A 56,723-nucleotide genomic window follows, 5' to 3' on the forward strand; every position below is an offset into this window, starting at 1 on the left:
GGTATGATATGAGTAACACATTGCGTGATTTGGACGGGACCGGTATCATCTGCCCAGATTTAGCGGAACTGATTCCCCGCCTTGTCGCCTATTACAAAACAAAACATCCACAGACGGGAGAACTAATATGAATGTTTTAATAACGGGCATGAACGGAACGGTCGCTCCTGTCCTCGCGGACGTCTTCCGATCCCATCACTACGAGATCACCGCATGGGATCGGTCTGTCGTCTCAACGACTGATCCTGCCGTCATGGAAGCGTTCATCGATCGTGTCCAACCCGATTTGTTGCTCCATATCGGGATGGGTTCATCCGAATTTGCCGAAACGCTTGCGCGTCTGTCGTTTGAACGAAACATTCCGTTTCTTTTTACAAGTACGGCTTCCGTCTATTCCGACAATCAAAAAGGACCTCATGATCCTGCGGTCGTGCCGGCAGCAACGGATGAATACGGTGTATACAAACGAACGTGCGAACGTCTGATCCAAGCGGTCAATCCCGATGCGTACATCGTCCGGATCGGTTGGCAGATCGGGCAAGCAGCCGGCTCCAATAAAATGATTGATTATTTGGAACGCCACGCTATTGCAGGTCCGATTCCCGCCAGCACAGAGTGGTATCCTTCCTGTGCTTTTTTAGAGGATACGGCACAGACGCTTTACACGATTATCACGACGTATACACCCGGTCTTTATCTGGCAAACGGGAATTCAAGTCATTCTTTTTTTGACATCGTGACAGCTTTGAACATCCTGCATGGGTCGAAGTGGCAGATTACCGAAGATAACCGTATGACGCGCGATGATCGGATGACCGATTCACGGGTTGTTATCCGACCGATTTCAAAGCGTCTCTCCTTTTTCCAATAAAAAAAGTGTCGTCCACCCTATCAAACATGGGCCAGACGACACTTTTTCAGGTTGTTCCCGGAACATCAACCAATCAACATATTTTCTTTCGGATAACGAATCAAACGATCGTGTTGAGCGGCAAACGTAAACAGAATCGTTAACGATCCGACCCGGCCGAGCAACATCATAAACATAATCAAGGCTTTCCCGAAGTCGTTTAATTCCGCTGTGACATTCAATGACAGCCCGACTGTCCCGAATGCGGACACCGTCTCGAAGAACAAGCCGACAAAAGAAATGTTCGGTTGTGACAAAGCAAGCAACGTCGTGATCAAAGCAATGAACAGGAGACTAAACACGGCAATCGCATAAGCTTTTTGAATCGCCTGCGGCCGAACCGTCCGTCGCATCAAGACGGTCTCACGTTGTCCGCGCAGATAAGTCCAGACGTTTTTCAAGATGACAGCTGCCGTCGTGACCTTGATTCCGGATCCCGTCGAAGCAGAACCTGCCCCGATATACATCAAGACCATCATCAATCCGATCGATAACGGAACCATCGTCGTTAAATCAATCGTCTGAAAGCCTGCAGTCCGCGTCGTGACGACTTGGAAGAAGACAATGTGTAACGCTTCAAAAAAGGATTTGTCATGAAGCGATCCGAGGTTCGACACCCATTCATAAATCATCATCGCAAGGACCCCAAGTCCATTGATGACAACAAGCGACAACACCATCAGTTTCGAATGTAAGGAAATCTTCTTAAAACTCCGTTTCGCAGAGATATCCGCAATGACGGTAAAACCGAGTCCGCCAATCATCAATAACGCGGCAATCGTCAGGATGAAAGTCGTATCCTGTTGAAACCCGACCAGGTTATCGCCCCATAATGCAAAGCCTGCATTGTTGAAGGCCGATACGGCATGGAACAGTCCATAATACAGTGATTTGCCGAACGTATACTTATATTGGATGAATAAGTCGAGGGCAATCAACAGCATCCCGATCAATTCAACGACGACGGTCGTCAAGATGATGTTCCGGGTAAGACGGATTGTTCCGCCTGGACTGTCGAGATTAAACATCTCTTGAATGATGATCCGTTGTCGGATACCGATCTTTCGTCCTGTCACGCTTAACAAGACAAGCGCAATCGTCATGAACCCGAGTCCCCCGACCTGAATCAGCAACATCATGATGATTTGTCCTAACAGATTGAAGGACTCGGCAATATTGATCGTCGAAAGACCTGTCACTGTTCCGGCCGAAGTCGCAACGAACAAACAGTCGATGAACGATACATCCTGACCTGCCTGTTGGGACATAGGTAACCACAGTAAAAAACCACCCAGTAAGATGGTCAAGGTAAAACCGGTCGCAATGAATCGGGCCGGTTTATCGAATAACTGATGATAAATCAGTTCTCCGAACCGTCCGAACTTCGCAAGACGTGAACGTCTTTTATGTGAAAACATATTCATACTCCTCCTAAGATGAAATGACCCAATTGCATCTATCATACTCCCTCAAAAACATTTGTTCTATATAAATTAGGCGAAAGTACTCCCACTTCTAAACGAAGTGAGAGTGGGAAGTGAATCGCCCCCCTCCCTTTCGTGTATAAACCGGAGGTGAAAATCATGTTGAAGCATAAGGCCTACAAATTTAGAATATCCCCGACAAAAGAGCAGGAAATCCTGATCGCGAAGACCATTGGTTGTTCGCGCTTCATCTTCAATTACTTCTTATCGAAGTGGGATGAGACGTATAAAGTGACGGGCAAAGGACTGTCTTACGGTTCTTGTTCGAAAAAAATCCCGATGCTGAAGCAAGAGTTCGACTGGCTGAAAGAAGTCGATAGTCATTCGCTTCAATCGAGTGTCAAACACCTGACCGATGCGTATGACCGCTTCTTCAAGAAGCAGAACGAACGGCCTCGATTCAAATCGAAGCGCTATCCCGTCCAATCCTACAAGGCCAATATCGAGAAGAAGAACCAGCTTTCCGAGGTCTCGATCGTCGGCAGCAAGCTCAAACTTCCTAAGCTGAAGTGGGTGCGTTTCGCCAACTCAAGGCAGGTCGCAGGACGCATCTTGAACGCCACGATCCGGCGTAACGCTTCAGGCAAGTACTTCGTCTCCCTGCTTGTCGAGCAGGAAATCCACGAACTGCCGAAGACCGGTTCATCCGTCGGCGTAGACGACGGGGTTAGCCTGATCAGGTTTCGACCGCTAGGTCGGATAACTCAGGAATCCTCCATCTCTTAGTGAAGCGTAGGTGGAGGTAGTTCAATTAAATCTGCAATCTACTAAACGTTTTCGTTTTTTTTTGGTAAAATAGATAAAAGTCGACGTTTAATCATAAAAGGAGGTTGAGGGAAACAGTGGACCCTAGGACGGCTGACCATTCGATTGAAGATGTCTCGCGAAGGCTTGAACGCCAATCGCAATGGATGCCCGCACAGCTATATTATCAATTCGAGGAGTTACTATCGCTACATGTGGATCAATCAATTCTAAACGAATTGTATATTGCATTAAAAAAATACGATGTATTAACCGATATAGAACGTGACGAACGAAACGAAAGCATTCAGTTGCTTATCGATGAAAACGGCGCGTGATTCTCGGTTTTTGGATTTCCGAGCAGAAGACGCCTCTTCTGCTCTTTTTGTTTTTCGTTCACGATCAGACAACATGGGGAAAGGTGGCACAAATGAAATGGATATCGTGTCGATTATTGGTATTATACTAGGGCTCATCACCTTAGTCGGAGGAATGATTCTCAAAGGGGCTCCACCCGTTGCATTACTGAACCCGGCAGCACTAGTCATCATTTTTGTCGGTACAGCGGCAGCAATCATGATTTCATTTCCAAAGGAACGTCTTAAAATCATCCCTGCTTTGTTTAAAGTCATCTTCTTTGAACAGCAATTGATGACAAAACAAACGTTGCTCCAACAATTTTTAACCCTTTCGACACAGGCTCGAAAGGAAGGTTTATTGTCACTTGAAACGGCAATCGAAGAAGTCGATAATGCGTTCATGCGCCGCGGCGTCATGATGGTCATTGACGGTCAACCGTCAGAATATGTTGAAGACGTCATGACGCGTGACCTTGAAAACATGACTGAACGTCACCATGCGAATGCCAACATCTTCACACAAGCCGGTACATATGCACCGACCCTTGGTGTTCTCGGGGCCGTCGTCGGTCTCGTTGCGGCCTTGTCTGATCTCTCAGACATCGAAAAATTAGGTCACGCGATTTCCGGTGCCTTTATCGCGACGTTGTTCGGGATCTTTACAGGATACGTCTTGTGGTTCCCGTTTGCGACCAAGTTAAAGCAAAAGTCAGCTACTGAAATCCAACTCTATGAAATGATGATTGAAGGAATCTTATCGATTCAGAACGGAGAATCTCCTAAAAACCTGGAGGATAAGTTACTTGTCTATCTGACACCGAAGGAGCGTGCGACGTATGAAACGGAAAAAGAAGCCGCATGATGAACACATCTCTGAAGGCTGGCTGATTCCTTACGCCGATCTCCTGACATTATTACTCGCTTTATTCATCGTACTGTTCGCTTCGAGTAACGTCGATGCCGTCAAACTGAAAGCCATGTCCCAATCGTTCAGTTCCGTCTTCAATGGTGGATCCGGCATGATTACGAACAGTTCCTTATCGACCTCACAAGAAGAAGAGGATTCGAAAAAAACGGATGCCCGAACAAAAGCACAAAGCTACGAAGTCGCTGAGCTCGAAAAGATCAAAGAAGAAGCCAATGATTACATTAAACAACAGAAGCTTGAGAAAGATATCAAAGTCGAGGTCACGAATGAAGGACTTGTCTTCACGATCCGTGACCGGGCCCTCTTTTCTCCTGCCCAAGCAGATGTAAAAGGTGATGCAATTCAAATCGCTCAAGGTATGAGTACCCTGCTTGTCAAAGCAGGACAACGTCAAATCCAGGTTTCGGGTCATACTGATAACATTCCGATCAATACCGTTCAGTATCCGTCGAACTGGGAACTCAGTGCAGAACGGGCCATCAGTTTCATGCGTGCTCTTCAGCGGAATCCGAAACTTGCACCTAAACGATTTACGGTCAGCGGCTACGGAGAGTATCAACCGATTGCTTCGAATGATACGGAAAACGGTCGCAGTCAAAACCGGCGTGTCGAAGTCCTGATCCGTCCACTGATTGATATCAAAGCACAAAACGTCTTGGATGAAACGAAGGTAAAACCGTAACATCCTTTGCTGTATGACGATTCGGCAATCAAAACAGGTCCACTCCGAGAACAATCGGAATGGACCTGTTTTTTTGATGCACGATTTTGTTTAATAGTACGGACGAATCATCACGTAAACGATAACGCCCGTCAGACTGACATATAACCAAAGTGGCATTGTAAAACGCGTCCACTTCTTGTGTTTCTCGAAATTTTGATTCAACGCATGGGCGAGCGACATCAAGACGAGCGGTACGATGACCGCCGCTAAAATGATGTGCGAAATGAGAATAAAGAAATAGACGGGACGAACGAATCCTTCTCCGCCGAATTTCGTCGATTCACTGACCGCATGATACGTCACGTACGAAATCAAGAATAATGTCGTCGTCGTCATGGCACCACCGATGAAACGGCGGTGATTGATCCGGTTTCCCCGGCGAATCGAGATCCAGGCACCGAGTAACAACATAAAGGTAAAGCTGTTAAAGATGGCATTTAAAAAAGGAAGCAGCGTCCAGTCAAACCCGTCACCGACTTGTAAAGGCGGCGCAAAAAACAACAGAGCGACCAACAGATTGATGACGAGCGTCAAAAGAATGACGACCGGAACGAAATTACGTTTTTTAGCAGATTGTTGCATGTATTATTCTCCTTGTTTCCAATCAAAGTATCGTTTTAACCATTTTGGCAATGGACCGTCAAAGAGACGTTCACGCCAGTATAAATCAGCCGCACGTTGGACCGCCGCCCCACGAATCGGGTACGGATGAACGACACGGGATAACTGACCGACCTTATCTTTGCGCGCCATCGCATAAACGACTTCCTGCATCCATTCGCCGGCCTGCTCGCCGATTGCATGGGCACCAATCAGTTTTCCGCGTTTATCAGCAATCAGTTTGACGCGACCTTCCGTCCGGCCGTTGATGACAAACCGATCGACTTCATCAAGTCCGGTTTCATAGACTTTGATGTCACTGTGTTTTTGACGTGCTTCTTCTTCTGTCAGTCCCAGGTGGAACAGTTCAGGTGTCGTAAACGTCACCCATGGAACGGCACGGTAATCTGGTTTTGTCCGTAAGCCGAACAAGGCGTTCGTGACGACCGTTTTTCCTTCGAGACCGGCCACATGTGTGAACGGCAACGATTGAATCGTATCACCGACAGCAAAGATATGACGTTGGTTCGTCCGAAGGGAAGCATCGACTTGAACATAACCTTTTTCCACATGAACACCTGCGCGATCAAGGCGTAACGCATCAATCCGCGGCTTCCGGCCAACAGCCACGAGTACGGCATCCGTTTCAATGACACGGGATTCTTCGCCTGTTTTGACTGTGACTTCGATTCCGTTCGCAGCTTTCCGGACACTTGTGACGGTCGTATCCAAATGGAGTGTCAATTCCTGTTCGATTTGTCGTTGTAGTACCGTGACCATGCTGCGGTCTTCTTTTGGCATCAAGGATTTAGCGCCCTCAATCACAGTCACTTCCGTTCCGAGATGCGCATAGGCTTGCGATAATTCGAGACCAATCGCTCCGCCGCCGATGACAAGCAATCGTTCAGGGCGTTCCGTTTGTTCAAAAATCGTCTCATTCGTTAAGTACGGAATCGTATCAAGCCCCTCAATCGGCGGAATGATCGGCTGTGATCCCGTCGAAATCGCGAATTTTTCTCCGACAACCAGTTGTCCCGCTACTTCGACTTCATTGGCACTCAAGAAACTGGCTTCGCCGATATAGACATCGACACCCAAATCCTCGAACCGTTTCGTTCCGTCATGCGACTGAATGATATTCCGGGCACGGTCGACGCTTGCTTTTGTTTTGCTGTACACTGCGTCTCCGTTCAGGGTCACATTGTACTTGGCTGCCGTCTGCTTCATGACATGAACGTCATGCGCTGCTTCAATCAACGCTTTTGACGGGACACAACCGTAATGCAAACAATCTCCACCTAAATGTGTATGACGCTCAATCAATGCGACATGGGCACCAAGACTGGCTGCTCCTGCCGCAATTGTCATTCCGGCTGCTCCACCACCAATTACGACCAACTGATAACTTTTCATCGGGAAGCCTCCTTATACCGTGCCGAAATGTCTTCCATTCGTTTTCGGTTGACGCCCCAGTCGGAATAACCGACACGGGAAGCTGAGCGGAAATGAACTTTTTGGGAAGCTTCGTCGAAATAAAATTCAACATCATCTTTAAAACGAAGGACTTTACTCGAGAAGACAGCATGAATGTACGTTGGATCTTCTTTGACTACTGTCACCCGGTCAAGACTTTGAAGAACCCGCATGATTTGAAATTTTGATTCTGCTAGATTTCCGTTGAACGGTAAAGGTGTCATCTTCAACGCTTCTTTATCCGTCTGTGTCGATACCGCGTTCGGTTTCCCTGTAAGCGGACTTAATCTGCCGTTCGATACGCCAAGTGCCATGACTGATTCCTCCATTCGTTTCGTCTTGCTGTGAAGCATGATTCTCATTTTACTTTACCAGTTCAGTTTCGAAAGCGCTTCTCATTTGACTTTGCCGTTATGCTTTTGTGACCGGCAGGAGGATCGTCGCAATGGCTCCGCCTTCCGGTTGATTATCGATGAACAGTTTTCCTTCATGCGCTTCAACCAGTTCCCGGCAAATCGCCAGTCCTAATCCTGTTCCCCCTTTTCCTTTTTGAACTTGATAAAATTTCTCCGTGACGTGACGAAGATGATTTTTCGGAATTCCGGGACCTTCATCGCTGAAGGATAAAAAGAGGACACGTTCGGAACGGACAAGGCGAATCGTAATTTCGCCGTCAACCGGTGAAAAACGGATGGCGTTGTCGAGTAAATTCAAAAAAACTTGTTTCAATCGGTTTTCGTCGTACAACCCGATTACCTGTGCCGGTAACTTACGGATAATCCGAATATTTTTTTCCTCCAGTTTTTGCCGGAGCTGCGCCGTCACCGTTTCGATGACTTCCGTCAAATTCACTTCTTGCCGGTATAAGACTAAACGACTCGTTTCGAGTTTTGAAAAATCAAGCAACTGTTCAACAAGAGAAATCAACCGTTCGGTTTCAGAATGGATGATGCCCATCCCGAGCGATGCTTCTTCCGGCAATCGTTCCGGCTCTGCCAGCAACGTTTCACTCCATCCTTTGATGGAAGTGAGCGGTGTTCGTAACTCGTGCGAAATCCCGGAAATAAACTCGTCTTTTAATGTTTCCTGTTGTTTGATCTGTTGTCCCATATAGTTGATTGTTCGGGCAAGCTCACCCAGTTCGAACGTGTACTCTTCATTGACCTTAACATCATAATGCTGTTTGGCGATTTGATCGGATGCACCGATGACTTCCTGAATCGGTCGAACGATCGACGAGACGAGACGGGAGGAATAAATGTAGGCCAGTCCCCAGATCACGACACCCAACAAGAGAATCGCCAGACAAATTTCAATGACCCGTTGATCGATTTTAGCGAGCGACGTCGTATAACGCAGTGCTCCTGTCGTCTGTCCGAACGATACGATCGGTTCTGTCACCTCAAGCAGATGTTCATTTGTTGCCGGATCATCGTAACGTTTCGTGATCGTTCCCCCGCTCAGCAGACGTGTCACTTCCTGTTTCGTCATATTCCGCTTTGAGACGAAACCCGTGGATGAATAACGGGGGACCCCCTTCGCATCCAGCACTTCGATTTCCGCATCCGTGTAGGCATACGAATCAAGTACATCATGAATCGTCGCTTCTGAATCTTGAAAATCATATGCCAGACCACTGTTCGCAAATAAGACAGCACTTGCGTTCGCATGCCGTTTCAAGACATCTGTCGCCGTCACATAATAATAGTTATACGTCACGAAAGATAGGATTCCGATGACGAGCAGCACTGTCACCGTAATAATCGTCATGAACCGCATCAAAATCTGTCGTTTCATTTTTCGTTACGCCATTTATAGCCGTGTCCCCATAACGTCTCGATGAACTGGGGTTCTGCTGGATTTTCTTCGATTTTCTGACGTAAACGGCGAATGTTGACGTCGACCGTCTTCCGGTCTCCGAAGTAGTTTTCGCCCCACACTGCATCGAGCAACTCGTCCCGCGACATGACCTGATCTTCATTTTTAATGAAATGGCATAATAAATCGTATTCTGTCGGTGTGACTTCGACATCAATCCCTGCTTTTTGCACCCGTTTTGCTCCGAGATCAATGCGAAAAGGACCTGAGACGAGTTCACGCGGTTGTTTCCGGCGACGGAGCGTTTCGACCCGACGGAGCAGGGACTGGATGCGCGCCAACAGTTCAGCCGGGCTGAACGGCTTCGCGATATAATCGTCCGCACCGACACTGAGTCCCATGACTTTATCTTCTTCACGCGTCCGTGCCGTCAGCATGATGATGCCGACGACCTCATCTTTCGAGCGCGCTTGTTCACATACCGCGAATCCGTCGACTTCCGGCATCATGATGTCGAGCAGCAGGATATCGAACGTTTGCTGTTCAAAGTAGTTCAATGCTTCCCGTCCGTTCTCCGCTTCAATCACTTCATATCCTGCACGTTTTAAATTAATGACGATGAAACTGCGGATCGCATGCTCATCCTCGGCCACTAATATTTTAGTCATCTTATTTTCCTCCTGCTTTTACTTTATTCCACGAGCGCTACGTTGGCAGCGTACTCTTCATAGGATTGATTGGTAGAGATGACATACACGTAATCAATGCCTTCTTTAATTTTCTTCTTGCGATGACTGGCGATGTATTGAGTCTTTGGAATGATCTCCAGTTCAAAATCAATCGTTCCGGTCTCTCGGTTGATGAACCGGACTCGATTGTCCTTTTTCTCAATCGTTTCACGTGTCGCCCAGTTTGCGGGAAAACGCATGACGAAATTGTATTCGAGATCAATATACTGCTCTTCCCGAAGCTCAAAGCCGCTTTCAAGAAACGGTTCCACGTCGGAGCCGTTCCATGCGTAATAGGCCGTGATTCTCGGTTTTTCTTCGGCCACACGTCCGATGCTTCCGTCAGGCGTGTATTGATGCGCAAATTCGATGACACCGTCCTGGTCGACATCTTTCGGGAACGTATACATCGGCTCGACGATTTCTGATGTCTCTCCCCAGCGGACCGAGGTCAGCCGGTCTTGTTCAAGTTGAAAGACGCGTAGATGCATTTTTGCCTCACGGGTAAAGGAAACGAATATCCCCTTTTTCTTCGCCGGATTCACGGTATCAATTTCAAACAGATCATGATCCGCAAATAAATCACCTTCTTTGACTGGCAATGTGACATTTTGCCGGTTGGTCGGGTTCAAGGCTTCCTCATAATACACAAGTTCCGTCGTCCGTCCTTTTTTAAGCAATACCATATCCTGACGTCGGTCCTGATTCAAATCGGCAATCGTCAATCGATCATATGTATCGATTTTAGTAGTGTTAATCGACGGCTTCATCAAATCTTTCAGGAGATAGACCGTGTTCTCTTCAAGACTCGTCACACCAATCATCAGTTGATTCACTTTTTTGGATTTATCGAGGATGACATGCAGTTGATCAATCGATCGTCCTGTCGCAATCGGCTGGCTCACACGTAAAACCCACTTGTTCTTCAGGCGTTCATGTACCAACACTTTGATTTGAAATGTCCCTAGTTGTTCGATCCGGTAAAAGGTGATGGCTTCATCACGTCCATCCCGGTTCAAATCAATCAATTCATACAGCCTTGAAATGGATTGATTCCGAGGGGCCACGATTTCCGCTTCTGTCGGCAAATCGGTCTCAATTTTTGTTTTTAATGATTTTTCCCATTCCGGTAACGCCGGGTGTTCAAGTAAGGAAGCCGGATGAGGCAATGTAAGACCGCATCCCGCCAAATATAGGGTCGATAAGAAAATTACAAAATATTTCATCATACTTAAATCCTTTCCATACATGCTCTTCTCAAACTTTATCACACTCTTTCAAGTGAGAGTATATTGTGGAAGAAGTGTCAACTTGTTAAGATGTAACAGATATTCGAAAGGGGTTTATATTCATGGCTTACGAAATGATTGTACTTGATCTTGACGATACATTATTGACGAGCGACCATACGATTTCTCCAAAAACGAAACAATCGTTACTCGACGCACAACGTCGTGGCAAAAAAGTCGTGCTTGCGAGTGGTCGTCCGACTTACGCGATGATTGATTTAGCAAACGAGTTGGAACTTGCCCGCTATGGCAGTTATATCCTGAGTTTCAACGGGGCTTCCATCATCGACTGTAAAACAAATGAGTCCCTCTTCTCCAGTACCCTTCTTCCGGAAACCGTACATCGTCTTTACGATTTAAGTAAACGGGAAAACATCGACATTCACACGTATGTCGGACACGAAATTTTGACAGAACGCGCTAACGGCTTCACGACAATTGAAGGGGAACTGACAGGAATGGATGTCATCATCGTCCCGGATTTCAAAGCAGCCATCACAGAACCGGTCGTCAAATGTTTGATGCTTGCGGAAGAAAACCGTTTGGCGGAAGTCGAACAAAAACTTCAACTTGAGTTAGCCGGTGAGCTTGCTGTCGCCCGCTCGAAGCCATTTTTCCTCGAGTTTACGGAAGCCGGTGTGACGAAGGGAACAAGTCTTGCCCTGCTCGCTGAACGTCTCGGAATCAAGCAGGCAGATGTCATCGCCTGCGGAGACGGCAACAATGATTTGACTATGATCGAATGGGCCGGTCTTGGTGTCGCGATGGCGAATGCTGCCGATACTGTCAAAGAAAAAGCCCAGTACATGACAGCTTCTAATGATGAGGACGGTATTGCCCTCGTCATCGAAAAATTCATGATGGATTAAACCATTCAAAAAAACCAATTTACTCCGTCTTTGTGGAGTAAATTGGTTTTTTCATGTTTTACGAAATACACCAATCGATTGGTGTTCGGTTTTGTTGCTGTAACCAGTCATTGGTCTGCGAATACGGCCGGCTGCCAAAAAAACCGCGGCTCGCCGAAAGTGGGCTTGGATGAACGGACTCGAGGACGAGGTGACGAGAGGTATCAATCAAGCTTTTTTTACTTTTCGCATGATTTCCCCAAAGAATGAATACAATCGGTTGCTCCTGCTGTCCAAGTACTTCGATGACACGATCCGTAAACGATTCCCAGCCCTTTTTCGCATGGGAACCGGCTTTCCCTGCTTCAACCGTCAGTGATGTATTCAACAAAAACACGCCCTGCTTCGACCAGGCTTCCAGATTACCCGTCGTCGGCACCGGACATCCGAGATCGGATCCTAGTTCCTTGTACATATTACGTAAAGACGGCGGAATCGCAATCCCGTCATTGACGGAAAAACTTAACCCGTTTGCCTGGTTTGGTCCATGATACGGATCCTGACCCAGGATGACGCAGCGGACATCCTGCGGCGCCACCGCGTCAAAGGCATGGAAAATCCGATCCTTCGGCGGATAGACCGTCGTTTCCCGGTAAGCGGTCTTGACGAAATCCCATAATTGGATAAAGTAGTCTTTTTCTTTCTCTTCTTTTAAAATCTCCTGCCAGGCTGCATGCATCCCGTTCGCTCCTTTTTTTCAGTCTCAAGCCCCTGTTCGTCCGGCTTGATTCTGCTATGATGGTACATGAGGTGGAATAAAGATGATTCAAACAACACAGTTATTTGGTTTGCCTTTTGTCGACGCAACACCGTCGAATTGGTATACCCATATTAAAACGATTTTACACAACAATGAAAAAGCCTTTATTGTTACAGCTAATCCCGAACTGGTCTTACGTTCTTTGCGTGATCCCGCTTATAGCCATATTTTACAACAAGCAACGTTCATCACGCCTGACGGAATCGGTGTGACGGCAGCCGGAAAACGGATGGGTCAACCGCTCACTGCGACATTGCCTGGCATCGAGACGGCACGGGAGTTGCTTCGAACAGCCGACGCTTTAAAGAAACGGGTCTTCCTGCTTGGTGGACGTCCGGAAGTCATGAAGTCGCTGATTCAACAATTATCAATCCGTTTTCCTGATATCCAGTTCGTTGGGACCTTTCATGGATTCGGCAAAGAAGAACAAGCTGCCAAAGTCATTCAAACAGCCGACGCCGATTTGATTTTGGTGGCCCTCGGGGCACCGAAACAGGAAGAATGGATTGCATCCGTTTATAACAAAGTGGATCACGGCCTTTTCATCGGTGTCGGCGGAGCGTTTGATGTCTGGTCAGGTCACAGCAAACGGGCACCGAAGGTCTTCCGAAAGTTGAAGCTCGAATGGTTGTACCGGATTTCCAGTCACCCGCGCGGACTGGAGAAGTTAAAGGACCTGCTCCTTTTCGCATCCCTTGTTTTACGAAAAAAAACTCATCTGTGAACACAAAATACCCGCTGTCCGGTTTACCGGACAGCGGGTATTTTCGTTTCTTATGCGTTGACCGTTGAGAATGAACGACCAAGTTCTTTTGCTTCTGCGATTGCTGCTTCTTTGATTTCTTCTGCTTTTTCTGGGTTCATTGCCATACCTTCGATGAACAATGAGTTGTAGTCTGTTACACCAGTGAAAGCGAGTGCTTGACGGAGGTAGTCATCTCCGAAGTTGAGGCCAGAACCGGCGTATACGCCGCCTGTTGCCTGAATGTGGAGTGCTTTTTTGCCTTCCATCAATCCTTTAGGACCTTCTGCAGTGTAAGCAAACGTTTTACCTGCAAGAAGAACGCTGTCGATGTACATTTTAAGACGGGCCGGGAATGAGAAGTTCCACATTGGCGTTACGAATACATATTCGTCCGCTTCCATATACTGCTCCAGGTGTTTCGTCATTGTACCGACTTTAGCGATTTCAACTTCTGAAAGCTCTTCGCCTGTCGCGAATTTGCCCCATGCGCTGAGTACGTCTGTATCGATTTCTTGGACATCTTCTTTATATAGATCAAGAACTTGGACTTCAGCGTTCGGGTTAGCTGCTTTGTAGCTTTCGAGGAAAGCTTCACCAGCTTGAAGGCTGAATGAATGTTCTGTTGATTTCGGGTTTACAGTTACATAAAGTAATTTAGTCATTTTTATTTCTCCCTTTTATCTAAAGTAATTTCTGTAAGTAAATATACCAACACCATTTTCTTTTGTCAATTAGTTTGATTTCAAAGAAAGCAACAAAAAAAGCTTAATCAGGATGATTAGGCTTTTTCTGAGTGTGTATAATGGTCTGCACGATGACCAATCCGTTTTAGCTGATCAATCAATTGCTCTTTTTCTGAAATGGACAAGTCGCTGAATAAGTCTGTTAAAAACGCTTCATGTTTCGGGAACGTTTCTTCCATTAATTCTCTTCCCGCCTCTGTCAGTGTTCCGAACGTCACGCGACGATCCGTCGGGCATGATCGTCGGGCAAGAAGACCCCGGTTCTCTAATTTATCCACGACGTACGTGACACTGCCACTCGTTAATAAGATTTTATCGCCGATTTGTTGAAGTGGTGTATCGCCTTTGTGGTACAACAATTCCAGTACACCAAATTCCGATAAATTCAGCTGATGGGTCTTGATGTCTACTTTCACTTGTTCCGCTACTGCATGCATTGTGCGAGATAGAACAACGAGCATTTTTAATGCCAGCTTCGAGTCTGTCGATTCCATTTTACGTTCGCCCCTCTTTATCTTGATTCGAACCAATCATAGACCTCTTTTTTCCATTGGTCAATTCCAGTCCGGATTTTCCACTTTTATGACGGACCTCTCAGTTTTTGCTTGCCGTGAAACGCGTTCCATACATTACGGTCTTGATATACACTACAAGGGAGGTCTTCTCATGTCATTTCAAAAATTCCTGTCTCGTCTCTTTCAGAAAAATGTTGCTTACGAATTAGCGATCGAACAGCTGTACACATCGACCGGTTACTATTTGTGTAAGCATACGTTGGTCGATCAGTTTCCGGACTTGCCGCCAGCTCATCAAGTCGAGCTGCTTCAAAGAATTTCGGAACAACTCGATCGTTCGGCTTGGCTTGAAGGCCCGATCACGAGACAGGACTGGATTCAGATCCATCAACAATTATCCAACAGCTAGGAGGAACTTTTGATGACCAACATTCGTGACTTAGCACGTGAAGCAGAGGTTTCAGTGACGACAGTCTCGCGTGTCCTCAATGATCATCCGTACGTCGCGGAAGATAAACGGCGGGCCGTCCGGGACGCCATCACAAAACTTGGTTACATCCGAAATCAAACTGCCGTCCATTTATCGACCGGTCAAACGAAAACAATCGGCGTCATGTTGCCTTACGTCGATCATCCGTATCATGCCGCAATTCTGCACGGGATTGCCCAGTCTGCTTTTGAAGCGGACTACCGTTTTTTGACGTGGCAGACGAACTACATCGCATCACACGAACAAACCGTTCTTCAAGCTCTTGCCCAACGCGAAGTCGATGGACTGATTGTCGTCTCACACAGTCTGCCGGTCGAAGACATTTTGCAATACGAACAATATGGTCCGATTATTTTTTGTGAACACCATGAAGATGTCTCTTCGGTCTACATCAATCATTATACCGCGTTTCAAAGCGGCTTGAAGGCACTTCAGTCTTTTGGTCATACCCAGATCGGGATCTGTCTCGGTCGTCCCGACAGTACAAACAGCCGTGCCCGAAAACGGGCTTATCAGGATACCGTATCGCTTGCCGACGTTTCCTGGATCTACCAACAGGCGTTGACGATTGAAGACGGGGCCCGGATCGCACAGCAGTGGACGAAGCAAACCAATCGTCCGACCGCTTTATTGACCGCAAGTGATCATGTCGCAGCCGGCGTCATCCTGGAGCTTCGTAAACAAGGCTACCGGATTCCGGAAGATTTAGCCGTGATCGGATTCGACGGAAGTGAGTTAGCAGTCGTTCTCAATTTAACGACGGTTGCCGTCCCTTACGAGACCATCGGACGCCAAGCTTTCTCGATCGCCATTAGTGACAATTGGCGGGATCATCCTCAAGTGGAAATTCTGACCACCCTTCTGAGCGGATTGACCGCTCTTGAATCCAATGACTAAAACCCGCTCTTGTCTCGCAAATGCGTCAAGAGCGGGTTTTTGGTTAATTTTCTTTCTTATAAAGATCCGGCAGCAACGTAACGTGATCCCCAGTAGCCGCTTCGGAATGATTCTTTGACGACTTGTCCGTAATACGAGTTGGCATTGATCATCGTCGATCCATCCACCGCAATCCCAACGTGTTGAATTCCGCTTCCGTGTGTGAAGAAGACCAGATCTCCAGCAACTGGAGCTGTTCGTTTCGTTGCGCCGTATTGGGCAGCCGCTGTTCGTGGTAATGATTTACCCAATGCATTGTAGACATAACGCGTAAAGCCGGAACAGTCGAAGCTGACAGGACCCGTTGCGCCAAATACGTAAGGACGTCCTTTTAAGCCTTCCGCCACGGATACGACGGCTGCTCCATTTTTAGTTAATCCCGTTGTCGCTTTTGCATTAAACGCTTTTGTGTATGTAGCCGCTATGTAAGCATTTTTCCCCGCATACCGGAGTTGATACCAGTTGTTTGCCGTTTTGCCGAGGACCGTTACCGTTTGGCCTAATTTCAGTTGGCCTAATTTTTGACCTGTCGTCGTTGCTTTTGACCGAACATTCAACACGTCGACCGCCACGACAACTTTTTTTGCCGTACCGGCTTTTGTTTGGTGAGGAACAGCGGCAAAGCTACTGATGAGCAACGTTGCAAACACGATGACACGAATTAAAAATGAACTTTTCATCCGTCTATCTCCCTTGTAAGTGAGTTTATGTAAAAAACTAAATTATCAGATAATTACTGTTTTTATCCTATCATGTCGATTTCTTTCATCGTATTACAGTTTATTAACAGGGATAGTTTACCGTAACATTTTTGCAACAAATAAAAAAACAGGTCCTAAAATAGCATGCTAGAGCCATTCCAGGGTACCTGCTTTAATCATTAGAAACTAAAACTGCTTAATCTATTGACTTCTTTTTCCGAAACCGTGCAAAGAATTCGTAGACGATCGGGACAATCAACAAGGTTAATAACGTTGAACTTGTTAATCCGCCAATGACCGTCACCCCGAGACCTTTCGAAATCAAAGCACCGCCTTCAAGACCTAGTGCCAATGGTGATAGGGCGCCAATTGTCGCGAGCGCTGTCATCAAGATCGGACGAAGTCGTGTTCCTGCCGCGTCCAATAAGGCTTCACGTGTCTCGAGGCCCTCTTTTTCTTTGTGAATGACGCGATCAATCAGAACGATGGCGTTCGTCACGACGATTCCGATCAACATCAATGCACCGATTAATGAAGATACTGAAATCGTTTCGCCTGTAATCAACAGCGCGAGTAATCCGCCGATGATGGCAAACGGAAGCGAGAACAGGATGACAAGTGGTGTCAATGCGCCTCCAAAGGTGACGACAAGAACAAGGTAGACGATGGCGACTGCTGCTGCCATCGCAAGTCCGAGTTGCGTGAACGACTCTTGAATTTGCTCCGTCACACCACCTGCTTTATACGAAACACCTGTCGGAAGATTAATTTTTTTGACTGTTTTATCGATGGCTTGTGAAGCTTCTGTTGCTTTGTCTGTTTTTAATTCTGCAGTGACCGTCGCGACCAATTTGCCGTCCCGTTCACTGAGTGAATCCGGTGTCGTTCCTTTTTTAACGGAGACGAAATCCGACAGTTTCCGGACACCAAGCGGCGTCGTGACATCTGTTGTTTGTAAATCATTGATGGAATCATATGTCGTCTGTTCGTTCGGTACGATGACATCAAGTTCCTTGCCGTCTACTTTTATAGTAGAAAGTGGTTTTTCTTCGCCTTGCACATTGGCAATTCCTTGTGCCAATTGTGCTGTCGAGATACCGAATTCAGCGGCTTTTTGTTGATTAACTTCGAACGTGTATTGCGTATACGACTCTTTTAAGTCGGTTGTTACTTTACGCACGTATTTCGATTCGCCTTCAATCGCTTTGACGAATTTTGGTGTCATCGTTTGTAGATCTTCGATTGAATTCGCATAAACCGAGTACGAAACGCCGGAAGAAGCAGCTCCTCCACTGAAGTCCTGTTCTTTCCATTCGCCGGTCGGAATCTCTTTATTCAGTTGTTTGATTGCCTGTTGTTTTACATCGGCAAAATCAGCTGTATCCGGATCATACTGGGCGATGAAGACAGCTTGCTTTGTATTTCCGGGATTCAATGGATTTTCTCCACCGACTGTAAATTGAAGATTATCCACATCACGTTGCTTTTCGAAATATCCTTCTGCCAAGTCGGCAGCCTTCAATGAATCTTCTAACGTTTGACCCGGTTTCGGATTGTAGGTCACGTAAAACGTTTTTTCACTCTCTTGATTCAAGAAGTTGACGCCGATGGTCGGAACAAGCGCGAAACTGCCGATCAGCAACAGGACGGCAAGTCCGAACACGACGAGTTTATGGTTTAACGACCAATTCAGTACACCACGGTACCAATTGGCGAGTTTTCCGCCATCTTCTTTTTCCGGTTTTGGTGCCTTCCCGCGTTTAAAGAGTGAATCCGCAAACATTGGAACAACCGTTACCGCCACGATCAATGAGGCAAAGAGTGCAAACACGACCGTTAACGCGAACGGAAGGAACAGTTCACCGACAAATCCTGTGACAAATCCGAGCGGCAGGAAGACGGCAATCGTGACGATGGTCGATGAAGCGACCGGAATGAATACTTCACGCGTCGCATCAATGATGAGCGTTTTCCCTTTTAACGGTTCAGCGGGATCCGTCAAGCGACGGTAAATGTTTTCAATGACGACAATCGAATCATCCACGACGCGACCAATCGCAACTGTCATCGCCCCAAGCGTCATGATGTTGAGGGAGATGTCCAACTGTTTCAAGACCAAAATCGCCATCAACAGAGATAATGGAATCGAAATAACGGCAATGATCGTTGATTTGACATTACGCAGGAACAAGAGAATGATGACGACAGCGAACAAGGCACCAATCAATGCTTTGCTGATCATCGTTGAGACCGATTCTTCAATCGGCTTCCCTTGGTCGAGCGTGACCGACGCTTTTACGCTGGCATTGTCTTTCTCAAAGTCTTTAATCGTCTCTTTGACCGCATTGACGACTTCGACCGTATTTGCATCTTGTGACTTCGTCACCTGGACGCCAATCGAACGTTCCCCGTTTGACCGGGAAATCGATTCTTCGATTCCTTTGTCTTCAATCGTCGCTAATTGCGATAATTTAACGGTCGGGACTTGCGTTGGTGCCGCCGCAGCCGGACTCGCTGCTTGTGCCGGAGCCGCATCTGTCGGCGCCGATTGTGCAGGTGCTTGCGTCTGTCCTTGTCCGGCACTGGCTTCAGGTGACTCTGTTGCTGCTTGTGGTGTGTACGGCAAACGGAGATTCTTCAGTTCAGTGACTGTCGTTGCCTTTCCATCGAGGACAACGGCCTGTTCTTTATCACCTAGTTCATATAACCCAAGTGCCAAGCGGGAATCATTCGCTTGAATCAGTTGTTTGACGTTCTCTTCCGTCAATCCGTACTGTTGTAATTTCTTTTCATCAAATTGAATCTCGATTCGACGGATTTCCTGACCGGCAATTTGAACCGTCTGTGCGCCTTCGATTCCTTCGAGTTTTGGTTGAAGTTCGTTTTCGACCAGTTTCGTCAAGTCGGATAATGAACGTTTTTCGTCCGATACGGCAAATCCGATGACCGGGAAGGCATCAAAGGAGATTCGGGAAACCTGAGGTTCCTGTGCTCCTTCCGGCAATTCAACATTGGCCAGTGCTTCTTTGACTTTTTGTTCCGCTTCGTCCATGTCTGTACTGAAGCTGTAGTCGATTTGTAAATTTGAGGCATTTTGGAAAGAGGACGAGCGGACGGTTTCGACTCCGCCAAGGTTCTCGACCTTACTTTCAAGTTCACGGCTGACCTCATCGAGTACTTGTTCCGGTGTTGCTCCTGGATAAATCGTCGTCACGGACACGGTTGGTGTCGTGATATCCGGCAACGTCTCGAGTTTCATCGTCGTTCCGGCATAAATTCCGGCGACTGTGATGATAATCGTCAGCAACCAAAGGGCAAACTTATTATTGACTGAAAATTGAATGATACGCTTCATGGTAAAAATCCGCCTTCTCTCTCTTCTTTTTCGATTCCATCTTGTTATTTTGATGCTTGATCAATCTTGCGTGCTTGTTTCAATAACCGTTCAATCAAGGCCTGCCGTACGTCAGGTGCAGGTTGACCGAACTGAAAATGTTCCGACATTTTCAAGCCGTCCAATGTAAAACGAATCATCATCGCGTCTACAGGATCTGCCTGTTCCATCAATTGATCAAAAAACTGATGAACCTGTTTTTTTCGTTCTTCCACAAAAGCGGCATTTTCCTTTAATAAGGACAATAAGAACAATACCGTATCGATGTCGAGGCAAAATTCTTCATCCCGTCTTGCTTGCAGCAGGACGAATGCTTCCATTGGACCAAATCCCTCTTCCCGGTACGTCTGATATTGCTGAAACTGACGCCGTTCCTGTTCTTCAATCACACCCATCAATAATTCTTCTTTGGAAGAAAAATGATACAACAATCCGCCTTTGGAGACATTCGCCTGTTTCGCCACTTCTTCAAGTGTCAGTTGTGGAAACCCTTGAGTCAGCATGACTTGAACAGTTGCATCCGTGATTCGACGTCGCGTTTCTAACGCTTTTATACTGACCATCATCTTTCTCCTTTCCATTTTACTGTACCGTCTGGACGGTTTCTTTTTTAAATATACGAAGTTCTGTCCCGCTTTGCAAGATTAAATCAATGTTTCACGTGAAACGCTTCGTATTATATGAGCCGAACATGAAAAAAAACGTCTACCCGTACTCTTCGAATCGAGAACCGGTAGACGTTTCAAGTAATCTTTAGTGATCTTCCCGCGCACTTTCCATCAAAGCAGCATATATCGCTTGTGCTAAGTGATGTTCACGCAGAACACGGACTCCTCGATCCGTCGGACCACCCGGAGCCGCTACATCATCAATCAGTTCCTCTGTCGGACGTTCTTCGTGTAACAGCAGTTCCGCCGATCCTTTCATAGCCTGCGCAATGATCCGCCGGGCAGAAGAAGCATCAAAACCCGCTTTCGTTAAAACAGGTGTCATCGCGCCGACGATTTCATAGAAGAAAGCCGGACTGCATCCTGCTGCAGCCATCAAATAAGGCATCGTTGTCGCATTCGTTTCAACCGTCTGACCCACTCGTTCAAACAATGCCGTCGCTTGTTGTCTTTTCTGATCCGAGATAAGGTCACCAAACCAAAGTCCCGTCATTCCTGTCCGAAATGCGACAGGTGTATTCGGCATCGCACAGACAGCACCACATGAAACGTGTGCCTCGATGTCTGCCGGTGTAATATGCGCGGCGACGGACACTACCAGTTGGTCCGTCCAAGTCTTTTGTTTGATGTAGTCGAGAACTCCGTCCGGCTGCATGGCTAAAACAACGATATCAAATTGTTCGACCTGTTCCTCGGCCGTCGTCCGAACACCGTACTGCTCCGCCAAAGCAAACAGACGTGTCCGGTCTGTTCGATTGGTCATCGTGATCGTTTGAGGGGAGATACCCGAATCAAGCCATCCTTTGACTAAGGACTCGCTCATCGAACCTGCCCCTACCATTAAAATTTTCATTGTTATTCCTCCCAACAAAAAAAGGACCACTTACTGGTCCCTTCAGATTTCCTAGTCATTATACACGAACTGCCAAGTCTTCCACAGCAACGACACGGAGTCCTTTTTCATTTAATTTCTTGACGATTTTCTTTTTCGTTTTCTCATCACAGTCAGTCGGTAATGTGATCAAGACCCGGCGCATGACACTGCTTTTCGCATCAAGTGTCATCAAACTCGCAACTGTTGAGTACTTATTGACGATTTTAGCAATCTTTTCAAGGGCACCTTTTTGTTCACTGAGTGCAACCGTTAAGATATAGCTGCCTGAATCACGATTCCATGCTTCTTCGAGCATACCAAGCATCTTTCCGTGTGGTAAGATGCCGAAGAACTGTCCATCATCATTCAAGACTGCGATGTAAGGCAATTCTTTGATTGAGAAAAAGACTTCAAAGAAGTTACTGCCTGTGTAAATGAACTTCGTCGTGTTTTTGATTAACGTCATGACGTTATCATCTAAACTACCACCGTTCATCCCGTGACGGTAAATATGCATCTTATAAATGTTCCCTTTGAACAATTGACCGGTCTGATCAAGAACCGGGACACAACGATATCCTGTTTCTTCTAGCGTCTGCAACGCTTCTCGAATCGTAGCGGTTTCTAAAATCTTGACACACTGGTGTTTCGGAATACACAAACTTTGAACGAGCATACAAAACGTCCTCCTCTTTCCTTTAACATGATTATACCTGATTTACATGACGTTCTAACTTAATTTCTTATTCGCTTCCGCTCTTCCTTCTCCTGCTTTTCTTCTATTCCCTTACAGGAGCCAAGAGAAAACACAAATTTCCTCAAGATTAAGAAGCAATTCCATCTTATCTTTGCAATTTTTAATTCTTTATTAAATCAACAATCACCTTAGTATTAAGATTTATTAAGATTTCGTAAAGACGGGACATAGTTGTATTCTTTTACAATAGCGTCTGATACAATCGAACTCGTGAAGTCACTTCACTATTCTATTCTTGTTCTTAATATGGAGGCAGAAGAAATGTTCAGTAAAAAACAAGATCCATTCGCGGTTAAATTATCTGAGATTGCAGGACACCTGCAACAAACGTCACAATTTTTCGTCGACTTTAAAATCAATGGTATTGCCGATGTCAAAGAATTCGCCCATAAAGTAAAAGATTTTGAAACAGCTGGTGATGATTTGATGCATCAATTGATCATCGATTTAAACAACGCGTTCATCACACCAATCGACCGTGAAGATTTATTAGCACTTGCTAATTCACTTGACGATGTCCTCGATGGTTTTGAAGAGTGTTCAGCTATCTTCGAAATTTACAATATCATACAAGCAGACGAGCATATGATTCGTTTCGTGGATGAAATCCACATTGCCGTCAACGAGCTCGCTTTATCAATGGATTTGTTAGTAGCACGTAAACTCCAACCGATGCGTGAACACGTCATCAAAGTGAAAGAGCAGGAAACCATCTGCGATAACTTGCGTCGTAAATCAATCAAAGCATTGTTCGCAACAGAAACAGATCCAATCAAAATCATTCAATACAAAGAAATTTATGAATCGCTCGAATCAATCGCCGATTACTGCCAAGATGCAGCAAACGTCATTGAAACGATCATCATGAAAAACGCATAAGTGAGGAGCTAACGAGATGGATAGTCTTTTTATCATCACCGCCATAATCGTCATTCTCGCACTTAGCTTCGACTTCATTAATGGTTTCCACGATACAGCGAACTCAATTGCGACTTCGGTGTCGACTCGTGCTTTGAAACCACGTCACGCCATCATTCTTGCCGCGACGATGAATTTTTTAGGTGCAATCACGTTTACTGGCGTTGCTAAAACAATTTCCAGCGATATCGTCGATCCGTCGACGCTTGAGCACGGAAGTTATGTCGTCATCGCTGCTTTACTCTCTGCTATCGCTTGGAACCTCTTAACGTGGTACTTCGGTATTCCGTCGAGTTCTTCGCACACGCTGATCGGTTCAATCGCCGGTGCTGCTATCGCATCTGTCGGCTTTGGCGGAATTGAAGCTAAAGGGATTCTAAAAATCGTTCAGGCACTGATCATTTCACCGATTCTTGCCTTCACGCTTGGATTTATCGTCTATGGAATCTTTAAAGTAGTTTTCAAAAAAGGAAACTTGGCGAAGACGAATCGTCGTTTCCGTCATATGCAAATTGCAACAGCCGCACTTCAATCGTATACACACGGAACGAACGATGCACAAAAAGCGATGGGTATCATCACGCTTGCCCTCATCTCTTCCGGTTTCCAAACCGATCACGAAGTCGCACTTTGGGTTAAACTATCGTGTGCGGTCGCAATGGGTCTAGGTACATCCGTCGGTGGATGGCGGATCATCAAGACCGTTGGTGGACAGATCATGAAAATCCGTCCGGTCAACGGGGTTGCGGCTGACTTGACGTCTGCTGCCATCATCTTTGGTGCGACAGCCATTCACTTACCGGTTTCAACGACACACGTTATTTCTTCTGCCATTCTCGGTGTAGGTACATCACACCGGAAAAAAGGTGTTAAATGGGGAACAGCACAACGGATGTTGATTACATGGGTCATCACATTGCCGATTTCAATGGCCGTGGCGGCGCTCATCTACTACATCTTAGATTTCCTATTCATTAAATGATCTTATTCCCCATCTAGTCAGCTAGGTGGGGATTTTCTGTCTCAATTGAGCCCCTGCAGTTGTCGCTTGGACTAGAATTCGCTATGATTGATGGCAAGAAGATATGCTTATTTTATTTAGGAGGAATTCCACATGACAAAACGTAAAGCGTTAACGATTGCCGGCTCTGACACGAGTGGCGGTGCTGGTATTCAAGCTGATTTGAAGACGTTCCAGGAACTTGAAGTCTACGGGATGAACGCACTGACGGTCATCGTCGCTCAAGATCCCGATCATTCTTGGCACCATGCGGTTTACCCAATCGATGCCGAACTCGTCCGGACACAAATCCATACGGTCCTTGGAGGAATTGGTGTAGATGCGATGAAGACGGGTATGCTCCCGACTGTCGAAATCATTGAAGTCGTTGCTGAAAAAATCAAGTCATCTGGTGTCAAAAACGTCGTCATCGATCCGGTCATGGTGTGTAAAGGTGAAGATGAAGTTCTGAATCCCGATACCGCGAATGCTTTACGCGATGTCTTGACACCGCTCGCAACGGTCGTGACCCCTAATGTTTTTGAAGCAGGTCAATTGTCCGGTCTTGGAAAAACACCTTCGACCATCGATGAAATGAAGCTCGCAGCTGCACGGATCCATGAAAAAGGCGCGCAATACGTTCTTGTCAAAGGTGGCAGTAAGATTGACCACCCACGAGCAGTTGACGTGCTTTATGACGGAAAAGAGTTTATCCTAATTGAGGACGAGCGTATTGAGACACCGTATACGCACGGAGCAGGATGCACCTACTCTGCTGCAATTACAGCTGAACTCGCAAAAGGAGCTTCTGTGGAGCAAGCGGTCCGTACAGCGAAATCGTTTATCACTTCTGCGATTCGTCATTCATTCCGCCTGAATGAATATGTCGGCCCGACTGACCATGCTGCTCACCGAACAGTAACGTCTTAATCGCTCAAGAAGTCCGCGCACTGATCGCGGACTTCTTTCTGTATAGGAAAGGGGATTCATCATGCAAGCACTTGATTTAACCGCTGTACAAGACTATATCGACAAGCATGCCAATACACCACTTTATGTCCACGTCGAAACGACGAACGGGGCGTACGCGACCCACCAGGATCCGACGTTCCACAGTGCCGGCATGTTTTTCCGCAACGCCGAGATTACGTACGAACGTGGTCTGATTACCGGAAACGGTCCGTACCGGATCGGACTGAAACTCTCCCACGGCTGGTTGTACGGTGAAGGCTTAACGGATTATGAATTTGCAGGCGATCAACTGTTGATTGCCGGACACGACATGGAAGGACGCCTTGCGATTGCCTTCGAACTCAGTCCGACTCCATTCGCGCAAGGCGCAGAGGAGGTAGAATAATGGCTTACAATGAACAAGATCATCTCCTCGTCATCTTCCCTCACCCGGATGATGAAGCGTTCAGCTCGGCTGGAACGATTATCGAACATGCAGAGAACCGCGGACCCGTCACATATGCCTGCCTGACACTCGGTGAAATGGGACGCAACATGGGGCGTCCTGTCTTTACGAACCGCGAACAGCTCGCGACGATCCGCAAACACGAACTGATTGCCGCATCTGAAAAAATGAAGATTTCCGATTTACAAATGTGGGGACTCCGCGACAAAACGGTCGAATTCGAAGACGAAGTGATGCTTGCTGAACGAATCGGACAATTGATTACGAAAACGCAACCGACACGGGTCATTTCGTTTTATCCGGGATATGCTGTCCATCCGGATCACGAAGCGACAGCACGTGCCGTCGTCCGGGCACTTCGTGCGATTGACGAAAGTCAGCGTCCTGAATTTTTAGCGGTTGCCTTCGCTAACAATACACGTGACGAACTCGGTGAAGGAACGTTCATCCATGATGTCAGTGCCTATACCGATCAAAAAATCGCTGCCCTTCAAGCGCATGCATCACAAACAGGCGGCTTGATGAAAGTCATCTCAGAAGACTCGAACATCCGTGATTTGCTCGTCAAAGAACGCTATTACCACTATCCGTTATAATTTCCGCACCCCTGGACGTCCTTTCGTTCAAGGGTGCTTTTTTTGTCTTACAAAATCCTCGATTGTCAGTCGACTTTTGAGTCACCTTCTGCTAGTGTGAATAGTTGAGACTGTGTCTCCGGAGTTCGTAACCTCCTCCGTCACAAAAACTAGGAATGGAAGTGTATCCAATGAAAAATGAACGTGCTCTTGTCGTCTTCAGTGGCGGTCAAGATTCGACGACCTGCCTGTTTCAGGCACTTGCCGACTATTCAGAAGTTGAAGTCGTTACCTTCAACTACGGGCAACGTCATGCCGCAGAACTCGATGTCGCTCGCGAAATCGCATCTGAACTCGGTGTGAAACATCACGAGCTCGATCTCTCACTCCTCAGTCAATTGACAAGCAATTCTCTGACTGACCACTCACAATCGATCACGACAAACGAAGACGGGCTTCCTTCTACCTTTGTAGATGGCCGAAATCACCTGTTTCTGTCCTTCGCAGCCGTCCTCGCTAAAGGACGTGGCATCCGCCATATCATTACCGGTGTATGCGAAACAGACTTTTCCGGTTATCCCGATTGCCGTGATTCCTTCATCAAGTCACTGAATGTGACGCTTAACCTCGCGATGGACTATCCATTCGTGATTCATACTCCGCTCATGTGGCTCGACAAAAAAGAGACATGGGCATTAGCTGATTCGCTCGGCGCGTTTGAATTTGTCCGCGAACGGACATTAACGTGTTACAACGGAATCATTGGAGACGGCTGTGGCGATTGCCCTGCTTGTGAATTACGGAAAAAAGGCTTAGATGCCTACATCGAGGAGGTCCAACACACATGAAATTCAACTATGAAGCACCCGAAACAGTCGAGCGCCCGACCGGCGACTCGCTTATTTATACAAAATCACGTGTCATGATCGTCAAAAAATTGACGTTTGACGCAGCCCATCACCTGTATGACTATGATGGCAAGTGCCGCGCCCTGCACGGCCATACGTATCACGTGGATCTCGGCATCAGCGGATTCCTTGATCACCGCGGTATGACACTAGACTTTGGCGATTTGAAGAAAATTTTCAAAGAGCATCTCGAACCGTTACTCGATCACCGTTACTTGAATGAGTCGCTTCCTTACATGAATACAACGGCTGAAAACATGTCGGCCTGGATTTTTGAAACACTCGGTAAACATCTGCCGGATGAACGCGGTCTGCGTGTCGAGTTCGTTAAACTGTATGAAACACCGACTGCTTTTGCAGAAGTCCGCCGGGAATGGATGCTTGAGTCATGAGTCAACTGAAGAAAATACCGAAGATTCCTGTTCTTGAAATCTTTGGTCCAACCTTTCAAGGTGAAGGACGTTCGATCGGTCAAAAAACGATGTTCGTCCGGACGGGTGGCTGTGATTATTCCTGTGCCTGGTGTGACTCGGCCTTCACTTGGGACGGATCGGAAAAACCGGATTTGCTGACAGCAGAAGAAATCCTGACGCAACTCGATGCCCTCGGTTCGTATGGTCATGTCACGATTTCCGGCGGTAACCCTTTGTTACACGCATCAATCGGGACACTCGTCGACGCACTGAAGAGCCGTGGCATCACGATGTCGGTCGAAACACAAGGTTCTTACTGGCAAAACTGGGTGCTCGATATCGAAGACGTCACGATCAGTCCGAAACCGCCGTCGAGTGGCATGACCGTTGATTATGACCGCCTTGATGTCTTTTTCAAACGATTGCCTAAACAGCAACGCGCCGTTAAAATCGTCATCTTTGATGAGGCGGATCTTGACTTTGCTGCTGCCATTTCAGAACGCTACGCCTTAAAAACCTTATATCTGTCACTCGGTAATCCTGATCCTGCGGAAGAAGGTACGATTGCACCGCGGATGTTATCCGGCTTAAAAACTTTATGGGAACGCGTCGCAACTGACGAACGATTTAATCATGCACGGGTTCTTCCACAACTACATGCCCTCGTTTTCGCAAACGATCGCGGCGTTTAAGGAGATTAATTATGCGTCCAGAAGATTTAAACGATTTGTCCTTACTTGGTCAAAAGTCTGTCCCGTATATTTTTGAATATCAACCGGAAGTGCTTGAAGCCTTCCCGAACCGTCACCCGGAAAATGATTACTTCGTAAAATTCAATGCACCTGAATTTACGAGCCTTTGTCCGATTACGAATCAACCGGATTTTGCGACCATCTACATCTCTTACATCCCGGACGAGAAGCTGGTCGAATCAAAATCACTAAAACTTTATCTGTTCAGCTTCCGTAATCATGGTGACTTCCATGAAAACTGCATCAACGTTATCGGGAAGGATCTTGTCAAACTGATGGAACCCCGTTACCTCGAAGTATGGGGAAAATTCACACCACGCGGCGGGATTTCAATTGATCCATACTACAACTACGGTAAACCGGGTACGAAATATGAACAGATGGCAGAGCACCGTCTGTTTAATCATGATTTATATCCCGAAACCATCGATAATCGATAATACAGTAAAAGAGGCTGACTCAAAAAGGAATCTCTCGTCTTTTCACGCCCTTTCCTCAGGCGAGACACAAGCCAGTTTTCCTGCCTCATTCAGGCAGGAAAACGGGTCTTGTTTGTCTCTGACAGCACAAAAATGCGCTTTTTCCTGTAGGAGTTGCGTGAAACGAGTGATTCCTGTTTAAACGAGAAAAGGGCGGCAGAATTAGAATCTGCCATCCTTTTCTTTGTAAGGACTGACTTTTGAGTCAGCCCTTTTTTTCTATCGTTAACTCGAAGGCAAATCAATGATTTTTTGATCTTCCTCTTGTTGAAAAATCATTTGCGCCGACCAGATATCCCGAAGTAAATGTTCGTACGGAACACCTAACACCTTTGCCAACCGTTCGATCATCGAAAAGGATGGATATGCCAGGCTTTTTTCAATCCGATTCATCATTTCAGGTGTCGTTTCCGTCAGTTCCGCAAGTTGTTCGAGCTCCATGCCCTGTCGGTTCCGTAACATTCGAATTCGTTCTCCATAGTTCGTGAGAGGAATGATCGATTCACTCATGATTTCGTCTCCTTTTTCTAAGCACATGACGCTCCGCTTTCTTTCCTGTTAACTTATTCCCGATTTTCATTTTTCAACACTTCTCCTATTCATAATATTCATTTTCTAAAATATAATTTCAAAAAAATCATAAAAAAGAACTAGCTTTTTAAAAAGTTATCGCTTACAATTCTAGGTGCAAGCGGTTGCATTAATCGCTTACATTTCTTGCACTAATTACACAGATAACAGATACATAGAGGAGTGAAACCACATGAAAAACAAGATTTCATTTGATTTCTGGCAAAAGCTAGGAAAAGCTTTAATGGTAGTCATCGCAGTCATGCCAGCTGCCGGAATCATGATCTCGATCGGGAAGTTGATCGGAATGTACGGTGGCGACATCGTGTTTATGCAAACGGTTGCAAGAATTGTTGAAGATTTAGGTTGGGCCATCATTACTAACCTGCATGTCTTGTTCGCCGTTGCGATCGGTGGATCGTGGGCAAAAGAACGGGCCGGCGGAGCATTTGCCGCCTTACTTGCCTTTATCTTAGTCAACCGTGTTACCGGTGCTATCTTCGGTGTCAACTCGACGATGCTTGCCGATCCAAAAGCAACCGTCACGTCTTTACTTGGTTCTGATTTAATTGTAAAAGATTATTTCACTTCTGTCCTTGGTGCTCCGGCGCTTAACATGGGCGTATTCGTCGGAATCATTTCCGGTTTCCTTGGAGCTGTACTCTTCAATAAATTTTATAACTTCAGCAAGTTGCCTGATGCACTTGCATTCTTTAACGGTAAACGATTCGTTCCATTCGTCGTCATCGGTGGATCCGTCGTTGCAGCGTTTGTTTTATCACTCGTTTGGCCATTCGTCCAAGGATTATTGAATGACTTCGGACGCTGGATCGCGACGTCACGCGATACGGCACCGATCCTTGCTCCATTCGTTTACGGAACACTGGAACGTCTGCTCTTACCGTTTGGTCTTCACCACATGCTGACGGTTCCGATGAACTACACGGAACTCGGTGGAACGTATAAAATTTTAACGGGGGCAGCGCAAGGTTCGACGGTCGCAGGTCAAGATCCGTTATGGCTCGCCTGGATTACCGATCTCGTTAACTTAAAACAAGCAGGTAACACACAAGGATACAACGATTTGATCAACAGTGTCGTCCCGGCACGTTTTAAAGAAGGACAAGTCGTTACTTCCCTGGCTTCTTTAATCGGTGTTGCTGTTGCCATGTACATGTCGGTTGATGAAGACAAAAAGAAAGCTTATAAACCGGTCTTCCTATCTGCCGGTCTTGCCGTTTTCTTAACAGGTGTCACGGAGCCGATCGAATTCATGTTCATGTTCATCGCACCTGTCCTTTACGTTGTCTATGCTGTCTTAACAGGTGTTGCATTTGCTTTGGCTGACGTCATGCATCTCCGGATCCATGCGTTCGGAGCGATTGAATTGTTGACACGGATTCCGCTGATTGCAAAAGCGGGACTGATCGGTGACTTGATCCGCTTCATCGGTGTCTGTGTGTTCTTCTTCTTCTTGAACTTCTTTACATTCCGTTTCGTTATTAAAAAGTTCAACTATGCAACACCTGGCCGTAACGGAAACTACTTGGATGATGTCGTCGTTTCAGATAACACTCAAGCTACGAACGAAGCGGCTGCAACAAACGATCAATCACAAGCCTCACGCATCATCGGATTATTAGGGGGTCAAGCAAACATCGAGGAAGTCGATGCCTGTATGACACGCCTGCGCGTCACGGTCAAAGATCCAAGTCTTGTCGCACCGGAATCTGATTGGAAATCCAATGGTGCACTTGGATTAATCCTAAAAAATAATGGCGTGCAAGCTATTTACGGTCCTAAAGCGGATGTCTTGAAATCAGATATCCAAGATCGAATCGGCGCATAAACCAGATGATTTAGGGTAAATAAGAAAAGGTGAAGCTCTCCTTGAGTTTCACCTTTCTTTATTGAAAAACAGGAGGATCAACAGATGCGATTACTTACGCTCAATTGCCATTCTTGGCAGGAAACCAATCAACTCGATAAACTCGATCAAATCGTTACACAAATCATCCAACAGGATTATGATGTCATTGCTTTACAGGAAGTGAGTCAATTGATGGATACTCCGATCCTTTATGACAACATCCGTGAAGATAATTTTGTTTACTTGATTCAACAAGCCTTGGCGAAACAAGGTTTCGACTATTCGTTCGTCTGGGACTTCTCGCATATCGGATATGATGCGTATGAGGAAGGTCTCGCTCTTTTGACGAAACACCCCATCTTAAAATCAGACAGTTATTACGTCAGCAGAAGTCAGGACACGATGGACTGGAAGTCCCGCAAAATCGTCCGGGCAACCATCGATATCGACGGGACACAAATCACGTTTAATTCCTGTCACCTCGGTTGGTGGGAAGATGCGGATGAGCCGTTCAGTGAACAGTTCGATCATTTGATTGCCCGAATGGACCCTCTTGAATGGACGATGTTCTTAGGCGACTTCAACAATGATGCATTGGAACGTGAGGCCGGCTATGACCATATGATACAACGCGGCCTCCACGACGTCTTTTTGTTGGCTCAAGAGACTGTTGGTATTGAAACGGTCGAAGGCAAAATTGACGGGTGGGAAGAAAATCAACAAGGATTACGTCTCGACCTGGTCTTATCGAACCGAAAAATCGACGTCGATCGCGTCGGAGTCGTCTTTGACGGGGTGTTCGCACCGGTTGTTTCTGACCACTTTGGTGTCGAAGTCGATATCTCGATTCAAAAAGAACCCATTTAACGGTTGACAACGCTTTCTTTTCTCCTTATGATGAGGGCAACAAGCAAATAGTGCGGATTGTGACAGTACGGCTGGCAAGACCGATTCAGCATCTCGTTCGTGGAGATGCTGTTCGGTCTTGCCTTTTTTTGTGGCTTGTTGCAACTGCACGCCTTTCCTAAAGGAGGAACTCAAGATGGATTACAAACAAACTGCAGCACATGTCCTCGAAATCGTCGGAGGCCGGGAAAACATCATTACGGCCGCCCATTGTGCAACACGGCTCCGCCTCGTCCTGCATGACGAATCCAAAGTGAATCAGCCTGCTCTCGAAGACTTGGACGGTGTCAGTGGTGCATTCTCAAGTTCAGGTCAGTATCAAATCATCTTCGGAACAGGTACTGTCAACAAGGTCTTCGCTGAATTCGCCCCACTCGCTGGTGTAAGGCCGGACGGAGAAGAACAGCTTGATGTCAAAAAAGCAGCTTCGCAAAAATTGAATCCGTTTGCCCGTCTTGCCCGCTCATTATCAAACGTCTTCGTACCGCTGATTCCGGCTATCGTCGCTGCCGGTCTGTTAATGGGACTGCTCGGAATGATCAAGGCATTCGGCTGGGTCAGCGGTGATTCGCCAATCGTCCAGTTGCTCGATATGTTCTCGTCTTCCGCTTTCATCATCTTACCGATTCTGATCGGTTTCTCGGCTGCCCGTGAATTCGGTGCGAATCCGTACCTCGGTGCCGTCATCGGTGGAATCATGACCCATCCATCGTTATTAAATCCGTGGACACTCGGAAATAGTGAACCGGAAGTGATGCATTTCCTCGGCATGAACATTGAATTGATCGGCTATCAGGGAACGGTTTTCCCGGTTCTTCTGACAGTTTGGGTCATGGCTAAGATTGAACAAGAAGTCCGTAAACGGACACCAGAAACACTTGATCTCCTCGTCACACCGTTCGTGACGATTCTCGTGACAGGCTTCCTCGCACTCATCGTCATCGGTCCAATCGGCACGTTGCTCGGTAAGGGAATCTCGTTTGTTCTTGTCTTCTTCTATGAGCAGTTCTCGGTCGTCGCCGGTCTCTTATTCGGTGGTCTGTACTCGACAATCGTCATCACAGGAATGCACCACAGTTTCCATGCGATTGAAGCGGGATTACTTGCCGATAAGAGTATCGGTAAAAACTTCTTACTTCCTATCTGGTCTATGGCAAACGTCGCCCAAGGCGGAGCAGGACTTGCCGTTTACTTCATGACGAAAAACGTCAAACTCAAAGCACTCGCTCTCCCGTCTGCTTTTTCCGCATTTCTCGGGATTACGGAACCTGTCATCTACGGGGTCAACCTTCGACTCGGTAAACCGTTTATCGGTGGTGCGATTGGTGGCGCGATCGGCGGCGGATATGTCGTCTTGACACAAGTCGCAGCGAACGCTTACGGATTAACCGGTATTCCGATGATTGCCATCGTCGCTCCGCTCGGCGCCTCCAACTTGATCAACTATTTGGTTGGTTTCGCAATTGCTGTCGCAACGGCCTTCGTCGCTACCGTCATCTTGATGCGTCTCGATGCACGAAAACAAAAACAGACGGATTTGGCTGCTTAATTAAACGATGCGACCCCTTGAGAATCCTCTTCGGGTCGCATTTGTCAGTTTTCCTAGATTGCCGATAACCCGTATAATGGAAGTAGAAAGGAGGTAGTCAGACTGATCATTCATAAAGTACTCAACAATAACGCCATCGTCACAAAAGAACAAGGTCAGGAACGGATCATCATGGGACCCGGCATTGCTTTTGGTAAAAAAAAGAAGGATCCTGTTGATCCGACGAAAATCGAAAAAATGTTCATCCCGTCTTTTGAAAATGCCGAACAGTTCAAGGAAATCCTGACGACGACTCCACTGGATATCATCGATTTGTCGGAACAGATCATTTCTTATGCAGAAGGCGAACTGAAAACACCTTTTCATGACTACATTCATGTCAGTCTGACCGATCACCTCGCCCACGCCGTCCGGCTTGCCCGTGAACAACTGGTCGTCCATAATCGCTTGGCGGAAGAAATCCGGTTACTGTATACAGCGGAATATCAGATTGGAGAATGGGCAGTCGCCCATATTGAACAACAGTTAGCCGTTTCATTACCGAAAGAAGAAGCTGCGAACATCGCCCTTCACTTGTATAATGCACGACAACGACATCCTAATATGGCAACCGCCCTCCAGACGGCTACGTTATTAAATGAGTTGCGTGAACAAATCGAAGCCTTTTTCGGTCAAACGATTGAAACGACCTCGATGACCTATTACCGGTTCTTCACCCATATGAAACTCGTCTTAGCCCGGATCGAACAAGGGCAAACGTTACATGACATGGATGACGTCATCTTATCCGCTGTTCAAACCCGTTATACGGACGCTTTCCGTTGTGCGGAAAACATGGCGTCCTGGTTGGAACAAGAATTACAGACGACTGTGCCGCAATCCGAAGTCGGCTATATGGCTCTTCACGTGGAACGGATCCGGCCAGATTTTGAAAGGGGTATCTCCTATGAAAATTTATAGTCTTGGTGAAGCATTGATCGATTTAATACCGCTCGATGCCGATAATGTAACGTTCCAAAAAAATCCGGGTGGTGCACCGGCCAATGTCGCCGTTGGATTAGCACGGCTCGGCGCCGACAGTTATTTCCTTGGTTCCGTCGGTGACGATTCGATGGGACACTTTTTAAAGGATACACTTCATCATTACGGTGTTAAGACGGATCATCTTGTTTTTGATCCGACACATAAGACCGGCCTTGTCCTCGTTACGAATGCAGCCGACGGTGAACGGTCATTCGAGTTCATCAACAGTTATCGTGCGGACATGAGTTTTCATGAAAAAGACATTCCGGATTCACTCGCCGAGGCGGACCTCTTGCATATCGGATCAATCTCCTTGATTTCCGGAGATGCGGTCGAAGCGACACGGCGGGCGATTGAAGTGGCGAAAGCCAATAATGTCCCGATCTCTTACGACCCGAATTTACGTGAATCGTTATGGTCTGATTTAGATGCTGCCCGTTCCACGATTCGGTCCGTCTTACCGGATGCTCAAATCGTGAAACTGGCGGAGGAAGAACTGACCTTTTTAACCGGCCAGACGAATTTGGATGAAGGGGCTGCCGAACTACTCGCAGAATATCCGATTCGGTTACTGGCTGTAACGCGTGGCGCGGAAGGTTCTCTGATTTATACCGACCGCTCGATGGCAGAGATTCAAGCGATTTCTGTCGATGCGATTGATACGACGGGAGCAGGTGACGCGTTCATGTCCGGTCTCCTCCATCAATGTGCCATCCGCTCGTTTTCGTTTGACTGGGATGAAAACGAATTACAGGATATCGGCCGCTTTGCTGCGATTTCCGGAGGTTTAGCCGCTTCGGTCAAAGGCGCGATGGTTGCTTTGCCAACGCTTGACGAGGTTTCACGACGGTTGACGTAACATATATGAGAAGACATCAAACCCGCTCCCCTGTCCAATCAGACAGAAGAGCGGGTCTTTTTTTACTGTGCAGATACGAATTCCCGGATCACCTTCAACGTTTCATCCTGTTGTTCTTTTGGCGTCAACGGACTGTCATTGTCCCCTTTTTGTTTGCCGTACATCCCGAAGTTGGCATGGTTTCCATCCTGGATCAGATGAAACACTGCATCAGAACGGACATCCTGTTTACTGTCCTCAATATCCTCGACCGGTAAAACCCCGTCCCTTCCACCGTAGACGGTTAGCGACGGAGTATCGATTACATCAATCGGATAAGAAGCTAAAAAAATCATGCCTTTGATTTTCGGACTGTCTTCCAAAATCGTTGAAGCGGCGCTTCCGCCTAACGAATGACCAATCAAATACCACTGCTTGATTTTTGGATGCTCTTCGATGATCGATAATCCCTTTTTAGAGTCCAGCAGCGCAATATTAAACGGCAGTTTCGGCAGGGCGACATAATATCCTTCTTGTGCCAATTGGTGACCGAAATAGCTGTATGCAGCGGGATCCACTTTGGCCCCTTGATAAAAAATGAAGCCCGTTTCACTCGTGTCGTCTCCGAACTGATAACCTTGTCCGACCGGTTCACCGAAATACTGTTTTGCTTCTTTTGTTGGATTGTAATCAAATTGAGCCCAAATCATGAATGCTGCAACTAAGATCCCTACCAGAATCAGTAGACTGATGCTGATTCGTTTTAACCATCTTTTCATATTCATCCCTCCTCTTTTATGATACCCAATATAATGTGCAAAATCACATATGAAAGTAGTGTTTTGAATTTTCAGTTAATGTAAGCGTATCTATCTCTTTTTCAATATTTGGTTTAAGATTAAAAAAGCATCCGTTATTCGAAAGGGGAATCATTTGTTTTGCCACGTACTGTTGTCTCCACGATTCAGTGGTTTTTGTTTATTATTTGTACTAACATTGCCCCGCCACTCGCGATTGCTGCCTCATTTGAACTATCAAGTGCAGATACCCTCGCTTTCCTCTCACGTTGTTTATTCGTTTTTGCGATTTTAAGTCTCATTCAAGTGTTATTCGGCCACCGTCTGCCGATCATGGAAGGCCCTGCCGGTATTTGGTGGGGAGTATTCGCGCTTTATTCTTCCATCGGAATCACCTTGTACGGCAGTTACTCCAACACGTTACAGTCGTTAGGTTTTCTTCTCATCTTAAGCGGGATCATCTGTATCATTCTCACCCTGACCGGGGTGCTTCGTCGACTCGTTCCTCTGTTCACACCACAAGTCATCGGTGTTTATATGTTACTGTTATCGGCTCAATTATCCGGTTCGGTCATGAAAGGATTGCTCAATATCGAAGACGGAAAGATTCAGGTGCTTCCTGCCGTCATTTCTGTCTTAACCGTCATCATCTCACTTTATTTAGAACGTAGCGATCGGTTGCGTCAGTATGCGTTATTGATCACCCTGCTCGTTGGTTGGAGCATGTTTGCTTTGATTGGTCGTGCCGAAATGCCGACGTTCGACGGTCCGTTCTTTACCTTCCCTGATTTGATGCCGTTCGGTGGTATTCAACTCGACTGGAGCTTACTCCCGACAGCACTGATCATCTCATTGTTGCTGATGACAAACGTCTTGGCGAACATCAAAGTCATTGAACGAATCATCAGTGCAAAACGTGGTGAGCAAGTGAAGGGACAAGTCGCGACAGCCGGCGTCACAGCCGGAATCGGGCAAATTTTCGCGGGAATGTTCGGAACGGTCGGTCCCGTTGCGATTTCCGGGACAGCCGGTTTCATCGCTTCAACCGATAATACGGATCGGAAGGCCTTTGCGATTGCCAATGCCATTTGTCTGTTCCTCAGCGTCGTCACTCCGTTCGTCGGACTGATTGCAAAGATTCCGGTCGCTGTCGGATACGCAATGGTTGCTCCAATCGTCGCCGGAATGGCGATTATCGGGGTCACGGAAGCTTCGCGGGAATTGAATCGCCAGACCGCCATGATTACGGTCGGCTTACCGGTTCTAGTCGGAATCGGTGCCCTACTTCTTCCGAAAGGTGCCACTTCGGATTTACCTCCACTCGTCACGACATTGATGTCGAATGGTCTCGTACTCGGAACACTCGTTGCCTTGCTTGCTGAGTCACTGCGTCATATCCGAACGAATGATTAAAAAAAGACAGCTGATCTTGGAAGGTATACTTCCAAGCCAGCTGTCTTTTTTTCGTGGAAATTTCTTAACGAATACCACGCATATATTTTTGAAGTTTTGGTGCGAAAGCGAACAGGATGATCCCGAGAATGATGGCAACAAGTCCTGTAATTCCGAAGTACGCCACTTCTGTATCCGCTCCGTAATATTTTACGATTTGAGCATTGACGGCTTGTCCGGTCGCGTTCGTCAAGAACCACAAACTCATCGTCTGTGCCGAGAAGGCAGCCGGTGCCAATTTCGTCGTTGCAGATAATCCGACCGGTGATAAGAATAACTCACCGATGACAACGAGAAAGAAGCTGAGCGCAAGCCAAAGCGGACTGACCGTCGTATCTGTTCCGAACAACAAGCCCGGTAACATCATGACGATAAAGGATAAGCCGGCAAATACCAAACCAAACGAAAACTTCTGCATTGTCGTCGGTTGGCGATCACCAAGTTTCACCCAAAAGCTTGCAAATACAGGTGCCAAGACGATGATGAACAGTGGGTTCAGAGACTGGAAGAAGGCCGGTTCCAGACCAAAGCCGAGGAACGAAAGATTTGTCCGTTCATCCGCAAAAATCGAAAGAACATATGAACCTTGTTCCTGAATCGCCCAGAATACTGCAGCTGCAATGAAGAGCGGAATGTACGCAAGCAGACGCGAACGTTCATCATCCGTAATCTTCGGACTCCGCAGCATGAAAGTGAAGTAAGCAATCGGAATCAAAATTCCGAGGAACGTGACCATGAGCGTAAAGCGGCTGATCGTCAACAATCCTGTCAGCGATGCAATCGTTCCAAGAACCGCAAGCACGATAACGACAACGGCTGCAATCGTAAAGAATCGTTTCCGTTCATTGCCTTCAAGCGGATTCAAGACGTATGTTCCCGCTTGTCCCAGGTTCTTTTTCTTCGTTAAGACGAAAACGATCAAACCTAAGAACATCCCGATTGCAGCAAGTGCAAAACCAGCGTGATATCCTGCTGAGTCTGAAACTTTACCAACAATCAATGGTGCGAGGAATGCACCGGCATTAATCCCCATGTAGAAGATACTGAATCCGGCGTCACGACGGTTATCCGTTTTGCTGTACAGATCACCGACGATGTTCGAAACGTTTGGTTTCAAGAACCCTGTTCCGATGACGATCAATCCCATTGAGATGAACAATGCCGTGATTCCGGCCGGTAACGCGAGGACGATATGTCCGAGCATGATGAGCACTCCACCATAGAAAACGGTCCGGGAAGTACCGAGCAGCCGGTCAGCGACCCAACCGCCGATGATACCGGACATGTATACGAGTGAACCGTATACTGCCATGATCGATGCAGCAGTCGGCTTGTCGATTCCAAGACCACCGTTGGCAACTGAATCATACATGTAGAAGATGAGGATGGCACGCATCCCGTAGTAGGAGAAGCGCTCCCAAAACTCAGTAAAGAATAACGTGAACAGTCCTTTTGGATTTCCGAAGAATCCTTTTTGCGGAACAGTCTTGTAGACCTGATCGCGATCAAACTCTGCCATGTGAACGGCTCCTTTCGTCTACCTTCGATATGTGCACATTGTCCAATCTTTTCCCGCTTTCCCCAAACGATAAGCATGAACGAACGAATTGAACGCAAATACACTGTTTTGCCTGAATTGTCTCACTTCTTTTTTTGTTTGTGAGACAGCACTATATCATTCAACCGTAAATCATTTGAGGAGTCAAATATTAATTTCGGTACACAAAAAAGAGTGATACGAAAAATCCGCTCACTCAAGTCTGCATCTCTTTTGATTCAACAATCGTTACTCCCGGTGGTTCATGCAGCGTATGATGAATCATCGCCTGCGCGACCTTCGCCGCTTCAATCGGTGCGTACGGGCTGCGCCGCAACAATGGACGTAACACAGTGGATACCCGGGCCGCCGCCTGTTCGCCAAAACGGAATTCATCCCGCTCGCCTAACAATAACGAAGGGCGGAAAATAAGTAAGGCATCGTAACCGAGTACGCGTAATCCATTTTCCGCGTCCCCTTTGACACGGTTATAAAATGTTTTCGCATTCGGATGGGCGCCGAGTGCCGAAATCAGAGCAAATCGAGTAGCCCCTAGATCAAGCAATTCCCGTCCCACTTCAATTGGATATGTATAATCCACGAGACGAAACGCTTCTTGCGACCCAGCCTGTTTGATCGTTGTCCCCAGCGCACAGTAAACGTGGTCGACTTCCGGTAATTCGATTTCCGTCACATGATCAAAATCAATCACCCATTCTTCGAGTTTTTGATGAAATCGATTCATCGGACGACGTACGAGAACATGTACTTCCTGATATTCATCATGCGCCAATAGTTGATCAACCAGTTCTTGCCCCACTAAACCAGTCGCTCCTAAAATAGCTGCTTTCATCATCCATCCTCCTCTTGATTTTCACGTTGTCCGATCGGTAAGAAATAAGATCGATTCCCCGTGATCCGTTCACCTGCCCGCACCCCGACAGCACTCGGTCGCCCGCCAAGCACAAATACACCAAACATATATGCGACTTCTGTTTCATCTTCTAATGACCATATCGGTAATTCCTGATAACGTTGATACACGGCAGACTGATCGCTGAATGAACGTTGTTCGTTGCTGAACAGGACATTCCCGTCCCCTTGACGGACAGTAACCGTATCCCCTTCCCGTCCAAAGATTGGTTTTTCAACAAATGCCTGATTTTGACGTAAAAACGGCTCCGGACTCAAATAGGTCGGTAAGAAATACTGAGCAATAATCTCATGATCACGCCCGGTCAAATAAGGATGGTCTGTTTCATGCAAGAGCCAAATCAAGGCCAATACCGATTTTGCCTGCATCAGAAAAGCCGACGGTGGATTGATGATTTCAAGCAATCCCATCTCGACGAGCTGCAGCAACAAATGTCCCAGCTCTGTTCCGTCTTCATCACGGTCGAGTAAAGCCATCTCAATCGGAAACGTCTGCCGGTACAGAATATCGATTCGCCGTCCCTGTTGGTCATACAACCCATCTTCTGCCCGTATCTCAAGTTCGTCAAGAGGACAGTATGTAGCACCGGCAACAAATTGTTGCAGATACTCTGTCGTCCACCGGTCTTCGATGTTGTCTCCGTGTGACGTGAAGACGACGTGCGGCTGTTCGTGACGAATCCTGTGGCTTGCCGCCTTCACCGCACGATCAACGCTGTCCGCCAACTGTTTCGCTTGTCCGTCATTAATTGATCGAAAACCCACTTTTCGCGCAATCCGATCATTGACTTCAAAGGACTCCTTAATGAATGTCGGCGTATCCGCATTCCATTCCATGATCGAAATCCGATGATTTGTGACAATGAAATCGAAGCGGCTGATGACTGATAAAGGACGCATCGTCTGTAACCGTAAAAACGGTAAAGCATCCTTTGGAAAACCAAGTTCAATTAATCCGTCGTCATCCATCGTCCAAAGAATCGGAATCACTTTTTCAAAGATGGTATACGCTTCTCGTGCCGCTGTCCGCAATGCCTGAATCGTCTCGTTCGAAACGGGCATCACTTCCGCCAAAGCGTAAATTTCCCCATCCAGCACATCCCAAAAAGCGTCGATATCCCCGTACAATTCCTGTCGTGTCCTCATCCGCCGAAGAAGCCGGACGATGACCCGGTCCCAAATCCTTTTGTCTTGGCATTATAACTTTTGACGTCCTTTGATCGGGGTGTGTATCCTTTCGTTCGCATCGCACTATGCATCAAGGCGCGTGAAGCAAAGTAACTTCCTCCCCAGTAAAAGAACCCCGAGTGTGTCGAGCTTGAATCATCACAATACCAAACACCTTCATCGTTATCATATTCATAATCATCACAATCCGGATCATCCGGACGTTCCGCTTTTGCATTGTCCGATCCACATCCACTGAGCGTCGTTCCGATTAATAACGTAGCTGCAAGTGTTGCCTGCTTCATCCAACTCACATCGCATACCCCTCTCATCACAATTTGTTATTCTAAGTATACGCTTTTTCCACCAAAAAAGTTTCTAAGTCGTTCCGGAACTTTTTTTGTTAATGCTAGTAGAATAACGAAGAAGACTTGAGGAGGAAATCAAATGTCACTTGCCTATTATGTCGAAGATCAAAATGAGTTCAAATCAATTTATCAATACAGCCGCTTTGCCATTGAACCGGAGGAAATCATTGCGCATCAACTTTGCGAATTTCATATCATCGAAGGTCACTTATATGAGTTGCGTTCCAATGAAATGGACGGCGAATACGATCAGTTAATCGTCGATCATGTGGAAGCGTCTCCCCGTGATCCGGCGGACCGTGTCTATCCGCCGCACCAGATTCATCTCGAATTCCGACGCTTCCAGGAAAGTGCTTCACATCCGGTCATCAAGACAGTGACCGTCCCGAATCATATCCAGGCCATGCGCTTTTTAGTTAAAGATAAATTGAGCGTACCCGATCACGGCGTCTTTGAACGAGACAGCTGTGAAGTCGATTTAGACCGAAATTGTTACGTGATTTATTTAGGCGAAGAAATCATTTAATGAAAGAATTAAGTATAGTTCGTTTTCAAGACAGGTTTTTTTTGGCATACTAGAGGATAAGAACGAATTAATCGAGGTGAACACACATGAGCGAACAACCAAAAAAATTGTCTCTTCAAGAAGCAATGATTGAACAATTAAAAGCAAAAAAACAATCACAGACAAAACGTCCGACCGGTTTGCGCGGAACAGAAACAAAACAAATGACAAGCCAAAAAACGAAAAAAACGAACAACCAGAAAAAACGGACAGGCGTCTAATTGAATTCGTGAAATAAGGGAGTAACTATGAGTATTTTAACGGTATCAAACTTAAGCCATGGTTTTGGCGATCGTGCGATTTTCGAAGATGTCTCGTTTCGTCTGTTAAAAGGGGAACACATCGGTCTTGTCGGAGCAAACGGTGAGGGTAAATCGACGTTCATGAACATCATTACTTCACAGCTCGAACCAGACGAAGGAAAAGTCGAATGGGCGAAACACGTTCGTGTCGGCTATCTGGATCAGCATGCTGTTCTTTCCAAAGGACTCACGATTCGTGACGCCTTAAAAGGAGCATTCCAATACTTGTTCGACATCGAGCAGGAAATCAATGATCTGTATACAAAAATGGGTGAAGTCGAACCAGACGAACTCGAAAAAATGTTAGAAGAAGTCGGTGTCTTACAAGACATCTTGACGAACAATGATTTTTATACGATTGATGCGAAAGTCGAAGAAATCGCACGCGGTCTAGGTCTTGATGAGATCGGTCTCGATCGTGATGTCCAGGAACTAAGCGGCGGACAGCGGACAAAAATCCTGCTCGCGAAGCTGTTGCTTGAAAAACCAGACATCCTGTTACTCGATGAGCCGACCAACTACTTGGATGTGCAACATATCGAATGGTTGAAACGTTACCTCAATGATTACGAAAATGCGTTCATCTTGATTTCACACGATATTCCATTCTTGAACAGTGTCATCAACTTGATTTACCATATGGAAAACCAAGGACTCAATCGTTACGTCGGTGATTACGACAACTTCCTGACTGTCCATGAGGCGAAGAAGAAGCAACATGAGTCAGCCTTTAAACGTCAACAGCAGGAAATTTCCGAGCTGAAAGACTTCGTCGCCCGAAATAAGGCCCGTGTCTCGACACGGAACATGGCGATGTCCCGTCAGAAGAAACTCGATAAGATGGATGTCATCGAACTCGCGCAGGAACGTCCGAAACCTGAGTTTCATTTCCAGACAGCCCGGACACCAAGTAAGTTGATGTTCGAAGCGAAAGGACTTGTCATCGGATACGATGAGCCGCTTTCCCGTCCGCTTGACTTGATGATTGAGCGCGGTCAAAAAATCGCGTTACACGGGGCAAATGGTATCGGGAAGTCGACGTTACTCAAAAGTCTGCTTGGTGAGATTCCTTCGGTTTCCGGTACAGTCGAACGTGGAGAAAATCTTCACATCGGCTACTTCGAACAGGAGATCAAGGAGAAAAATTCGAATACGTGTATCGAAGAGATTTGGGGCACATTCCCGTCTCTGACACAGCAGCAGGTCCGGGCTATGCTCGCGAAATGCGGTTTGATGACGAAACACATCGAATCGAAAATCGAAGTCCTCAGTGGTGGGGAAAAAGCGAAGGTCCGCCTTTGTAAATTGATGAACACAGAATCCAACATTCTTGTTCTCGATGAGCCCACCAACCACTTGGATGTCGAAGCAAAAGAAGAACTCAAACGGGCTCTTCAGGAGTATAAAGGAACGGTTCTGTTGATTTCACACGAACCTGAATTTTACGAAGCCGTCGCAACGGATTTATGGAATTGTGAATCGTGGACGACAAAAGTGTTCTAAAGGTAAACACCATCTGACGGAAGGCCGGGACTCGATTTTAGATCGAGTCCTGCGTTCCGTCTTTTTTTGTGCTTCCATTTAATTCATAGACTTAATCATTGCCTTGTTCAGCGATTTATATCAAACTAAATGGCAGATGCAACTTTTTCTGAAGGAGTGGATGTCATGGAAACCATCACTAAAAAAGCCAACTTATCATTACTCGAACTTCCGAGCGGCGGGGACGAGTCGTTATTTTGCCGTCTCTACTCTCCTGCGCTCGCTGCTCCTGCCCCACTCATCGTCCTGTTTCATGGATTCCCCGGGAAACAATTGAACATGGACTGGGCGGTTCAATTACAAAACCTTGGCTTTCACGTCCTTGTGACGTCTTACCGCGGAACGATTGGCAGTCCGGGAGCATTCCGTTTCCAACATGTCCTTGAAGATGCGACTGCCATCATGCAACATGTCATTTCTCCCGCCTTTACGCAAGCACACGATATCTCAGTAGATCAGATTTCAATCGTCGGCCACAGTATGGGCGGCTTTGCCGGACTTCATGCGTTCGTCGATGTTCCGGATATTGCGCATTACATCGGTATCTCTCCATTCAACTTCGGTTTGATCGGTCAACTGGTACTCGATTATCCGGAACATGAAGAGGCGTTACAAGGCGTCTTGAGCCGCGGAGCCCAGTTCCTGTCGCATACCGACGGCGACATACTGCTCGACGAACTAAAACGACATCATGCGACGTGGAACCTGCTGTCACTGAAAGAACAACTCGGAACACGTTCCGCCTTACTTGTGACGTCGGAACGTGATGAGACGTCCATCAAATCACTTCATCATGACTTGCTTCAGGATGCCAGCGCCTTTGAACAAATCATTGTCGATAGTGATCACAACTATATCGACAATCGGGAAGATGCCTTTCAGGCTTGGACCACGTGGTTAAGACAACGCTAAAAAACGAGCGTCCTCATTTCACTAGTGAGGACGCTTGCTTTTTAGGTGTTGCTGTTTTCGGACGGACCTGCATCCGGTACAAAATCAGTGTAAACAATGTCAGTGTCGAACAGGCATACCAAATGGTCGTGAAAAGTGTTCCTGTATCCGTCCCGATGAATATCCCGTGAAGCGTCATCAAGAGCCAGGCCGGCAGGACAAGCCAGTGCGTTAATTTCCATAATGTTTTTCCGAGCGCCTCTTTCAAGAAATCAGAAGTAACCAAGACAAAACCAAACAGGTACAGACTGATCGTTCCAAAGGCATTCCAAAGCGGCTCATAGGATGCCGTTCCCGGAATCAGAATTTCAAGTAAACTCAGAGGAGCATACGTATCGACGACGATCAGCGTCGCATGAAGCACAATCGCCAATAATCCGGCCCAGCCACTGTACAGGTGAATATTATGCAGACGTGTCTTTTGTTTTCTCAATGCCGGGAATGAACCGAGTAGACCGGCTAACACCGATAGTGTCAAAAAGAAATGTCCGGTCAACCCGGATCCATGAGCCCGGTCGATTTAAGAACACTCGTCACGCAGACTTCTGAACGGTTTAAACATACGTTGGTCGATCGGACATTGGCTTTGACCGTCACACCTCACCTGTTGATCAAGGGAGATGCCAATCAATTAATCCGTTTGTTGACGATTTTTTTAGAAAATGCCGTTGCTTACAGCGATGCTGATATTGAAGTTCAACTGCAACAGACGTCAACCGGTGTTCGATTAACTATCGCTGATCACGGAATCGGCATTCCATCGGAAAATCAAGATAAGATATTTGAACGGTTCTTCCGCGGTGACCACTCTCGCCATGGTACCGGAACCGGGCTCGCCATCGCCAAATCGATTGCCGATACACATCAAGCCGCTATCTTGGTTGAATCCACACCCGAAACCGGAACACGCTTCACGATTCTTTTTCCACTTTCTTAATGACCGTCAGCTAACTGTCAGATAACCCGGTTAAAGTAACAGTATGTTCTTATTACTTATCAAGGAGGTTATCTTATGTTAGGTGGCGTACCACTTCATCCCCTGCTCGTTCATGCACCGATCGCTCTTTTACTGTTCGCAACACTCTTATTACTATTCAGTTTGAAATGGGTCCAGTTAAAATTATTTGTCCTCATCACTTTATTTGCCGGCCTGTTGTCCGGCGTCGCAGCGTATTTATCCGGTGACGGAGCAGAAGAATATGCAGAAACCAACCTGAGCAGTGCAACACACGCTGCCATCTCGAATCATGAAAATTTCGCCTTGTTCAGTCTCGTTGCCTTTGGAATTGCCTTTGTTCTCCTGTTGCTCGGCTACCGTTCCAACAAAAAAACAATGCTTATGCTGAGCCTGATTGTTGCTGTTGTCGGAAGCGGTTTACTCGCTTATACCGGTCATCTCGGCGGACAGATGGTGTACGCCAAATAAAAAATCCCCTTTCCTCCAAAAGATCCATGGAGAATGAACTGAACCAAAAAAGTTAGACAATAAATAATTTGTCAGGCGACCTTGAGGACCTGAGTCCGGTATTCCACCGGGCTCAGGTTTTTTAGTCGTCTCTTGATACGACGATGGTTATAGTACTCGATGTAACGCTCGAGCTCACATTTGAAGTGGTCCATGTCATCGAACTCCTTGAGATACAGGAGCTCTGACTTGAGCACGGCGAAGAAGCTTTCGATGGCTGCGTTGTCGAGACAGTTGCCCTTACGGGACATGCTTTGCGTAATGCCGTGCTCGTGGAGCGTACCAGTGAACGCTCTATATTGATAATGCCACCCTTGATCGGAATGGAGGATTGGTCGGGCTTTCCCGTCGAGCTTCCCGATTGCCTTGTCTAACATTTCACCAACGAATCGATATGTAGGGCGGTCCGATAGGGTATAGGCAATGATCTCACGGTTTCCCAAGTCCATCATCGGCGACAGGTAGAGCTTCTCACCGAACAGGTGAAACTCAGTGACGTCAGTCACCCATTTCTGGTTCAGGCCGGTGGCCTTGAAGTCCCGTTGGAGAAGATTCGGTGCGACCTCTCCGACCCGTCCTTTATAGGAGCGGTATCGCTTCATGCGGACGAGACATTTGAGACCGAGCTCGTTCATGAGACGGCGCACGGTCTTCGGATCGTGCCGGAAGCCCTGGCGTTCGAGAAGTGCGTGGATGCGACGATAACCACATCGTCCCTCGTGTTCGTGGAAGAGGGTATGGATGGATGGCTGCCTTCACCTCCGCATACTTGTCTTCGCCCGTCAGGCGCGTCCGCCAATAGTAATAGACGCTCCTGGCCATTCCGAGCACGCGGAGGAGTCCCGGAACGGGATAGATTGACCGCAATTCGTCGATTACTTGTGCCTTGATCCGGTTCGTCGCGCATTCTCTTCTTGAACCAAGGCTTTCAATTTTTTTAACGCAGCGTTCTCCATCTCGAGATACTCGATCCGATCTTTGAGCTTCTCGACTTCTGTCATCTCTTCAAAATCCTTCTTCTTGCGTCTCGTCATCGGGGCACGTCCTTTCGGTTTGGCGACCAGACCTGCGGTCCCTTCCCGTTCATACGTCGATCGCCATGTCGAAATCATCCCCGGGGAGGAAATTCGGTATTTTACGGCCGTCTCTCTATTGGACAGCTTATTGGTCGCCATGTCGTTTAATACCTCCAGTTTAAATGCCAGCGAGTGTGTTGTATAGGAAGGATCGAAGATCGTTTCCCCCCAGCGCTCATAGAGATGTGACCACTCACGGACCAGGTTATGCGTTATCCCGAATTCTTTCGCCACACCTCGGTATCCGTCTCGTCCTGTCAGATAACGCTCAGCGACCTGGACTTTAAACGCCTTTGTATATTTGACCATAAAAAACACCCCATAAAAGTTGGATTTTTATGTCCAACTTTTATGGGGCAGTTCAAGAAAAGGGGATTTTTACTTACTTATTTATGGTGATCACGGCCTGGACGACGGTTGCTCGAGCGGCGTGTGTTACCGCGACCTTCCGCCGGTTTTTTCGTTCCTTTACTTTGATCGTGCTGTGCACGAATCATTTCATCCGAAAGTTCGACGACAATCGGTGTCACTTCGACACCCAGTTCGCGTTCCATATCACGGAAACTGCGACCGTCACGTGGTGTGACGATTGAAATCGCTACGCCGTCGTTTCCGGCACGACCTGTCCGACCGATCCGGTGAACATAACTTTCCGCATCGTCCGGTAAATCGTAGTTAAAGACGTGCGTGACACCAGTCACGTCAAGACCACGTGATGCAACGTCTGTCGCAATCAGGAATGGTGTTTTTCCTTGATAGAACTTCGCCATCGCCTTTTCACGTTTCCCTTGCGTCAAACCACCGTGCAATTCATCCGTCGGATACCCTTGCATCTGTAATTCTTCATTCAGCTTGCTGACACGGCGTTGTGTCCGGCAGAAGATGATGGCGGCATAAGGACGCATCTCGTCAAGCATCGTCCGGAGTGTCGCCTGTTTCCGACGGTCCGTCGTCTCGACGACGAACTGTTCGATTGCATCGACCGTTACTTTTTCTGCCTCGACTTGGACTTCAATCGGATCACGCAAATACGTTTTCGCGAGTTGCTCGACTTTTTCCGGCATCGTCGCTGATAACATGACGAACTGACGATCAACTGGTGCTGCTGCAATGATATCTTCGATTTCCGGTAAGAATCCGATTTGCAGCATCTGATCCGCTTCATCTAAAACAAGCGTCTTCAATTCACTCAAATCAAGTGTTCCGCGACCGACGTGATCCAAAATCCGCCCCGGCGTCCCGATGATGATTTGTGGCATGCGACCGAGACGTTGGATTTGTTTGAAGACATCCTGTCCACCGTATACAGCCAGCGCACGGATATCTTCCATGTTCCGGATTAACTTGTGTGTTTCATCTGCAATCTGACGTGCGAGTTCACGTGTCGGTGCGACGATCAACGCTTGGACCGTTTTGCTGTCTAAATCGATTTGTTCGAGAATCGGCAGAAGAAACGCCAGCGTCTTCCCTGTTCCGGTTTGTGCTTTTCCTATTAAATCACGACCGGCGAGCAAATGCGGAATCGCCTGCTCTTGAATCGGCGTTGGTTGTTTGATGCCTTGTTTTTGTAATTTTTTTACCCATTGTTCTTGAATGTGTAGTGCTTCAAATGTTGACATAGTATCCTCCTAAAAATTATCCACAGAAAAAAGCTGTGGATAACCTGCTTCGAATCGACAAAACAGTTATCCACAGCCGTGCTTTTTCTAGTATACACAATTTACGCGTTTGTTGCTTCCTGTTTTAACTTTCGATCGAGTACAAATGTCCCGAATGGAATGAACGAAGCGATAAAGGCGATTCCTGCTTTTACAAACGACCAACGGTATTTGAATTTAACGACAGCAAGCCATAGTGCATACATGACGAATAACACACCGTGCATGGCTCCGACGACTGAAACGGCTTCCGGAATATCTGCCATATACTTTAAGGGCATGGCAATCAACAGTAAGACTAAAAATGAAATACCTTCTAAAATCGCAATCAATCGAAATTGACCTAACGTAGTTCCTAACATCCCGTCACTCCTTTTTCCTGGTTCCTGTCTTTAGTATACGGGACGCCCGTCAGTCTGTGACCTGTGTCACAGGATTGTCAGATTTCGAGTGGGCGGAGACGGGCTTCGATTTGCTCCCGTTGCGGTTCGAGAAATGGCGGCAGAGCTAATGTCTCACCGAGGGTTTCGACTGATTCATCCGTTGCAAATCCCGGTGTATCCGTCGATAATTCAAACAAAATATGATTCGGTTCGCGGAAATAGAGCGCCTGGAAATAGTGACGGTCGACTTTCCCTGAGTTTGGCAGACGGTATTCTTTCAATCGTTTCACCCATAAGTCATACTCTTCACTGTTCGGTACACGGAACGCTACATGGTGGACGCCGCCACGGCCGAGCCGTTCCCGGTCGAGATCCGGGCGAGCTTCGAGATGAACTTCTGCCCCGATTCCACCTTGTCCCGTCGAGTAGACGTCAATCTCCGCAAAATCACCGGCCAGCGATGGATAACTGCCGATTTTCTTAAAGCCAAGAACTTCGGTTAAGACAAGAGCGGTCGGTTCCGGATCATTGACGGTCAGCGTCACGGCACCTAAGCCGACGATTGCATGTTCAGCCGGAATTTCATCGTGTTTCCACGGCACGCCTCCTGCAACACCTTGTTCCCCGTCTTCTGCGACAAGAATCAACCGGGTTCCTTCTTGATCACGAAACGCCAGCGTCTGACGCCCCGCCCGTTCGACAATCGAATCATGATCGACGCCTTGTTGCGTAAAGCGCTCTACCCAAAACTGAAGGGATGCTGTTGTTTTGACCCGGAGTGATGTCGACGAGATGCTTGACGCACCGGGTACACCGGTCCCTAAATGGGGAATATCAAAAAAAGTCAGATCCGTTCCCGGATTCCCTTCTGCATCTCCATAAAACAGATGATACGATGTCGTATCGTCCTGATTGACCGTCTTTTTGATCAGACGCATCCCAAGAACCTGTGTATAGAATTGATAGTTCCGTTCCGCCATTCCCGTTAAAATCGATACGTGATGAATACCAAGTAATTCCATGTTTGCCACGTCCTTTTCTGAATGAATAGTTTGTACCGTCAGTATAGCGCATATATATCTTGAATTCAAGATATTAACTCATTAAAAAAATCGCCCTTTCGAAAAAGGACGATTGAAAAGTTAAGATTAAAGTTTTACGACGTTAGCAGCTTGTGCTCCACGTGCGCCTTCAGTGATTTCGAATTCAACTTCTTGACCTTCGTCAAGTGATTTGAAACCTTCACCAGTGATTGCTGAGAAATGTACGAATACGTCTTCTCCGCCTTCAACTTCGATGAAACCGAAACCTTTTTCTGCGTTAAACCATTTTACTTTACCTGTGTTCATGGGAACAACCTCCAAAAATAAATTACTTAATACATATGCCACGCATATGAAAGAAATTCATTATTGTCCCGAAATACATGGAGCGACGAAAAGATTGTTCGTGACGCAATGTGAATCAGTAGTGACAATAACAATATTAAGCTAACGTCAGTATAAAATGATTGCGCTTTAAAAGTCAAGTTGTCTGACCAATAATTTACCAATTGATTCCACTTTTCGAACTAAAAAAAAGCAGATTCGGATTGCTCCGAACCTGCTCCTTTTTCTTAACGGTGGATCCAGACTGCTCCAGCAGAGTTATCTTTCGCTTCACCGATGACTTGTACTTTAAGACCGTTGTTCGGGAGCAGTTTTCCTGCATCCGGAATCAATTGATCGATATACGATTTAGAATCATCAAACTTCGTTACGCCAGAAAGTCCTTTGTAATCGTAAAGACCACGTGATGGCGAGTCGATGAGCCATGCTGGTGCTTTGTCGAAGCTGAAAGCCGCATCCGCGATTTGGTAACGTGTGCTTCCTGTGACGACTGGTTGTCCTTTGAGTGTTCCAACGATTGCTTTTGGATGCGAATCGACGACACCGAGGAATCCTTCACCCGGGTGAACGCCAACCCAGTTGTCTGTGAAGCTGCTATCGGCATACCAAACGACGAGACCCGTGTTGTATTTCACGCCACGTGCATGCTCAAGTGCTTTATCTGAGCCTGCATAGTTCCGCCATTCGAGGTAGTATGCGTTGTCCGCGTAGCTGAAACCATCCGAAGCCACGAAACCGTCCAATTTAAATTTCGGAGTACCTTCTGCATCGTCTTCAAAGGCGACTTTTCCGTCGACTGTCAGTTTTGCGTTATCAAGCGCAAAACCATCGAGGGCAAGACCGGCATCCCCTGTGTAGTCGAACGTCAATGTAACCTTTTTACCGGCAAATTCGCTGAGGTCATATGATTTGTCGACCCATGCACCTTTTGAAGATTCGGCACGTTGATCACCGTCCGTATCCTCGTTACCGATGACATCAATCTCTTTCGAGACACCGTCAGCTGTTGCTGTGACTTTCAAGAAGTCATAATTGTATTCGACATCGAAGTATGCTTTGTAGTCAAACTTCGCAGATGTCGCAGCCGTCAAATCAAACTCTGGTGACGTCATTGACGTGTGGAGATCATTTCCTTTTGTGCTGTAGTAGTATTTTTTACCGAAAGCTGGAGCGATTCCTTTAACCGGCTTTTTCGGTAAGTTGACTTTAATGATTCCAGGATTTTTTGATTTCGTGACACTTTGATCGAGGTACGAAGCCGTTCCTGCTTTTGAAAGTGAATCGAAATCAACGTTTTGGATGTTCGCCCAGTTTCCGCCCATGACAGTTTGGAAGAACTCTTTATTTTGTGGTGAGAAGCTTGTCGGTTCTGCTCCGGCAATTTTACCGTTCCAGCTACCGCCACTCATGATCGACCATGAAGCAACCGGCTCACCTTGACCTGTATACTGTGTATCATACTCATCCGGAAGTCCAAGATCGTGTCCGAATTCGTGAGCGAAGACGCCGACTGCACCGTCTTCCGGTTGAACCGTATAATCGAAGGCTGCCATCTTGCCGCCCCAGTTTGTAGAATTTGAAGTTGTATTCGCAACAGGATAAACTCCATCGAGTGTCCAACGGTGCGACCAGATTGCGTCGTCGCCGAGCGTTCCGCCGCCTGCTTCTTGTCCTGTTCCGGCATGAAGAATCATCAGGTGATCGACGAGACCGTCCGGCTCATTCTGGTTGCCGTCACCATCTAAATCGTACTGATCAAATTGATCATACTCTGCAAGGTTAATGCCGGATTTTACCGCTGCATTCAATGAATCTTTAACAAGACCGCGTGGTCCTTTTGCGCCCGGAAGGTTATCATTGCCGCCTTTCGGATTGTCTGAACCATAATCTTTTGCCGTACCCGGTACTGTTAACCAGTTCGATACTTTCCCATCGACTGAGTAGCTGCCACCGGATTGTTCTTCATAATATTGTTTGAACGTCTTGACCTTATCGCCGTTGAACAGCTCGAATTCTTTATCTCCGAACATCAAGTCTTGATAATGTTTTTGGTTAAAGTCCTTCGAATACATGTATCCCGGTTCTTGGACGACATTGTTATGCTTAAAGTCGCTGTATTCGACAAGTAAGACGAGTACTTTGTCTGTCCGGGTAGCACCGTTGTAAGCTGCTTGTTTGGCTTTATCGACTTTGACAAACCCATCTTTTTTACCTTTTTTGTAGTTATTGTGATTTTTAGCGAGTTGTTTCGCCAGTTGATCTTTTTGTTTCGTCAAGAAATCCTTTGTTTTTTGATCAAATTTCGCTTCTTTTTCCGTCTCATGATCATGATCGGCTTCCGGTTTCCCGTTCGCCTTTTTATCAAGATACTTTTGAACGGCTTTTTGTTTTTCTGCTGCAGATGCAGCTTTTGAGACGACCCCACGTTTTTCAAGCACTTTCAATAGACGTTCCTGATCAACCGTGTTTAAATCCATCGGTGCACCGGCTACTGCTTTTTCAGCAGCTTCAACAGATTTTACCTTCCCACCAGGTAAAACTGGACCAACGGCAAATGCGGCTGCCGTGATTCCGGATAAGACGGCTAAGCTAAGCTGTTTCTTTTTTCCCACGTGAACTGACCCCCTATGTAGTAGTGAAAAGCATGACCGAGATAACTTTTCTGAATATTCAAATCATATATTGTTTTAGTTGCTTAATCAATTACTTTTAGAACAATTAGTACTTTGTAACTATACCTATTTTTGGAATTTAGTTCATTTTTACGGAAATTGACCGATATTAATAATAAACCGTTCATCAATCGTTCCCCTCATTTTTTAAAAGAGAACAGATTGTCGGTTACGTATCGCGATACGCTACATACATGACTTAATTCAAAAGGAGGCAACTCATGACACCTCTCCAAAAATTCGAACGACAACTTTTGAAGAATTACTTGATTGGATCCTTTGTCGCTGTGTTCGGTGTCGGCTGTCTATTTATTTTCGAAACGTTGACATTCGATGCACGAGAACGTGTAATTTTGCTGACAATCATGTTTCTCTCTGTTGTTTTAATGTTTAGCTTCGAATATACGATCTATCGAAAACATATGCGTCCGCTCTATCAATTCTTTCAGACATCGACTCCGAGCCAAGCACAACTTACTGCTGCTTTTCGGACGACTCACCGTTTTCCGTTACTGACCATTAAACGTATTCTCGGACCTCATTTCCTTGGATTATCGATTCCGTCTTCTTCCTTAACGGCACTCGCCATTCATTTCAACTGGCTCGAAATGCCGTATTATCTGATCGGTCTTGCTTGCTTTGGTGCCATTCTCGTTGCCATCTTGCATGCTTTAATCGAATTTTTCTTAACGTATCGTGTCACGGAATCCATGTTGGCAGAATTAACGGTTCAATCGCAACAATATGGTCATGGTGAGCTTATCTTGACCAAAAAGGACTTCATCAGCCTCCGGCAAAAAATGTTAATCAGTACACTGATCATTGGTGTCTTCCCGATTTTATTGTTCGTTCTCGCTTCTGCCGTCCAGTTGACAGAGAACGAGAGCCTGCGCTCCTACTGGAGTTGGTCGACCTTAATCTTAATCGTCATCCTTTGTCTTGCGACATTTTGCAGTTTGCTTCTATATGAAAATATTCAAAAACCGATCCTGGCTTTGCAAGAAGGAGTTGCCCAGATTGAGTCGGGTCAGTTGAACACGATCAACAATCCTTTTTCCGATGAATTCTCTCAATTAGTCGGCGGCTTCAACTTGATGGTCGAAGGTATCCAAGGCCGCGATCAGGAAAACGAACAGTTGCTCGACAGTTTGTTTACCTTGTTTGCTGCGACACTTGATGCCCGGGATCCGTATACCGCCGGACACTCATTACGCGTCGCGGAATATTCGGTTGAGATTGCCCGCGCTGCCGGCTTGACCGATGATTCAGTCGAACTGTTGCGTAAATCCGCCCTTTTACATGACATTGGAAAAATCGGAATCCGGGATGATGTGTTATTGAAGGAAGGACGCTTGACCGATGACGAGTTCGACAAAATCAAACAACACCCCGTCATCGGCGTGCATATTTTATCGCAAGTTCATCTCCCGGAGAAGTTACAACCGATTCTTCCCGGGGTAAAGTACCATCACGAGCGTTACGATGGGAAAGGTTATCCAGAAGGTTTGGCGGGAGAATCGATTCCTGTCTTCGGACGGATCATGGCGATTGCTGATGCCTATGACGCGATGACATCCGATCGCCCTTACCGGAAAGGAATGCCCGTTGCAAAAGCACTCGCCATTTTGGAAGAAGGCAGCGGGACACAATGGGATGCTTCCTTTACACAACTGTTTCTTGATTTGAAGAGACCTCCTGTTATCAGCGCTTCTTGATTTTCATGAAAGGAGTTTCTTATGCACCCTAAAATTGTCGATCGTCACGAATTATATGTTGTCGGACTTGGTTTGACATGCGAAGAAAATGAATTACATGCACTTATGCCGGAACTGTGGCGTGAATTTTCACGACGCTCGCATGAAATTCCCGCTGAACCGGGAAGTTATCCACTTGATTTGTCACTTGGACAACGCGGGACAAAACATATGCAGTGTATCGGTCTTCCGGTAGAATCGCTTGAGCATATTCCTAAAGGGATGAAAGGACATCACATTCCTCCGGCCCGTTATATTTTTTGGAAACATGAAGGGTCTGACATTGAGATTTGGAAATCGTTTGAGAAGATGCAGCGCTTTGCGCAGAAGCATGGTATTACACTGGATCCGCTGAATTTTAAAATTGACGAGACACGTGACAATACACATCATCTCTATCAACGTATCCTTTAAAACCGCTATCTTAAGCGGTTTTTTTATGTTCTCTTATCTTTTTTTATGTCACTTAACTATTCAGTCAGGGTATTAAGTACTATATTCAGAAAATTCTAATTAATACGAACGCCTTATTCTCGCTTTTCCTTTTCTTTGGCATAGTTAGACTCAACCCAAACAAGGAGGCGATTTATTTTGAAAAAGTTTCTCGCTACATCGCTTGTCGCAAGTGTACTTGTCGTTCCTACAGTCGTCGGAGCAGAAGGTCTTCAAACTGGTAAACTGACGAAAGCTTCATCAGAACCAGCTGCATCAATCGTTAAAGAGTACGTCAACAAAAAAGGTGACTTCTCTGTCCAGAATGTCGAAAAAGACGGATCTTCACAGATCGTACGTCTCCAACAAGAAGTGGATGGCGTCCCTGTCTTTGGTAGTGTCGTCGTCGGAAATGTTGCGAAAGACGGTACTTTGAAAGCAGTCGTAAATGATGCTATCAACGTTAAAGGCAAACCTGGTCTCGCTAAAAAAGCATCACTTTCTGAGAAAAAAGC

62 protein-coding genes and 1 pseudogene (2 of these 63 running past the window's edge) are annotated in these 56,723 nt (G+C 46.6%); 34 read left to right on the plus strand and 29 right to left on the minus strand.

Features of this window, described 5'->3' with window-relative positions; all coding sequences use genetic code 11:
• Positions 1-131, plus strand: partial view of an SDR family oxidoreductase gene (locus tag ACP26N_RS15195; RefSeq protein ID WP_131973498.1) — the 3' portion only. 955 nt of this gene lie to the left of the window's left edge; only the last 131 of its 1,086 coding nucleotides appear in the window; the start codon falls outside the window, past its left edge; its stop codon occupies positions 129-131.
• Entirely contained in the window at positions 128-871 is a 744-nt protein-coding gene (locus ACP26N_RS15200) for a sugar nucleotide-binding protein (protein WP_426354293.1), read from the plus strand. The genes ACP26N_RS15195 and ACP26N_RS15200 overlap by 4 nt, the downstream gene beginning before the upstream one ends.
• 65 nt (positions 872-936) lie before the next feature.
• Here ACP26N_RS15200 and ACP26N_RS15205 read toward each other — a convergent pair whose 3' ends face one another.
• On the minus strand, positions 937-2,328 hold the full coding sequence (locus ACP26N_RS15205) for a TrkH family potassium uptake protein (RefSeq protein WP_188004883.1): 1,392 nt from the start codon (positions 2,326-2,328) through the stop codon (positions 937-939).
• A gap of 165 nt (positions 2,329-2,493) precedes the next feature.
• On the opposite strand from ACP26N_RS15205, the pseudogene ACP26N_RS15210 reads away from it, so the two are divergent.
• The 4 genes and pseudogenes from ACP26N_RS15210 to ACP26N_RS15225 all read left to right on the plus strand — a co-directional run.
• A pseudogene (locus ACP26N_RS15210) lies at positions 2,494-3,063 on the plus strand (RNA-guided endonuclease TnpB family protein); the annotation flags it as partial.
• A 173-nt stretch (positions 3,064-3,236) separates the two neighbouring features.
• Positions 3,237-3,476 (plus strand): hypothetical protein, encoded by a 240-nt coding sequence (locus ACP26N_RS15215; protein WP_012371741.1) that lies wholly within the window; start codon positions 3,237-3,239, stop codon positions 3,474-3,476.
• A gap of 97 nt (positions 3,477-3,573) precedes the next feature.
• Positions 3,574-4,359 carry a flagellar motor stator protein MotA gene (gene motA / locus ACP26N_RS15220; protein ID WP_131973501.1) on the plus strand — a complete coding sequence of 262 codons (786 nt, stop codon included), beginning with the start codon at positions 3,574-3,576 and terminating at the stop codon, positions 4,357-4,359.
• The gene (locus ACP26N_RS15225) at positions 4,334-5,107 is read left to right on the plus strand and encodes a flagellar motor protein MotB (protein ID WP_131503496.1); all 774 of its coding nucleotides are present in this window, start codon (positions 4,334-4,336) and stop codon (positions 5,105-5,107) included. Before motA ends, ACP26N_RS15225 begins: the two co-directional genes overlap by 26 nt.
• 90 nt (positions 5,108-5,197) lie before the next feature.
• Here ACP26N_RS15225 and ACP26N_RS15230 read toward each other — a convergent pair whose 3' ends face one another.
• The 6 genes from ACP26N_RS15230 to ACP26N_RS15255 form a co-directional block, all read right to left on the minus strand.
• Positions 5,198-5,731, minus strand: coding sequence for a DUF420 domain-containing protein (locus ACP26N_RS15230; protein WP_114596650.1), 534 nt, complete (start codon positions 5,729-5,731; stop codon positions 5,198-5,200).
• A gap of 3 nt (positions 5,732-5,734) precedes the next feature.
• Entirely contained in the window at positions 5,735-7,162 is a 1,428-nt protein-coding gene (locus ACP26N_RS15235) for a dihydrolipoyl dehydrogenase family protein (RefSeq protein WP_131503498.1), read from the minus strand.
• A complete protein-coding gene (locus ACP26N_RS15240; RefSeq protein WP_131503499.1) occupies positions 7,159-7,536 on the minus strand; it encodes a DUF1499 domain-containing protein in 378 nt (125 codons plus the stop codon). Before ACP26N_RS15240 ends, ACP26N_RS15235 begins: the two co-directional genes overlap by 4 nt.
• A gap of 97 nt (positions 7,537-7,633) precedes the next feature.
• Positions 7,634-9,019, minus strand: a complete 1,386-nt coding sequence (locus ACP26N_RS15245) for a sensor histidine kinase (protein WP_131503500.1) — start codon at positions 9,017-9,019, stop codon at positions 7,634-7,636.
• On the minus strand, positions 9,016-9,708 hold the full coding sequence (locus tag ACP26N_RS15250) for a response regulator transcription factor (RefSeq protein WP_131503501.1): 693 nt from the start codon (positions 9,706-9,708) through the stop codon (positions 9,016-9,018). The genes ACP26N_RS15245 and ACP26N_RS15250 overlap by 4 nt, the downstream gene beginning before the upstream one ends.
• A gap of 23 nt (positions 9,709-9,731) precedes the next feature.
• Complete coding sequence (locus tag ACP26N_RS15255; protein WP_255508399.1) at positions 9,732-10,994, minus strand: hypothetical protein; 1,263 nt, start codon at positions 10,992-10,994, stop codon at positions 9,732-9,734.
• Between the two features lie 125 nt (positions 10,995-11,119).
• Between ACP26N_RS15255 and ACP26N_RS15260 the strand changes: the two genes are divergently transcribed.
• Positions 11,120-11,926 (plus strand): Cof-type HAD-IIB family hydrolase, encoded by an 807-nt coding sequence (locus ACP26N_RS15260; RefSeq protein ID WP_131503503.1) that lies wholly within the window; start codon positions 11,120-11,122, stop codon positions 11,924-11,926.
• A 58-nt stretch (positions 11,927-11,984) separates the two neighbouring features.
• On the opposite strand, the gene ACP26N_RS15265 is transcribed toward ACP26N_RS15260, so the two are convergent.
• Entirely contained in the window at positions 11,985-12,644 is a 660-nt protein-coding gene (locus ACP26N_RS15265; RefSeq protein WP_131503504.1) for a uracil-DNA glycosylase, read from the minus strand.
• Positions 12,645-12,726: 82 nt separating this feature from the next.
• Here ACP26N_RS15265 and ACP26N_RS15270 point away from each other — a divergent pair, with 82 nt between their 5' ends.
• Complete coding sequence (locus ACP26N_RS15270) at positions 12,727-13,449, plus strand: WecB/TagA/CpsF family glycosyltransferase (protein WP_131503505.1); 723 nt, start codon at positions 12,727-12,729, stop codon at positions 13,447-13,449.
• A 50-nt stretch (positions 13,450-13,499) separates the two neighbouring features.
• Here ACP26N_RS15270 and ACP26N_RS15275 read toward each other — a convergent pair whose 3' ends face one another.
• Positions 13,500-14,132 (minus strand): NAD(P)H-dependent oxidoreductase, encoded by a 633-nt coding sequence (locus tag ACP26N_RS15275; RefSeq protein ID WP_114596659.1) that lies wholly within the window; start codon positions 14,130-14,132, stop codon positions 13,500-13,502.
• A 116-nt stretch (positions 14,133-14,248) separates the two neighbouring features.
• Entirely contained in the window at positions 14,249-14,707 is a 459-nt protein-coding gene (locus ACP26N_RS15280; RefSeq protein WP_114596660.1) for a MarR family winged helix-turn-helix transcriptional regulator, read from the minus strand.
• Positions 14,708-14,879: 172 nt separating this feature from the next.
• Between ACP26N_RS15280 and ACP26N_RS15285 the strand changes: the two genes are divergently transcribed.
• Both ACP26N_RS15285 and ACP26N_RS15290 read left to right on the plus strand, forming a co-directional pair.
• Positions 14,880-15,137: a hypothetical protein gene (locus tag ACP26N_RS15285; protein WP_114596661.1), complete on the plus strand. Its 258-nt coding sequence runs from the start codon at positions 14,880-14,882 to the stop codon at positions 15,135-15,137.
• Positions 15,138-15,149: 12 nt separating this feature from the next.
• Positions 15,150-16,115 (plus strand): LacI family DNA-binding transcriptional regulator, encoded by a 966-nt coding sequence (locus tag ACP26N_RS15290; protein WP_426354297.1) that lies wholly within the window; start codon positions 15,150-15,152, stop codon positions 16,113-16,115.
• A 56-nt stretch (positions 16,116-16,171) separates the two neighbouring features.
• Here ACP26N_RS15290 and ACP26N_RS15295 read toward each other — a convergent pair whose 3' ends face one another.
• The 5 genes from ACP26N_RS15295 to cbpA form a co-directional block, all read right to left on the minus strand.
• Positions 16,172-16,834: a C40 family peptidase gene (locus tag ACP26N_RS15295; protein ID WP_131503510.1), complete on the minus strand. Its 663-nt coding sequence runs from the start codon at positions 16,832-16,834 to the stop codon at positions 16,172-16,174.
• A gap of 217 nt (positions 16,835-17,051) precedes the next feature.
• Entirely contained in the window at positions 17,052-20,210 is a 3,159-nt protein-coding gene (locus ACP26N_RS15300; RefSeq protein ID WP_131973508.1) for an efflux RND transporter permease subunit, read from the minus strand.
• A 44-nt stretch (positions 20,211-20,254) separates the two neighbouring features.
• A complete protein-coding gene (locus ACP26N_RS15305) occupies positions 20,255-20,812 on the minus strand; it encodes a TetR/AcrR family transcriptional regulator (protein ID WP_131503512.1) in 558 nt (185 codons plus the stop codon).
• Positions 20,813-21,002: 190 nt separating this feature from the next.
• Entirely contained in the window at positions 21,003-21,770 is a 768-nt protein-coding gene (locus ACP26N_RS15310) for a pyrroline-5-carboxylate reductase family protein (RefSeq protein WP_426354299.1), read from the minus strand.
• A 58-nt stretch (positions 21,771-21,828) separates the two neighbouring features.
• A complete protein-coding gene (gene cbpA, locus ACP26N_RS15315; protein ID WP_026827156.1) occupies positions 21,829-22,467 on the minus strand; it encodes a cyclic di-AMP binding protein CbpA in 639 nt (212 codons plus the stop codon).
• Between the two features lie 342 nt (positions 22,468-22,809).
• Between cbpA and ACP26N_RS15320 the strand changes: the two genes are divergently transcribed.
• The 9 genes from ACP26N_RS15320 to queF all read left to right on the plus strand — a co-directional run bounded on the left by ACP26N_RS15320 (position 22,810) and on the right by queF (position 28,971).
• A complete protein-coding gene (locus ACP26N_RS15320; RefSeq protein WP_131503514.1) occupies positions 22,810-23,427 on the plus strand; it encodes a DUF47 domain-containing protein in 618 nt (205 codons plus the stop codon).
• Positions 23,428-23,443: 16 nt separating this feature from the next.
• Positions 23,444-24,448 carry an inorganic phosphate transporter gene (locus ACP26N_RS15325; protein WP_026827154.1) on the plus strand — a complete coding sequence of 335 codons (1,005 nt, stop codon included), beginning with the start codon at positions 23,444-23,446 and terminating at the stop codon, positions 24,446-24,448.
• 132 nt (positions 24,449-24,580) lie between these two features.
• The gene (locus tag ACP26N_RS15330) at positions 24,581-25,396 is read left to right on the plus strand and encodes a bifunctional hydroxymethylpyrimidine kinase/phosphomethylpyrimidine kinase (RefSeq protein WP_026827153.1); all 816 of its coding nucleotides are present in this window, start codon (positions 24,581-24,583) and stop codon (positions 25,394-25,396) included.
• Positions 25,397-25,457: 61 nt separating this feature from the next.
• Positions 25,458-25,823: a YojF family protein gene (locus tag ACP26N_RS15335; protein ID WP_131503516.1), complete on the plus strand. Its 366-nt coding sequence runs from the start codon at positions 25,458-25,460 to the stop codon at positions 25,821-25,823.
• On the plus strand, positions 25,823-26,479 hold the full coding sequence (gene bshB2 / locus ACP26N_RS15340; protein WP_131503517.1) for a bacillithiol biosynthesis deacetylase BshB2: 657 nt from the start codon (positions 25,823-25,825) through the stop codon (positions 26,477-26,479). Before ACP26N_RS15335 ends, bshB2 begins: the two co-directional genes overlap by 1 nt.
• Before the next feature lie 170 nt (positions 26,480-26,649).
• Positions 26,650-27,306 carry a 7-cyano-7-deazaguanine synthase QueC gene (gene queC / locus ACP26N_RS15345; RefSeq protein WP_026827150.1) on the plus strand — a complete coding sequence of 219 codons (657 nt, stop codon included), beginning with the start codon at positions 26,650-26,652 and terminating at the stop codon, positions 27,304-27,306.
• Positions 27,303-27,758 carry a 6-carboxytetrahydropterin synthase QueD gene (gene queD / locus ACP26N_RS15350; protein WP_012371768.1) on the plus strand — a complete coding sequence of 152 codons (456 nt, stop codon included), beginning with the start codon at positions 27,303-27,305 and terminating at the stop codon, positions 27,756-27,758. Before queC ends, queD begins: the two co-directional genes overlap by 4 nt.
• On the plus strand, positions 27,755-28,471 hold the full coding sequence (queE, locus tag ACP26N_RS15355; protein ID WP_131503519.1) for a 7-carboxy-7-deazaguanine synthase QueE: 717 nt from the start codon (positions 27,755-27,757) through the stop codon (positions 28,469-28,471). Before queD ends, queE begins: the two co-directional genes overlap by 4 nt.
• 11 nt (positions 28,472-28,482) lie before the next feature.
• Positions 28,483-28,971 carry a preQ(1) synthase gene (gene queF / locus ACP26N_RS15360; RefSeq protein ID WP_012371770.1) on the plus strand — a complete coding sequence of 163 codons (489 nt, stop codon included), beginning with the start codon at positions 28,483-28,485 and terminating at the stop codon, positions 28,969-28,971.
• A 264-nt stretch (positions 28,972-29,235) separates the two neighbouring features.
• On the opposite strand, the gene ACP26N_RS15365 is transcribed toward queF, so the two are convergent.
• The gene (locus ACP26N_RS15365; protein WP_131503520.1) at positions 29,236-29,520 is read right to left on the minus strand and encodes a helix-turn-helix domain-containing protein; all 285 of its coding nucleotides are present in this window, start codon (positions 29,518-29,520) and stop codon (positions 29,236-29,238) included.
• A 253-nt stretch (positions 29,521-29,773) separates the two neighbouring features.
• On the opposite strand from ACP26N_RS15365, the gene ACP26N_RS15370 reads away from it, so the two are divergent.
• The 5 genes from ACP26N_RS15370 to ACP26N_RS15390 all read left to right on the plus strand — a co-directional run bounded on the left by ACP26N_RS15370 (position 29,774) and on the right by ACP26N_RS15390 (position 35,787).
• The gene (locus ACP26N_RS15370; protein ID WP_131503521.1) at positions 29,774-31,429 is read left to right on the plus strand and encodes a PTS transporter subunit IIBC; all 1,656 of its coding nucleotides are present in this window, start codon (positions 29,774-29,776) and stop codon (positions 31,427-31,429) included.
• Between the two features lie 84 nt (positions 31,430-31,513).
• A complete protein-coding gene (locus tag ACP26N_RS15375; RefSeq protein WP_131503522.1) occupies positions 31,514-32,317 on the plus strand; it encodes an endonuclease/exonuclease/phosphatase family protein in 804 nt (267 codons plus the stop codon).
• A gap of 175 nt (positions 32,318-32,492) precedes the next feature.
• Positions 32,493-33,905 carry a sucrose-specific PTS transporter subunit IIBC gene (locus ACP26N_RS15380; RefSeq protein WP_426354303.1) on the plus strand — a complete coding sequence of 471 codons (1,413 nt, stop codon included), beginning with the start codon at positions 32,493-32,495 and terminating at the stop codon, positions 33,903-33,905.
• A 108-nt stretch (positions 33,906-34,013) separates the two neighbouring features.
• Positions 34,014-34,865: a PRD domain-containing protein gene (locus ACP26N_RS15385; protein ID WP_426355421.1), complete on the plus strand. Its 852-nt coding sequence runs from the start codon at positions 34,014-34,016 to the stop codon at positions 34,863-34,865.
• Positions 34,852-35,787, plus strand: a complete 936-nt coding sequence (locus ACP26N_RS15390) for a carbohydrate kinase family protein (protein WP_131973512.1) — start codon at positions 34,852-34,854, stop codon at positions 35,785-35,787. The genes ACP26N_RS15385 and ACP26N_RS15390 overlap by 14 nt, the downstream gene beginning before the upstream one ends.
• 62 nt (positions 35,788-35,849) lie before the next feature.
• On the opposite strand, the gene ACP26N_RS15395 is transcribed toward ACP26N_RS15390, so the two are convergent.
• Positions 35,850-36,545 (minus strand): alpha/beta hydrolase, encoded by a 696-nt coding sequence (locus ACP26N_RS15395; RefSeq protein WP_131503526.1) that lies wholly within the window; start codon positions 36,543-36,545, stop codon positions 35,850-35,852.
• Between the two features lie 159 nt (positions 36,546-36,704).
• Between ACP26N_RS15395 and ACP26N_RS15400 the strand changes: the two genes are divergently transcribed.
• Complete coding sequence (locus tag ACP26N_RS15400; RefSeq protein WP_131503527.1) at positions 36,705-37,976, plus strand: purine/pyrimidine permease; 1,272 nt, start codon at positions 36,705-36,707, stop codon at positions 37,974-37,976.
• A 64-nt stretch (positions 37,977-38,040) separates the two neighbouring features.
• Here ACP26N_RS15400 and ACP26N_RS15405 read toward each other — a convergent pair whose 3' ends face one another.
• The 4 genes from ACP26N_RS15405 to ACP26N_RS15420 all read right to left on the minus strand — a co-directional run bounded on the left by ACP26N_RS15405 (position 38,041) and on the right by ACP26N_RS15420 (position 41,957).
• Positions 38,041-39,534, minus strand: a complete 1,494-nt coding sequence (locus ACP26N_RS15405) for a peptide MFS transporter (RefSeq protein WP_131503528.1) — start codon at positions 39,532-39,534, stop codon at positions 38,041-38,043.
• A gap of 235 nt (positions 39,535-39,769) precedes the next feature.
• Positions 39,770-40,405: an NAD(P)H-binding protein gene (locus ACP26N_RS15410; RefSeq protein ID WP_034769584.1), complete on the minus strand. Its 636-nt coding sequence runs from the start codon at positions 40,403-40,405 to the stop codon at positions 39,770-39,772.
• The gene (locus ACP26N_RS15415) at positions 40,405-41,631 is read right to left on the minus strand and encodes a glutathionylspermidine synthase family protein (RefSeq protein WP_131973513.1); all 1,227 of its coding nucleotides are present in this window, start codon (positions 41,629-41,631) and stop codon (positions 40,405-40,407) included. The genes ACP26N_RS15410 and ACP26N_RS15415 overlap by 1 nt, the downstream gene beginning before the upstream one ends.
• Positions 41,628-41,957: a hypothetical protein gene (locus ACP26N_RS15420; RefSeq protein WP_114596785.1), complete on the minus strand. Its 330-nt coding sequence runs from the start codon at positions 41,955-41,957 to the stop codon at positions 41,628-41,630. Before ACP26N_RS15420 ends, ACP26N_RS15415 begins: the two co-directional genes overlap by 4 nt.
• Before the next feature lie 142 nt (positions 41,958-42,099).
• Here ACP26N_RS15420 and ACP26N_RS15425 point away from each other — a divergent pair, with 142 nt between their 5' ends.
• The 4 genes from ACP26N_RS15425 (at position 42,100) to ACP26N_RS15440 (ending at position 45,341) form a co-directional block, all read left to right on the plus strand.
• A complete protein-coding gene (locus ACP26N_RS15425; protein WP_114596682.1) occupies positions 42,100-42,546 on the plus strand; it encodes a hypothetical protein in 447 nt (148 codons plus the stop codon).
• Between the two features lie 86 nt (positions 42,547-42,632).
• Positions 42,633-42,806, plus strand: a complete 174-nt coding sequence (locus tag ACP26N_RS15430; RefSeq protein WP_012371785.1) for a hypothetical protein — start codon at positions 42,633-42,635, stop codon at positions 42,804-42,806.
• Positions 42,807-42,833: 27 nt separating this feature from the next.
• Positions 42,834-44,390, plus strand: coding sequence for an ABC-F family ATP-binding cassette domain-containing protein (locus ACP26N_RS15435; RefSeq protein WP_012371786.1), 1,557 nt, complete (start codon positions 42,834-42,836; stop codon positions 44,388-44,390).
• A 165-nt stretch (positions 44,391-44,555) separates the two neighbouring features.
• The gene (locus tag ACP26N_RS15440; RefSeq protein ID WP_131503530.1) at positions 44,556-45,341 is read left to right on the plus strand and encodes an alpha/beta hydrolase family protein; all 786 of its coding nucleotides are present in this window, start codon (positions 44,556-44,558) and stop codon (positions 45,339-45,341) included.
• A gap of 13 nt (positions 45,342-45,354) precedes the next feature.
• On the opposite strand, the gene ACP26N_RS15445 is transcribed toward ACP26N_RS15440, so the two are convergent.
• The gene (locus ACP26N_RS15445; RefSeq protein WP_426354306.1) at positions 45,355-45,858 is read right to left on the minus strand and encodes a hypothetical protein; all 504 of its coding nucleotides are present in this window, start codon (positions 45,856-45,858) and stop codon (positions 45,355-45,357) included.
• A 6-nt stretch (positions 45,859-45,864) separates the two neighbouring features.
• Between ACP26N_RS15445 and ACP26N_RS15450 the strand changes: the two genes are divergently transcribed.
• On the plus strand, positions 45,865-46,317 hold the full coding sequence (locus ACP26N_RS15450; protein ID WP_426354307.1) for a sensor histidine kinase: 453 nt from the start codon (positions 45,865-45,867) through the stop codon (positions 46,315-46,317).
• A 75-nt stretch (positions 46,318-46,392) separates the two neighbouring features.
• Complete coding sequence (locus ACP26N_RS15455; protein WP_131503536.1) at positions 46,393-46,806, plus strand: DUF2231 domain-containing protein; 414 nt, start codon at positions 46,393-46,395, stop codon at positions 46,804-46,806.
• A 71-nt stretch (positions 46,807-46,877) separates the two neighbouring features.
• Here ACP26N_RS15455 and ACP26N_RS15460 read toward each other — a convergent pair whose 3' ends face one another.
• From ACP26N_RS15460 to ACP26N_RS15490, 7 genes are all read right to left on the minus strand, one after another.
• Positions 46,878-47,588: an IS3 family transposase gene (locus tag ACP26N_RS15460; protein ID WP_426355422.1), complete on the minus strand. Its 711-nt coding sequence runs from the start codon at positions 47,586-47,588 to the stop codon at positions 46,878-46,880.
• Between the two features lie 132 nt (positions 47,589-47,720).
• Positions 47,721-48,230 (minus strand): helix-turn-helix domain-containing protein, encoded by a 510-nt coding sequence (locus ACP26N_RS15465; protein ID WP_426354308.1) that lies wholly within the window; start codon positions 48,228-48,230, stop codon positions 47,721-47,723.
• Positions 48,231-48,307: 77 nt separating this feature from the next.
• Positions 48,308-49,540 (minus strand): DEAD/DEAH box helicase, encoded by a 1,233-nt coding sequence (locus ACP26N_RS15470; protein WP_131503537.1) that lies wholly within the window; start codon positions 49,538-49,540, stop codon positions 48,308-48,310.
• Between the two features lie 101 nt (positions 49,541-49,641).
• Positions 49,642-49,941, minus strand: a complete 300-nt coding sequence (locus ACP26N_RS15475) for a DUF3817 domain-containing protein (protein WP_131503538.1) — start codon at positions 49,939-49,941, stop codon at positions 49,642-49,644.
• A 77-nt stretch (positions 49,942-50,018) separates the two neighbouring features.
• Entirely contained in the window at positions 50,019-50,984 is a 966-nt protein-coding gene (locus ACP26N_RS15480) for a ring-cleaving dioxygenase (RefSeq protein ID WP_131503539.1), read from the minus strand.
• A 126-nt stretch (positions 50,985-51,110) separates the two neighbouring features.
• Positions 51,111-51,311 (minus strand): cold-shock protein, encoded by a 201-nt coding sequence (locus ACP26N_RS15485; RefSeq protein WP_012371797.1) that lies wholly within the window; start codon positions 51,309-51,311, stop codon positions 51,111-51,113.
• Between the two features lie 266 nt (positions 51,312-51,577).
• On the minus strand, positions 51,578-53,962 hold the full coding sequence (locus ACP26N_RS15490) for an immune inhibitor A domain-containing protein (protein ID WP_131973516.1): 2,385 nt from the start codon (positions 53,960-53,962) through the stop codon (positions 51,578-51,580).
• Positions 53,963-54,243: 281 nt separating this feature from the next.
• Between ACP26N_RS15490 and ACP26N_RS15495 the strand changes: the two genes are divergently transcribed.
• The 3 genes from ACP26N_RS15495 to ACP26N_RS15505 all read left to right on the plus strand — a co-directional run.
• On the plus strand, positions 54,244-55,737 hold the full coding sequence (locus ACP26N_RS15495; protein WP_131503541.1) for an HD domain-containing phosphohydrolase: 1,494 nt from the start codon (positions 54,244-54,246) through the stop codon (positions 55,735-55,737).
• Positions 55,738-55,758: 21 nt separating this feature from the next.
• Positions 55,759-56,190, plus strand: a complete 432-nt coding sequence (locus ACP26N_RS15500; RefSeq protein WP_131503542.1) for a GyrI-like domain-containing protein — start codon at positions 55,759-55,761, stop codon at positions 56,188-56,190.
• Between the two features lie 177 nt (positions 56,191-56,367).
• On the plus strand, positions 56,368-56,723 hold the 5' portion of the coding sequence (locus ACP26N_RS15505) for a M4 family metallopeptidase (protein ID WP_131503543.1). It continues 1,180 nt past the right edge of the window; 356 of the gene's 1,536 nt are visible here — the first part of the coding sequence; its start codon is at positions 56,368-56,370; the stop codon falls past the right edge of the window.

The sequence above is a fragment of the Exiguobacterium sp. R-39 genome (assembly GCF_049942815.1).
In the GTDB taxonomy this organism is placed as follows: Bacteria; Bacillota; Bacilli; order Exiguobacteriales; family Exiguobacteriaceae; genus Exiguobacterium_A.

Bases quoted from the DNA above. Each gene is read 5' to 3' on its own strand.
- ACP26N_RS15200 (WP_426354293.1), top strand. From the start codon at position 128: ATGAATGTTTTAATAACGGGCATGAACGGAACGGTCGCTCCTGTCCTC.
- ACP26N_RS15205 (WP_188004883.1), bottom strand. From the start codon at position 2,328: ATGTTTTCACATAAAAGACGTTCACGTCTTGCGAAGTTCGGACGGTTC.
- motA (WP_131973501.1), top strand. From the start codon at position 3,574: ATGGATATCGTGTCGATTATTGGTATTATACTAGGGCTCATCACCTTA.
- ACP26N_RS15225 (WP_131503496.1), top strand. From the start codon at position 4,334: ATGAAACGGAAAAAGAAGCCGCATGATGAACACATCTCTGAAGGCTGG.
- ACP26N_RS15230 (WP_114596650.1), bottom strand. From the start codon at position 5,731: ATGCAACAATCTGCTAAAAAACGTAATTTCGTTCCGGTCGTCATTCTT.
- ACP26N_RS15235 (WP_131503498.1), bottom strand. From the start codon at position 7,162: ATGAAAAGTTATCAGTTGGTCGTAATTGGTGGTGGAGCAGCCGGAATG.
- ACP26N_RS15240 (WP_131503499.1), bottom strand. From the start codon at position 7,536: ATGGCACTTGGCGTATCGAACGGCAGATTAAGTCCGCTTACAGGGAAA.
- ACP26N_RS15245 (WP_131503500.1), bottom strand. From the start codon at position 9,019: ATGAAACGACAGATTTTGATGCGGTTCATGACGATTATTACGGTGACA.
- ACP26N_RS15250 (WP_131503501.1), bottom strand. From the start codon at position 9,708: ATGACTAAAATATTAGTGGCCGAGGATGAGCATGCGATCCGCAGTTTC.
- ACP26N_RS15255 (WP_255508399.1), bottom strand. From the start codon at position 10,994: ATGAAATATTTTGTAATTTTCTTATCGACCCTATATTTGGCGGGATGC.
- ACP26N_RS15260 (WP_131503503.1), top strand. From the start codon at position 11,120: ATGGCTTACGAAATGATTGTACTTGATCTTGACGATACATTATTGACG.
- ACP26N_RS15265 (WP_131503504.1), bottom strand. From the start codon at position 12,644: ATGCATGCAGCCTGGCAGGAGATTTTAAAAGAAGAGAAAGAAAAAGAC.
- ACP26N_RS15270 (WP_131503505.1), top strand. From the start codon at position 12,727: ATGATTCAAACAACACAGTTATTTGGTTTGCCTTTTGTCGACGCAACA.
- ACP26N_RS15275 (WP_114596659.1), bottom strand. From the start codon at position 14,132: ATGACTAAATTACTTTATGTAACTGTAAACCCGAAATCAACAGAACAT.
- ACP26N_RS15280 (WP_114596660.1), bottom strand. From the start codon at position 14,707: ATGGAATCGACAGACTCGAAGCTGGCATTAAAAATGCTCGTTGTTCTA.
- ACP26N_RS15285 (WP_114596661.1), top strand. From the start codon at position 14,880: ATGTCATTTCAAAAATTCCTGTCTCGTCTCTTTCAGAAAAATGTTGCT.
- ACP26N_RS15290 (WP_426354297.1), top strand. From the start codon at position 15,150: ATGACCAACATTCGTGACTTAGCACGTGAAGCAGAGGTTTCAGTGACG.
- ACP26N_RS15295 (WP_131503510.1), bottom strand. From the start codon at position 16,834: ATGAAAAGTTCATTTTTAATTCGTGTCATCGTGTTTGCAACGTTGCTC.
- ACP26N_RS15300 (WP_131973508.1), bottom strand. From the start codon at position 20,210: ATGAAGCGTATCATTCAATTTTCAGTCAATAATAAGTTTGCCCTTTGG.
- ACP26N_RS15305 (WP_131503512.1), bottom strand. From the start codon at position 20,812: ATGGTCAGTATAAAAGCGTTAGAAACGCGACGTCGAATCACGGATGCA.
- ACP26N_RS15310 (WP_426354299.1), bottom strand. From the start codon at position 21,770: ATGAAAATTTTAATGGTAGGGGCAGGTTCGATGAGCGAGTCCTTAGTC.
- cbpA (WP_026827156.1), bottom strand. From the start codon at position 22,467: ATGCTCGTTCAAAGTTTGTGTATTCCGAAACACCAGTGTGTCAAGATT.
- ACP26N_RS15320 (WP_131503514.1), top strand. From the start codon at position 22,810: ATGTTCAGTAAAAAACAAGATCCATTCGCGGTTAAATTATCTGAGATT.
- ACP26N_RS15325 (WP_026827154.1), top strand. From the start codon at position 23,444: ATGGATAGTCTTTTTATCATCACCGCCATAATCGTCATTCTCGCACTT.
- ACP26N_RS15330 (WP_026827153.1), top strand. From the start codon at position 24,581: ATGACAAAACGTAAAGCGTTAACGATTGCCGGCTCTGACACGAGTGGC.
- ACP26N_RS15335 (WP_131503516.1), top strand. From the start codon at position 25,458: ATGCAAGCACTTGATTTAACCGCTGTACAAGACTATATCGACAAGCAT.
- bshB2 (WP_131503517.1), top strand. From the start codon at position 25,823: ATGGCTTACAATGAACAAGATCATCTCCTCGTCATCTTCCCTCACCCG.
- queC (WP_026827150.1), top strand. From the start codon at position 26,650: ATGAAAAATGAACGTGCTCTTGTCGTCTTCAGTGGCGGTCAAGATTCG.
- queD (WP_012371768.1), top strand. From the start codon at position 27,303: ATGAAATTCAACTATGAAGCACCCGAAACAGTCGAGCGCCCGACCGGC.
- queE (WP_131503519.1), top strand. From the start codon at position 27,755: ATGAGTCAACTGAAGAAAATACCGAAGATTCCTGTTCTTGAAATCTTT.
- queF (WP_012371770.1), top strand. From the start codon at position 28,483: ATGCGTCCAGAAGATTTAAACGATTTGTCCTTACTTGGTCAAAAGTCT.
- ACP26N_RS15365 (WP_131503520.1), bottom strand. From the start codon at position 29,520: ATGAGTGAATCGATCATTCCTCTCACGAACTATGGAGAACGAATTCGA.
- ACP26N_RS15370 (WP_131503521.1), top strand. From the start codon at position 29,774: ATGAAAAACAAGATTTCATTTGATTTCTGGCAAAAGCTAGGAAAAGCT.
- ACP26N_RS15375 (WP_131503522.1), top strand. From the start codon at position 31,514: ATGCGATTACTTACGCTCAATTGCCATTCTTGGCAGGAAACCAATCAA.
- ACP26N_RS15380 (WP_426354303.1), top strand. From the start codon at position 32,493: ATGGATTACAAACAAACTGCAGCACATGTCCTCGAAATCGTCGGAGGC.
- ACP26N_RS15390 (WP_131973512.1), top strand. From the start codon at position 34,852: ATGAAAATTTATAGTCTTGGTGAAGCATTGATCGATTTAATACCGCTC.
- ACP26N_RS15395 (WP_131503526.1), bottom strand. From the start codon at position 36,545: ATGAAAAGATGGTTAAAACGAATCAGCATCAGTCTACTGATTCTGGTA.
- ACP26N_RS15405 (WP_131503528.1), bottom strand. From the start codon at position 39,534: ATGGCAGAGTTTGATCGCGATCAGGTCTACAAGACTGTTCCGCAAAAA.
- ACP26N_RS15410 (WP_034769584.1), bottom strand. From the start codon at position 40,405: ATGAAAGCAGCTATTTTAGGAGCGACTGGTTTAGTGGGGCAAGAACTG.
- ACP26N_RS15415 (WP_131973513.1), bottom strand. From the start codon at position 41,631: ATGAGGACACGACAGGAATTGTACGGGGATATCGACGCTTTTTGGGAT.
- ACP26N_RS15420 (WP_114596785.1), bottom strand. From the start codon at position 41,957: ATGAAGCAGGCAACACTTGCAGCTACGTTATTAATCGGAACGACGCTC.
- ACP26N_RS15425 (WP_114596682.1), top strand. From the start codon at position 42,100: ATGTCACTTGCCTATTATGTCGAAGATCAAAATGAGTTCAAATCAATT.
- ACP26N_RS15430 (WP_012371785.1), top strand. From the start codon at position 42,633: ATGAGCGAACAACCAAAAAAATTGTCTCTTCAAGAAGCAATGATTGAA.
- ACP26N_RS15435 (WP_012371786.1), top strand. From the start codon at position 42,834: ATGAGTATTTTAACGGTATCAAACTTAAGCCATGGTTTTGGCGATCGT.
- ACP26N_RS15440 (WP_131503530.1), top strand. From the start codon at position 44,556: ATGGAAACCATCACTAAAAAAGCCAACTTATCATTACTCGAACTTCCG.
- ACP26N_RS15450 (WP_426354307.1), top strand. From the start codon at position 45,865: ATGTCCGGTCAACCCGGATCCATGAGCCCGGTCGATTTAAGAACACTC.
- ACP26N_RS15455 (WP_131503536.1), top strand. From the start codon at position 46,393: ATGTTAGGTGGCGTACCACTTCATCCCCTGCTCGTTCATGCACCGATC.
- ACP26N_RS15465 (WP_426354308.1), bottom strand. From the start codon at position 48,230: ATGGTCAAATATACAAAGGCGTTTAAAGTCCAGGTCGCTGAGCGTTAT.
- ACP26N_RS15470 (WP_131503537.1), bottom strand. From the start codon at position 49,540: ATGTCAACATTTGAAGCACTACACATTCAAGAACAATGGGTAAAAAAA.
- ACP26N_RS15475 (WP_131503538.1), bottom strand. From the start codon at position 49,941: ATGTTAGGAACTACGTTAGGTCAATTTCGATTGATTGCGATTTTAGAA.
- ACP26N_RS15480 (WP_131503539.1), bottom strand. From the start codon at position 50,984: ATGGAATTACTTGGTATTCATCACGTATCGATTTTAACGGGAATGGCG.
- ACP26N_RS15485 (WP_012371797.1), bottom strand. From the start codon at position 51,311: ATGAACACAGGTAAAGTAAAATGGTTTAACGCAGAAAAAGGTTTCGGT.
- ACP26N_RS15495 (WP_131503541.1), top strand. From the start codon at position 54,244: ATGACACCTCTCCAAAAATTCGAACGACAACTTTTGAAGAATTACTTG.
- ACP26N_RS15500 (WP_131503542.1), top strand. From the start codon at position 55,759: ATGCACCCTAAAATTGTCGATCGTCACGAATTATATGTTGTCGGACTT.